The sequence below is a fragment of the Providencia sp. PROV197 genome (assembly GCF_028479625.1).
GTDB lineage: Bacteria > Pseudomonadota > Gammaproteobacteria > Enterobacterales > Enterobacteriaceae > Providencia > Providencia vermicola.
The window spans coordinates 1-57,671 of sequence record NZ_JAMPNZ010000031.1; the positions used below are offsets into that span (position 1 = coordinate 1).

Below are 57,671 nucleotides of genomic sequence, written 5' to 3' on the forward strand. Positions count from 1 at the left end.
GGCAAGTGTTTTTTTAAAACTTTTTTCTGACTGCTCGCTTATCACCCAAAATGACTATTTTTTGATTCTTTTTAACGTTGCTGGCAGGTCTGCAATGCTATTAATCACGAAATCGGCACTATTCATTGCTTCTTCTGTCACAGGTTCGCCACTTTTAACTAACACTGTCGCCCCAACGTTTGCTGCTTTACCTGCTAAAATATCTGCGAGTTTATCACCGACCATTATAGAAGCTGCCATATCTATATTTAAGAAAGACTGAGCATCTAATAACATGCCAGGTTTTGGTTTACGGCAATTGCAGTCTTGCTGATACTCTTCAACATCTGACTCGGCGTGATGTGGGCAGAAATAAATGCCGTCTAGGTCAACACCACGATCTGCAAGTGACCAGTCCATCCATTCGGTTAATTGCATAAATTGGTCTTCGGTATAAATACCACGACCAATACCCGATTGATTTGTGACAACTACTAATGCATAACCCATTTTTTTTAATTCCAACATGGCTTCAATAGCGCCTTCAATAAATTCGAAGTCATCTATTTTATGTACATAGCCATGATCGATATTAATTGTTCCGTCTCTGTCTAAAAAGACTGCTGGTATCCCGTTACTCACCTGTTTACTCCTCAAACCAAATATCTTTTTAGTATCTCACGAAAAGAAATGAAATGAGAATAGAATAAATCGCACAATCTTTGTTGACTTAGACGTCTAGACGCCTTAACATCCAACCATATTAGATACACTATCTAAAGAACAATTCAGATAAAAGTTAGAAAACATAAATGATAAAGCTCTCAAATATAAATAAAGTTTTCCAGCAAGGAAGCCGTAGCATTCAAGCGCTGACTGATATTAGCTTGCATGTACCTGCTGGTCAGATATATGGCGTTATTGGTGCTTCAGGCGCAGGTAAAAGTACGTTAATTCGTTGCGTAAACATGCTAGAGCGCCCAACATCAGGCCAAGTTGTTGTTGATGGGCAAGATTTAACATTAATGACAGAAAAAGCGTTGACGAGAGCACGCCGCGGTATTGGCATGATTTTCCAACATTTTAACTTATTATCTTCGCGCACTGTTTTTGATAACGTGGCACTGCCACTGGAACTCGACAATACGCCCAAAGAAAAAATTAAAGAACGTGTTGATGAGCTATTAGAGTTAGTCGGTTTAAGTGAAAAGAAAGATGCTTACCCTGCTAATTTATCGGGTGGGCAAAAACAACGTGTTGCAATCGCGCGTGCTTTAGCTAATTCACCCAAAGTTTTATTGTGTGACGAAGCGACTAGCGCATTAGACCCTGCAACAACGCGTTCCATTTTAGAACTATTAAAAGACATTAACCGTCGTTTAGGGTTAACCATCTTATTAATCACTCACGAAATGGATGTCGTAAAACGTATTTGTGACCAAGTCGCAGTGATTAGTGGTGGTCAATTAATTGAACAAGATAAAGTGAGCGAAGTGTTCTCTCACCCGAAAACACCTGTTGCACAGGCTTTTATTCAGTCAACATTAATTATTGATATTCCAGATGACTATAAAGAGCGTATGAGTACAGAGGCAGGTAAAGATTTATCGCCATTAGTGAAATTAGAATTTACAGGTCAATCCGTTGATGCGCCGCTAATTTCGATGGCAGTACGTAAGTTTGATATTGATATTAATATTTTAAGCTCTCAGATTGATTACGCAGGCGGCGTAAAATTTGGTGTGATGCTAGCTGAGCTACATGGCATTAATGGTGGTGTTGAGTCCACAATTGAATTTTTGAAAGAGCACCACGTGAAAGTAGAGGTTTTGGGTTATGTCTGAGAGAATGATTTATTTGCTGATTAACGGCACCATCGACACTATCACAATGACCTTTGTTTCTGGCTTTTTAGGCTTTGTTTTAGGCTTACCATTAGGTGTTTTACTTTATATTACGCGTAAAGACCAAGTGATGGAAAATGTCGGTTTATATCGTGCACTTGCCGTTATAATTAATATTTTCCGTTCAGTACCATTTATTATTTTACTCGTTTGGATTATTCCATTAACGTCATTTTTAGTGGGTACAACAATTGGTTTAAAAGCCGCGATCGTCCCTTTAACCATTGGTGCTGCGCCATTTATTGCACGTATGGTAGAGAATGCGCTATTAGAAATTCCAAGTGGTTTGATTGAATCAGCACGTGCCATGGGGGCAACGCCTCTTCAGATCATTCGTAAAATATTGATCCCTGAAGCAATGCCAAGCCTGATCAATGCTGCAACCATTACCTTAATTATGTTAGTCGGTTATTCAGCAATGGGCGGCGCAGTGGGAGCGGGTGGTTTGGGTCAAATCGCGCTGCAGTATGGTTATCAAACCTATAACCCTGTTGTGATGAATACCGTGATTGTTCTTCTTGTCATTTTAGTAAACGCAATCCAGTTTGGTGGCGAGTACTTAATGAAAAAAGTTTCACATCGATAGTCAGTAAAATAGCGGCGCCATTAGGGTGCTTATAAAGTCAGTATGAAAGGGGTACTACCAATGTCTATTAAGTTAAAATCTATCGCAGTTGTCGGCGCGCTATTAGGCACACTCGTTTTAGCGGGTTGTGGCGAAAAAGAAAAAGATGCTAACAGCATTAAAGTTGGTGTGATCATGGGCAAAGAGTTAGAAGTTGCTGAAGTCGCACAGAAAGTTGCTAAAGAAAAATACGGTTTAGATGTTGAGCTAGTTTCATTTAATGATTTCGTATTGCCAAACGAAGCATTAAGCAAAGGCGATATCGATTTAAACGCCTTTCAACACAAGCCATACCTTGATCAACAAATTAAAGATCGTAATTATAAGTTAGTGCCAGTTGGCAATACTTTTATTTACCCAATTGCTGCTTATTCTAAAAAAATTAAATCTGTTGATGAATTAGCTGATGGCTCACAAATCGCATTACCGAATGACCCAACAAACTTAGGTCGTTCTTTACTGCTACTGCAACAACAAGGTTTAATTAAACTAAAAGATGGCACAGGCTTAATGCCTACTGTTCTGGATGTTGTTGAGAATCCAAAAAATCTGAAATTTGTTGAACTAGAAGCGCCACAGTTACCACGCGCACTTGACGACCAAAAAATTGCTTTAGCTATCATCAACACCACTTGGGCAAGCAGCGCTACACCTAAACTGACGCCAGCAAAAGATGGTTTATTTGTTGAAGATAAAGATTCTCCGTATGTGAATATTATTGTTGCCCGTGAAGACAATAAAGATAACGAAAATGTAAAGAAATTTATCCAAGCTTATCAATCAGATGAAGTTGCTAACAAAGCTAACGAAGTCTTTGATGGTGGTGCAGTTAAAGGCTGGTAATCTTTTTTATTATTAAAAAAACGATTAAAATACCAGATGGCTCCGTGCCATCTGGTATTTTTTGCAATTTATAGACTATAAAAATAACGATATTTTATTGAATCATATAAGAAAGGTAATAACTTATGAGACTGTTATTGCTCACCTTAGTAGCGTTTACGTTAGCTGGGTGTGGGATTAACCAATACACGAGTCCAGGGGCAAACAAAGGTTTCACGAGTATGAAATTGTCTAAGCCTGTGCCGAGTGTGACTGAAGAACCAGAAACAGCAAATGTTAAATTAATGAATAGTCCTGAAGAACTCCTAGGGATGCCTTTCAAAGATTTAGGTATTGTTTCTGGCGAGTCTTGCAGAGAAAGCGTTCAAAGCCCCCCTGCAAATCTAAATACAGCGAAAAACAGTATGTTATCACAAGCTGCTTTTATCGCTGCTGATGCCGTCCTTTTGCACCAATGCCAGACAATGACCGCTCCTGGTTGTTATCAAGCAACGATTTGTGAAGGTAGCGCATTAAAAATTGTTGAATAACCGTCATATGCAATCTTTTCAATTTGATACTATTGGTCATATCGAATCACCATATAAAGAAAAGTTTGCCATCCCGCGCCAACCTGGGCTTGTTCCAGGTGGTGTAGGACGTCTACACCTCCATCCCCCTTTCAATGATGCGAATACCGTTCGTGGCTTAATGCAGTTTAGTCATATCTGGGTAATTTTTGTTTTTCATCAAACAATGAAAGGCGGCTGGAAACCATTAGTTCGTCCACCTCGTCTCGGTGGTAATGATAAAATGGGTGTGTTTGCAACTCGTTCAACATTTAGACCAAATCCAATTGGTATGTCCCTTGTTGAATTAAAAGGGGTTTCTATAAAAAACAACCAAGCTATACTCGAGCTTGGTAGCCTGGATTTTGTTGATGGCACTCCGGTGATTGATATAAAGCCTTATTTACCTTTTGCTGAGGCAATACCAGAGGCTACCGCGGGATATGCACAGGCTGCACCTTCAGATAATATGCAGGTTATATTCACGCCAGCCGTTGAAAATCAATTAGTGTCTTATCAACACCAATACCCTGCGCTAAAACAATTTATTGAACAAATTTTGATGCAAGACCCTCGCCCTGCGTATAAAAAACAATCTACTGAAATTCGTGACTATGCGGTTCATTTATTAGATTTTAATATTCGTTGGCGAGTATTTAATGGTGTGACTGAAGTATTCGCTATCGAACCCTATGAAAAAACGTGTTAACCCCTTTTGGCGAGTCTCAGTCACTGGTAGACTAGCTCTCTATATACTTTGGTAAGCAAGCGGCTTGCCATAATTTGTTGTTCTAATGGAACCTATACAATGCGTACTAGCAAATATCTGCTCTCAACTCTAAAAGAGACCCCTGCGGATGCAGAAGTTATCAGCCACCAGCTGATGCTGCGTGCAGGAATGATCCGTAAACTTGCTTCTGGTCTGTATGACTGGTTACCCACAGGCGTGCGTGTTCTGCGTAAAGTCGAAAACATCGTCCGTGAAGAAATGGAAAATGCAGGCGCTATCGAGGTATCTTTACCCGTCGTTCAGCCCGCAGATTTATGGCAAGAAAGTGGACGTTGGGAACAGTATGGCCCTGAGTTGCTGCGTTTTGTTGACCGTGGTGAGCGCCCATTTGTCCTTGGTCCAACCCATGAAGAAGTGATCACTGATTTAGTGCGTAACGAAATCACATCTTATAAACAACTGCCATTGAATTTATTCCAAATTCAAACCAAATTCCGTGATGAAGTTCGCCCGCGTTTTGGCGTCATGCGTTCACGCGAATTTATTATGAAAGATGCATACTCTTTCCACATTAGCCAAGAATCATTGCAAGAAACCTATGATGCAATGTACGAAGCATATAGCAAAATTTTCACGCGTATTGGCTTTGATTTCCGAGCGGTTCAAGCGGACACTGGCTCAATCGGCGGTAGTGCATCTCACGAATTCCAAGTGTTAGCGAAAAACGGTGAAGATGACGTTATTTTCTCCACTGAGTCTGACTATGCTGCAAATATCGAATTTGCCGAAGCATTAGCACCAACCTCGCCACGCGGGGCACCAACCGAAGAGCTTCGTTTAGTCGATACACCAAATGCAAAAACAATTGCTGAGTTGGTTGAGCAATTTAACTTACCTGTTGAGAAAACAGTTAAGACTCTCATTGTTCATGCCGAAAAAGATTCAGGTCATACGTTAGTGGCACTATTAATCCGCGGTGATCATGAACTGAATGAAGTTAAAGCTGAAAAACATCCTTTAGTCGCTAGCCCACTTGAGTTTGCAACAGAAGCTGAGATCAGAAATGCAGTGAATGCAGGCCCAGGATCACTAGGCCCGATCAATATGCCACTACCGATTGTTATCGATCGCAGTGTTGCAGTAATGAGTGACTTTGGTGCAGGTGCAAATGTTGATGGTAAACACTACTTTGGCATCAACTGGGAACGTGATTTAGCATTGCCTGAAGCTTATGATTTACGCAATGTCGTCGAAGGCGATCCAAGCCCAGACGGTAAAGGTGTACTACAAATTAAACGTGGTATCGAAGTTGGTCATATTTTCCAATTAGGTACCAAATACTCAGAAGCGATGAAAGCATCTGTACAGAACGAAGAAGGCCACAACCAAATCGTCACCATGGGTTGTTATGGTATTGGTGTAACACGTATCGTCGCCGCAGCTATTGAGCAAAGCCATGATGAACGTGGGATTATTTGGCCAGATGCAATTGCACCTTTCCAAGTTGCAATTTTGCCAATGAACATGCACAAATCTTACCGCGTTAAAGAAGTCGCTGAAAAACTGTATGCAGACTTAAAAGCAAACGGCATTGATGTGATTTTTGATGACCGTAAAGAACGCCCAGGTGTGATGTTTGCGGATATGGAGCTGATTGGCGTTCCATACACTATCGTGATTGGTGACCGTAACTTAGATAACAACCAGATTGAATATAAATCACGCCGCAGTGATGATAAAGAATTGGTTGGCTTAGAAAATGTCGTTAGTTTCCTTAAAGGTAAGCTCGGCAAATAAGTTAGGTTAAAAGCCAAAAAATAGAGCCCAAATTCCAATCATATTGAATTTGGGCCTTTTTCTTTAAATATCTCGGTAGGAACCAACTTTAAAACCACGTGCTATTATTTGTGATTTTAAATTTTCCGATGTTAATACTTCTAGCTCATTTAAACGTGGATAAGCGTAGTTGCTTTTTAATAACGCATTATCAATAAAAGCGGGATGACTCATGACCTCAATAGAATGATGGCCCTGTGCTTTGGCTTCATCAATAATCTTCAAAAACAATGCTTCTGAAATTTCATCACCATAAAACTCACTACTGAAACAGTCAGTGCTTGCCACTTGATATGACAATGGCGGCCAATTTTTTTCTAATTGGCGGTCTACACGCAATGCAACTCCCTGTTCTTGTGCAAAACCCACGACTATTGGGAAAATTCCTTCAATCATATGCACGTGATGATGGCTATCAATATGGCTGGGCTTTTGGCCAAAAATTTCAATAAATTTGTGATATTGCAGATTCAGTTCTTGTTCAATCTCAGACAAAGGCAAATCATTGATATCGATATCCCACAGCCATTTACCCAACATTCCATCACGGCTGAGAGTCGGCATTGATGAAAAAGGCTTACCTGCCGTTAAAACAAAATGCATTCCCACCGCTAAATTCGGATTTTCATGACTTAATTTAGCCGCATGGGATATGGCAGGCATATTCATCATTGCACTCGTTGAATTAACAACCCCATTACGATGAGATTCAATAATCCCGTAATTAACGGCTTCACATAATCCAAAATCATCAGCATTCACAATAAGTAATGAAGCCATTTGTTCTCCCTTAATTCTATAAGCTATTTAACTCATTAACCTTCCTGCTCAATTTGTTGTATTGCTTTCGCAAAGTTCGGCAGGTATTTTTTATGGGCGATAAGTAGTTCTTTCGAAATTAAACGCGCATCATTATCGGAGTGAATTAACGGGTTCAAATTCATCGCCAGTAATACATCATTAAACTGACCATTGACTGCGGCTTGGCTAGTAGCAACTTCAAAGTTTTTTAAGGTATAAATTAAGCCAAGTACTTTATCATCAAAATGCGTTACTCGTGGGTGCGGTTTCGCACCATCACGCCCAAGTAGGCAAGTCATTTCCACCGTCCAATCTTCAGGAATATTATCAATTTGCCCCTGATGTGGGATATTAACGTAATGCTCCGTATTTTTATCGTTATAGATCGCGTTAATGACTTCACAAGCTGCATCCGAATAATAAGCTCCGCCACGTAACTCAAGCTCTTTAGGTTTCACATCAAGTGATGGATCCTTATAAAGTTCAAATAGCCGATGCTCTACTTTTTGCACGATTTGAGCTCGAGCCCCACCTTTATAATATTCACCAAGCTCGATAGCTAACATTTCTTTTGGTTTAAAGTAATACAGTAAATAAGAACAAGGGATCAGATTTAAGCTGCGAATTAGCCCTTCGTCAAACGCAAGGTCAGTGATGTTTTTTACTGAGTTGGCACTTAACGTACCTGACGCAATACCATCTAATAGCTCATCAAAACGAGAAACTCCATTAACAATCACATCTTTGATAAAAACCATATGGTTTAAACCGAATAAGTCGATGGATAACTCATCGTTATCTGACAGATTAAGAACATCTGTAATAAACATTTTCATGCCAATCGGTATATTACACACACCAATAAAACGCTTAAAGTTAGTGTGCCGGTAAACCGCTTCTGTCACCATCCCTGCTGGGTTAGTAAAATTAATCACCCATGCATTAGGGCAGATTTCTTCCACATCTTTAATAATGTCAAAAATAACTGGAATTGTACGCAGCCCTTTAAATAATCCACCAGCACCATTGGTTTCTTGGCCTAAATAACCATGTTTTAATGGAATAGACTCATCTAATTCACGAGCTTTTAATTGGCCGACCCTTAATTGCGTAGTCACAAAATCAGCATCTTTAAGTGCTTCTTTGCGATCCAATGTCTTCACTATTTTTAATGGAATGTTTGCATGTTTAACCATGCGTTCGCATAAATCAAAAATAATCTCTAATTTTTCTTTGCCTTCCTCAACATCCACCAACCATAACTCAGTGATCGGAAGTTCATGGTAACGTTTAATAAAACCTTCGAGTAATTCAGGTGTATAGCTACTACCGCCACCAATCGTGACAACTTTTAACTTCTGAGTCATATTAACCTCATAGAACCTTATACAATAGACATAGAAAGACACACCATCTTTATTAGAAAAGATGGTTATGCTTGAATTTTTTAATTAAGAACGTTTTGAAGCTTAGTTTAATTAATGCTAATTAACCCACCATTTTCTGCTCAACACTGTATAAATTTTTACGATAATCACTCGGCGTCAGTGAGGTTAATTCTTTAAATTTTTTCACAAATAAACTTGGGCTACTGTAACCAGACTCAAATGCAATATCGGTAATCGAATAGTTGGTAATTTCTAATTGTTTTTTAGCAAAATTAATTCTGATATCGTTAATAATTTGCATTGGTGTTTTACCATAAAAACGTTTTGTCGCCCGCGTTAGATACTCTTGTGATTTCCCCGTCATAGTGATCATATTTTGTAGCGCACTTTCACTGAACATCGCAATATCATGCATGTCTTCAAGTGTGTTTTTAAGCCATTGAGGAGCATCGTCTTGCAGGCTTTTTTCACGAAAATGACGTAATCGATTGACGACATTAAACGTGACTAATTCAATAAACTCATTAAATTCGCTATCTCTGAAATTTAAAGAGGCGATGACGGACTCAATATAAGCCATAAATTCATTTTTTAGTGGGTAGCTTTGTGATGCAACAAAACAGCTTGGCAATAATGGCAAATAATGTTTATCAAAAAATGATTTGCTAATTCCAACATTTAATATTCTAGTTGGACCAAAGTCATAAGCACTTTCGTGATATGAACCAATAGGTAAAAAAACAAAATCCCCGCGCTCTAATAATATTTTCTTTCCATTAATAAATTGGTAACAACGACCCGTTAATACAATCGTATATTCATAATAGTCGTGTTGATGCAGTCCACTTGCACTCTCAACTTTATTATAAATAAAGACATGAAAGGTTTTATTGTTAAACAGTTCACTTTCTTGAACTAATTTAATTTCAGCATTAGTGTCGGTTCTATTCATCAGTGTCTGCATCATTATCCCCTTTTAACGGTTTAATTTTTCATGTAGCTCAATTAATTCTGTAATCAGTTCGCGAGCTAACATAGCATTCATTAAATGATCTTGAGCATGGACGAGGACTAAACTGACTTTGATTCTGCCCTCCCCCATATCGCTTTCAATGAGCTGAGTTTGTACTTTATGTGCGTCATTCAAAGAAGAGTGAGATTGCTCCATTAAACTTTTTGCCGTTGTGAAGTCCCCCTCTTTGGCCTTTCTTAATGCCGTATAGGCTAAACTTCTTGCTTGCCCTGCATTAATAATTAAGCCCATGACAACTTCTTCTAATTCGTTAGCTGCATCTTCTTGAATATCATCGAGTTCAAACATTTTTTTATCTCTACTTAAATGGGAGGAGCAAGCTCCTCCGTTTTTTAAAACTTCAGTGCATTGGCAATATCTTCTTCGCTTTCTTCTTCATCTATCGTGTTTTGGGCTTTATTCGAAATCACCACAAATGGTAGATAAACCAGAACAGCAACACCAAGGTTAAATAAAGCAAGTAGTAAAGCGGCAATACTTCCATTGGTGTTAAAGAAGGCTGCTAAACCTGTTGGCATTGTCCACGGTGCAATATTGGTCACTGGTGGGATAATCCCTAAAGAATACGCTGCTACCATTATTCCCGCCAATAAAGGCTGAATCAGAATAAATGGAATAAACATAACTGGGTTCATGATGATAGGTAATCCAAAAATAATCGGCTCATTTATTTGGAAAATACCCGCTGGTAACGCTAATTTTGCAACTTGCCGGTGATCTGCACGACGTGAAGCAATAAAGATGGCAATGATCAGCCCTAATGTTGCCCCTGTTCCACCTAAGAAGACGTAGGAATCAAGCATTGGTTTTGCCCACATATGGAAAGATTTACCCGCAGCAATTGCCGCATCGACCGAACCATACTCCGCATATAATGAGACGTTTTCCAGTGCCCATGGCGTCATAATCCCACTATCTAAGGCTGTCAAGGCGAGTGAACCGTGAATACCAAAGAACCACAGCAATGACGTAAATACCACATAGGCCCAACCAACGACATTCCCCATTGATGCAAGAGGAGTCGACACCGTATCCATAATAATTTGGTGGAAATTTGTACTAATACCGCTAGAAAGCGCCCATGACACAATCCCCATTATTGATAAGATAATAAAACCAGGAATAAGTGCAGAGAATGAACGAGAAACAGATGGAGGCACGCTATCAGGTAATTTAATCACCCAGTTACGGCGTACAATAAATGCAAACATTTCGGCAACCACTAACCCTAATATAATACCCGAAATGATATTTGCCCCACCTAACCAATTCGCGCCAACGGCATAAGCACCATTCACTTCGTAAGGTGTCACCGTCATAAAAGCAGCAACAGCCAGTAGTCCTGCGGCTAATGGGTCAACTTTTCGCTCTTCAGCTAATGCCATCGAGATAAAAAAGGGCGCCATGAGGGACATGATACCTAGTGTCCCGTTATACACATTCCCCCCAATCACTTTAAATCCATTTAAAGTTTCAATTGTCGATGGTTCTAATCTCACGCCCAATGAGTAGAAGAACGACCCTGCATCAAAGCTTAAAAACACATTATTAATTAATACAAACATTGCCCCGACTAATGTCAGTGGCATAATACGAATAAAACCATTCTTTATTGCATTAACGTGAGGTTGCTTCCCCAATCTAACTGCGAAGGGCAGAAGTACCTTTTCAAGCGAAGTGATAACAAGACTCATAAAAATACCCTCGATTTTTTGAGTGTGCTCCATTCTGAATAGGCTAATCTGCAATGAATAGCACTAAGGTTGATGGAGTTATTATTGAGTAGAGGTAGCTCTCTAATGTTAATTTGCTGTTTGTTTTTTTATGCTTGCAACGGCTGCTTTTAATACCCCAAGTCCATCCACTTTGCCGTATAACAATGAATCAATCACTTCGACAGGTTTATTTGGCAGTATTTTTTGAATATCCGTTAACATCCAAGCAATTTGTGGACCGAGTAAAACCAAATCTGCATCAACACCTTTTTCACTTGCTAAGCTTTCAGGAAAAGCCTCTATGTTGACGGGTACATCGTATTTTTCTGCCTGTTGCCTCATTTTGTTGACTAACAATGAAGTCGACATGCCAGCAGAACAAAATAAATAGATATTTTTCTTCTTCATTCCTTATCCTTTGATTCGTTCTATTTTTTAGTTACCGCTTAGATTTATAAATTTTTTTACAGACTTGCGGCTTTTCTTAAATCAACAAACTAAAAATTAAAATTATTTCTAGTTGAATGGAGTATACGGAATTCCCTTAGTTTACGATATTTCATTGTTATCACTAATTGCTCCTGATTGACCAATCGCCATGACAACCTTCACAAAATACGCAAATATTTTGCGACAATAAAAAAGTTATACTGATATCAAAAAAGGAGTATGTGAAGGAGTGAAAAATAGATGAGGTGATTTTTTATTGGAATTTTAAGACGTTAAATAAAAAAAGCCCAATATTTCTACTGAGCTTTTTAGGAAGAAAATGCAATCTAAATTATTTGCAAGACGCCGTTTTATCGAATTTAATTTGCCCTGTTTGGACGAATGCAGAGTCAAATTGGCCATCCTCCATTGATGGACGAACGGTATAATAACCTTCAGCCTCAACATACACAGGGGTTCCACCGTCAACCCCTGTTTCCCTATAGGCTTTTTCTAATTCAATACCAGATGCTGAGTATTGACGCCCTGTATCACATTCTGTAAATACTGCGGCATCCGCCATATAGCGATATTTCCCTATTTTTTTACTTGGCTGAACACGGTTTAGCGTATAGTTCAGTTCCGTTTCAATTGGGTTTCCTTCTAAATCCAGCAAAGTGACGGACTCACCATTGTCGGCTTTAGCAAAAAAGGTATTCTCACCTTTCGGATTAGTAGTACGGAGCTTATTACCTTCAAGGTTCCATTTGCCTGCTTCATGGAAGCCGCTATTGCCGTCTTTTGTTCCCAAGTAAATCAATTGTTCTACATAACTGCCATCTTGGTTAACTAACAATGTTGCTTCAATGCCTGAGCAATCTGCACAAGGTAATACCCCAGTATAGACCTGATCAACTGGCGTTGTATTGGTATTTTGCGCACTACTTTGGCAGCCTGCTAATGCCACTGTACCAACCGCCATTAAGACTAATAATAGTGTTTTTTTCATGATAATTCCCTTGAAATCATTCGTTTTTAACTCGTTTACCAATATTAAACATCATAGCATCTCAAGCCATAAAAGAGTGGAAACAGTAACATAATTCAGACATAACTGATAAAAAATACCACGCATTAATTTGATGAATAAGAATTATCTTTTTCATCCAGTAGCGATTATAGTTATTAAAATTACTATGCTATTATCGTACTAAGCATTTTTTTTGCTTGATACAATATGTTCAAGGCGGCAATAACCGCCACTAACACAGTGGTGAGGGAATATGTCTACAGATACTGAATATCAACCTATCAATTGTGATGATTACGAATATCTAGAAATTGCATGCCAACGTCAGTTGAAGTTGCAAATAAAACTTAATGACGGCGAGAATATTGAAGGGCAAGCTAGTGATTTGCTCCTACGAAAAAAAGTCGAGTACCTGATTGTTGAAACACATGAAGGAACCAAGGAGCTACGACTGGATTGCATTAATTCCTTCAGTCATCCTGAAATCGGCACAATTGTTGTCGACCACTCTCACTAATACTCACAATTTGAGTTCTTCTTGCCCCTTATGATGGTCACAGTCATAAGGGGTTTCTTATTTTATAAGGCTAACTGGAATCTCGATTCCTGCTGCCAATCTATTGCAATCCCCAATAATTCATCATTCATTAACCCTTCAGGTGTGATAAAACAACCCACTGCCGTAATCAGTTGATCATTGTAATAAATCAGTGGAATACGCTCCCGCATCCATGGCGCAATGCCCAGTTCCTGCCATATTTTTTTACTGCTTCTTGAACGGTGCCGCCCCACAATATTAAGAGTGCCTTGCAAACCAAAACGCACAGTCACTTTTTCATCTGGCTCTGGAGGACGGATTTGCCCTTGCCCTTCCATAACCTGTAGTCGCCCAAGTGATCCAGGTAATTCAAACGAAGCGGGATATGACCACGCATATTGCTGTCCCACCAAGTTTTCAACACGTGGAACTACCCACAATACACCTTGGTAACGGCGGACTTCAACCTGCCCTAGACGGCAAACAGGTTCAGCATCTTGTCTGGCTAGCGCCACTTCTTGCCAAATACGCTCTAACTGGTTAAATGGTGGCATCGGGAGTTGATGCAGCCCAATCCAGCGGCGAATCAACGCGTTACGTTTCGCCGAAGAACAGTGCTGTAATTCATCAATAAATAAACCACCTCGGTAATCAATCATACCTTCAAGCGTTTCTTGCAATAACTCATCCAGCAAGGATTCTTGCTCCGCACATAGCAATGCACTTCGAGCAATGGCATTGGACATATGCGGCCAACGGGCAGTTAAACGGGGTAAAATATGCAACCGAAGAAAATTGCGGTCATAACGATCATCTTGGTTGCTATCATCCTCCACCCAAGGTAATTGCTGCTCTTGCATGTAAGCTTCTAAATCGATACGGCCGACGGTTAATAATGGGCGCAACAATTGTGTTTGCCCTTGTTGCGTAACAAAGGGCAGAGATTCAGGCATTGATGATAACCCCGCAGGGCCACTTCCACGTTTTAAAGCTAATAAAAATGTTTCTGCTTGGTCATCCAGATGCTGAGCTGTCACCAACACTTCATCAACATCAAGTTCTTCACGGTAAGCCTGATAACGAGCATCCCGCGCAGCGGCCTCGATACCTTTTTCACTAGGATCAATGAAAACAGGGCGGCAGACAAAAGGAATCTCCCATTGTTGGCATAGCTGTGCACAATGCTGCGCCCACGCATTTGCCTTAGTATTTAGGCCATGGTGGACATGGATAGCACGAATAATTAGTGATGAGTCATTATTTTTCTTGAGCTGGCAAAGGGCATGTAACAATACTGTTGAGTCAATTCCACCACTAAACCCAACCAGTATTTTTTTATAATCACCAATTTTTTCACGTACCCGCTCAATGACCATGGATGATATCTGTTCCATTCATTCGCCCTTTTTAGCTATTGCTGATTGCGGCGTTTTGCACCAACACATAAAACGCCTGAAATAATCACTAACATAACCCCAATAATATATGCGATTTCAAATGGGTCACTTAAAAGTAAAACTAACCACAACACAGATAATACAGGTGATAAAAATACCACTGAGGCAATTTTTGTTGAGTTCCCCGTATTCATTGCTTTAAACCACAAGATATAAGACACACCATTAATAAGTACCCCATTAATCAGCGTCGGCCAAAATGTACCTTGCGATGGCAACTGCATTTCACTAAATGACAATAGGAGAACCAACGAAGTCAATGTCGAGAAGATAAATAACCAGACTGTGCTAATATACGGATCAATAGAATATTGGCGTGAAAATACTGACATTAAAGCAAAGCAAAATGCACCACTAAACACTAACAATAATGCTATTGGGTTATCCACATGCAATTGGGTAATTTGCCCTTTAGTAAACGTGATAATAACGGCAATAAAACCAACCACAACCCCCACAATTTGCCGCCCCGACAATCTGTCTTTTAATAATATTACCGATAAAAGAATAATTATTAGTGGCCAGCTATATTGGATCACCAAAACAGCGATACCATTTTCTATGGAATAACCGTAGTACAATAACAAATAGAAAAGACAATCAAGAAATCCAAGAACAAAGACTTTGCCTAAAATATCTCTAGGTAAAATCAACAATTTGGCAGGTGTATAGCCTGATGCCAGTGCCACCGAGATAACGGCAATGACCGAAATAAGGTTTGACCAAAATAGAAATTGGAAACTATCCATCCCATTTTGCCCAAAGCGTGAAACTATTGGGATAAAGCTCCAAATCAATACGCAAGAAAAAGCATAAATTAAATAATTATATTGTCGCACTGCCATACCTATTTTTTATTATTTGTAGTGAATATTGATAATGTTCAATAAAAAACGGGAGTTAGCAAAAGCGAACTCCCGTTTTATCTAATATAGGGTTTGCTAGAAATTAGCAATAACCGTATTCCATCAAGCGCTGATAACGACGGTCTTTTAATGCATCCGCATCTAAAATTTCCAGTTCGTTAAGGTCTTCAGTGATACGTGCTTTTAGATGTGCGGCTATTTCATCGTAGTTACGATGTGCACCACCTAAAGGCTCAGAAATAACGTTATCAATCAGTTTTAGTTCTTTCAGGCGCGGTGCTGTAATCCCCATCGCTTCAGCCGCTAATGGGGCTTTGTCTGCACTTTTCCACAGAATGGATGCACAACCTTCAGGTGAAATAACGGAATAAGTGCTGTATTGCAGCATGTTCACTTTATCACCCACACCAATGGCTAACGCACCACCAGAGCCGCCTTCGCCAATGACAGTACAAATTACTGGTACAGATAAACGTGACATTTCACGCAGGTTACGTGCTATCGCTTCGGATTGACCACGTTCTTCTGCACCAACACCTGGATAGGCCCCTGGAGTATCAATGAAAGTGATAATAGGCAGATTAAAACGCTCAGCCAGTTCCATCAGGCGCAGCGCCTTACGGTAACCTTCAGGGGCTGGCATACCAAAATTACGACGGATTTTTTCTTTCGTTTCACGCCCTTTTTGGTGCCCGATAATCATCACTGGACGACCCTCTAAACGCGCCAAACCACCGACAATGGCTTTGTCGTCAGCATAAGCACGGTCACCCGCTAATTCTTGGAAGTCCGTGAAAATGCGAGAAATGTAGTCCAGTGTATAAGGACGACGAGGATGACGAGCGAGTTTAGCAATTTGCCAAGCCCCCAGATCAGAGAAAATTTTACGTGTCAGTTCAACACTTTTTTCACGTAAACGAGCAACCTCTTCATCAAGGTTGACCTCTAAGTTGTTATCTTGACGGCTTACGGCTTTTAGAGAATCAATTTTTGCCTCTAATTCCGCAATTGGCTGTTCAAAATCAAGAAAATCCAGACTCATAATATTCCTATTTTAGTCAAATTCTAATTCTACCTGCTCACTACCCAGCAGAGTTCGAAGATCGTTCAGAAGGGGATCCACGGGTGTCACACGCCAAACAACGCCAAATTTAAGCTTGGCTCTGGCATCGTCCTTCTGGTAATACAGATGAACCGGGATAGTACCCGAACGGTGAGGTTCAAGCGCACTGCGCAACCGGTTCAGTAATTGATCGTTAATTTGTTTATCTGACAGTGAAATCGCAAGTCCGCGTGCATATTTCTCCCTTGCCTCACTAATGTCCATTAACTCACGCACTGTCATTTTATTACCACCATTGAAATCATCAAAGCTGACCTGACCAGTGGCTATCAGGATATTGTCTTTTTCCAACATATGTTGGTATTTATCAAGTGCATCTGAAAATAGCATAATATCCAGACGACCAGAACGATCATCAAGCGTGCAGATACCTATTCTATTCCCACGCTTGGTCGTAATCACTTTAGCTGAAAGTACTAAACCTACCACAGTTGTCACTTGACCACGAGGGGTTGGGTTCACATCTTTTAATCTAAGGCCATTAGTATAGCGTTCAATTTCACTCAAGTATCGCGTTATTGGGTGGCCTGTTAAATATAAGCCTAGGGTTTCCCTTTCCCCATCCAACACCACTTGTTCTGGCCATTTTGGCACGCTTGCGTACGAGCTTTCCACTTGCTCTGGCGCTTCAGCTAATACCCCAAACATATCTGCTTGGCCAATCGCTTCAGCTTTCGCATGTTGATCAGCAGCTTTAAGTGCATCCTCAAGGGAAGACATCAAAGCCGCACGGTGAGGGCCTAATCGATCAAACGCCCCTGCCATGATCAACTTTTCCATCACGCGGCGGTTAATTTTTTTAATATCAACACGGGCGCAAAGGTCAAAAATTTCTTTGAAAATCCCACCTTGTTGGCGAGCTTCGACGATGGCTTCAATTGGGCCTTCCCCTACCCCTTTGATGGCACCAATTCCGTAAACTATCTCACCTTCATCATTCACATGGAAGTGATAAAGGCCACTATTGATATCTGGCGGTAATACCTTCAAGCCCATTCGCCAGCATTCATCAACTAAACCAACGACTTTTTCTGTATTATCCATATCTGCGGTCATTACCGCGGCCATAAATTCAGCAGGATAGTGTGCTTTTAACCACAGTGTTTGGTAAGAAACCAATGCATACGCTGCGGAATGCGATTTGTTAAACCCATAACCAGCAAATTTCTCTACCAAGTCAAAGATTTTCATCGACAGTTCGCCATCAACACCGTTTTTGATTGAGCCTTCTTCAAAAACAGAGCGCTGCTTCGCCATCTCTTCTGGTTTCTTTTTACCCATGGCTCGGCGCAGCATATCCGCGCCACCAAGAGTATAACCCGCCAGAACCTGCGCAATCTGCATAACTTGCTCTTGGTATAAAATAATACCATAAGTTGGCTCAAGAACAGGTTTTAACGATTCATGTTGCCACTGTACATCAGGGTATGAAATCTCTTCACGGCCATGTTTACGGTCGATAAAGTTATCTACCATGCCTGATTGCAAAGGACCAGGGCGAAATAACGCGACCAGAGCGATCATGTCCTCAAAGCAGTCAGGACGTAACCGCTTAATTAAGTCCTTCATTCCACGGGATTCTAACTGGAACACCGCCGTGGTTTCAGAACGTTGCAGCATATCAAAACTTTTTTGGTCGTGTAATGGAATCGCTGCAATATCAATTGGTTCTAAGTTTTTCTTAGCTCGACGAGCGTTAATCATCTCTAACGCCCAGTTAATGATCGTTAACGTCCGTAAACCAAGGAAGTCGAATTTCACTAACCCAGCATATTCAACGTCGTTTTTGTCGAATTGTGTAACGGGGTTATTCCCTTCTGCATCACAATACAGTGGGGCAAAATCAGTAATTTTTGTTGGTGCGATAACCACACCACCAGCGTGTTTACCTGCGTTTCGAGTCACCCCTTCAAGTTTCCGCGCCATATCAATCAACGCTTTAACTTCTTCATCTGCTTCGTAAATTTCAGGAAGCTGAGGCTCTGCTTCAAAAGCTTTTTCTAATGTCATTCCTGGATCAGGAGGAACTAATTTAGAAATTCTATCTACAAAGCCATAAGGATGCCCAAGGACACGCCCTACGTCACGAATAACCGCTTTTGCCGCCATCGTACCGAAGGTAATAATTTGTGATACCGCATCACGACCATACATTTGCGCCACGTGATCAATAACTTGGTCACGTTTTTCCATGCAGAAGTCGACGTCAAAGTCAGGCATTGAAACCCGCTCAGGATTCAAGAAACGCTCAAACAGTAAGTCAAATTCTAATGGATCAAGATCCGTTATTTTAAGGGCATAAGCCACTAATGACCCCGCACCAGACCCCCTTCCAGGCCCAACAGGAACACCGTTATCTTTTGACCATTGGATAAATTCCATCACGATCAAGAAGTAACCAGGGAAGCCCATTTGGTTAATAACATTAAGTTCAATGTCCAGACGCTCATCATATTCAGGACGTTTCTCTGCACGCACTTTTTCGTCAGGGAATAAAAATTCAAGGCGTTCTTCAAGCCCTTCTTTTGACCGCATAACCAAGAAATCTTCGGTTTTCATATCCCCTGTCGGGAATTGCGGTAAGAAGTATTCACCAAGACGAATAGTCACGTTACAACGCTTAGCAATCTCTACACTGTTCTCTAATGCTTCAGGAATGTCGGCAAAAAGCTCGCACATTTCTTCTTCTGTACGTAAGTATTGCTGAGGGCTATAGTTTTTTGGTCTTTTTGGGTCGGCAAGCGTGAATCCATCATGGATGGCGACACGAATTTCGTGGGCATCAAAATCGCTGCTTTCAATAAAGCAGACGTCATTAGTCGCAACGACGGGTAAACCTTTTTTTGTCGCCAATTCGACGGCAGCATGAAGATAGCTTTCTTCATCGGGGCGGCCTGTTCTCACTAACTCAAGGTAATAACAACCTGGAAAATGCGTTTCATAAAATTCAAGACATTCGTCTACAAGAGCTTGGTTGCCGCGCAAGAGAAATTGCCCGACATCCCCTTTACGCCCACCAGAGAGCAAAATAAGCCCATCTTTGTGCTTTGCTAGCCACTCACGCTTAATCGTTGGCCCAATTGCACCATAACCTTTTTGGTAAGCTTCTGAAATCAGCAGAGTCAGGTTTTGATACCCTTCATTATTGCGAGCGAGAACGGTTAGGTGAGAGATTTCATCGCCTAATAACTCACTTTCAACATAAAAATCAGCACCGATGATCGGCTTGATCCCTGCACCATGAGCAGCACCGTAGAATCTGACTAACCCACAAAGGTTAGTAAAATCCGTAATTGCAAAGGCAGGCATGCCCATCGCCGCGACTTTTTTGACTAATGGGCCTGTTTTAGCGAGCCCATCAATCATTGAGTAGTCACTGTGCACACGCAAATGAATAAAACGAGGTGATGCCATCGATTAAATACCTATTTTTGACTGTCTAAAGCTCGTCTCACAGGAGCAAAGCTTTTACGATGGAATTCGGTTGCACCATACTGCGCCAATTTTTCTAAGTGATATGCGGTTGGGTAGCCTTTATGCTTTGCAAAGCCATATTCTGGAAATGCTTTGTCCAGCTCAACCATCTCCCTATCCCGTACCACTTTCGCTAAAATGGATGCTGCGCTTATTTCTTGCACAAGGCTATCGCCTTTGACCACCGCCTGTGAAGGCATTGGCAGTTCAGGGCAGCGATTGCCATCAATTAAAACAAATTCAGGAACGATAGATAACCCTGCAACGGCACGCTGCATGGCTAACATCGTCGCATGTAATATATTTATTTTATCAATTTCTTCAGGTTCTGCACGACCAATACACCAGCACAACGCTTTTTCTTTAATTTCGTCGAACAATTTCTCACGTTTCTTTTCGCTGATTTTTTTAGAGTCGGCGAGCCCTGCAATCGGGTTATTCGGGTCAAGGATCACCGCAGCGGTGACTACTGCTCCCACTAATGGCCCGCGTCCGACTTCATCAACGCCAGCAATTAAGTTGGCTTTAGGATATATAAATTCCATTAATTTCTAACCAAATCGAGTACTGCTTGTGCAGCTTGTTTATCTGCATCACAACGAATGAGTTGATGCAGATGTAAAAAAGTTTCTTTTAATTCATCAACTCGCTCCCCCCCTTCCAGTAATGGAAGCAGTTCCTGCGCCAGTTTTTCTGGCTGACACTCTTCTTGCAGCAGTTCTTTGACAATTTCTTTTTCAGCAAGCAGATTTGGCAAGGAAACATACGGGGTTTTGACTAAGCGCTTAGCAAGCCAAAAAGTGAATGGTTTCATTCGGTAACCAACCACCATAGGACATTTAGTTAGCATGCACTCTAGGGCTGCGGTTCCCGATGCTAACAGCGTAGCATCCGCCGCTATCATCGCATCACGGGCTTGCCCATCTAAAATATGCACAGATAATTCAGGCGCAGCAGTGGCTTTTATGGTATCAAATTGCTGACGGCGTTTTGCATTAACTAACGGTACCACAATGTGCAAATCAGGGAAGCGTTGTTGGAGTATTTGCGCCGTTTGTAAAAAATCGGCACTCAACATTTCGACTTCTGAATGGCGACTTCCAGGCAATAATGCGAGGCATTTTGCATTTTCGGGAATGCCGAGGCGTTCTCGCGCAGCAAGTTTATCTGGGTTCAACGGGATCGCATCCGCCATCGTGTGGCCAATAAAGCGACAAGGTACATCGAAACGATCGTAAAACGCTTTTTCGAAGGGTAAAAATGCTAAGACTAAATGAGTGGAGCGACCAATTTTAAATACGCGCTTTTGGCGCCATGCCCAAACGGAAGGGCTAACGTAATGAATGGTTTTAATGCCTTTCGCTTTTAAGCGCCCCTCTAGAGTGATGTTAAAATCAGGGGCATCAATCCCAACAAAAATGTCGGGTTGTAACTGCGTAAAACGCTGGGTCAAGTCTTTACGAATGGATAATAAGCGAGGTAACCGGCCGAGAACTTCAACAATCCCCATCACGGCTAATTCTTCCATTTCGTACCAAGCTTCACAGCCTTCAGCTTGCATCAACGGACCTGCCACACCAACAAAGCGCGCATTAGGCACTTGTTCTTTAAGTGCACGAATAAGCCCCGCACCGAGAATATCACCAGATGTCTCTCCGGCAACAAGGCCAATAGTAAGTGGACGGTTATCAATCACCGAAATTCGCTCCTTAATAAAGGCCTAGTCACGTTAAGCACATTACCTTGTGATTAACGGATAATACCACGCTTAGATTGTGCAGAATCTTCTAAGAAATCACTAAACACTTTAACATGTTCGTTTACTTTTGCCGCTTCTGCGATTTCTTCACGTGCTTCTTCTAATGATTTACCTGAACGATACAACGTCTTGTATGCATTACGAATAGCATGAAGTGATTCTTTTTCAAAACCACGACGTTTTAAACCTTCAAGGTTTAAGCCAAATGGTGTTGCATGGTTACCTTGTGCGATAACATAAGGAGGCACATCTTGCGCCACACCAGAGCAACCACCAACCATAACATGAGCACCAATTTTACAAAATTGATGAACCGCAGTCATGCCACCTATAATCGCGTAATCGCCTAACGTGACATGGCCACCAAGGGTTCCGTTATTTGCAATAATGCAGCGATTACCAATGATACAATCGTGAGCTATATGCACGTTAACCATCAATAGGTTATCGTCACCCACTTTTGTTAGGCCAGTATCTTGGACGGTACCACGGTGGATCGTTACGCTTTCTCTAATGCGGTTTCTATCACCAATTTCAACACGAGTTGGTTCGCCTTGGTACTTCAAGTCTTGGTTAATTTCACCAATTGAAGCAAACTGGAAAATGACATTATCGCGGCCAATTTTAGTATGGCCATTAACAACAACGTGAGATTTCAGCTCAGTGCCTTCGCCAATTTCAACATTCGCGCCAATATAACAAAAAGGGCCAATACGCACATTGGCTCCAATAATCGCACCCTCTTCAACAATGGAGGAAGGATGGATATAGGCAGTATTGTCAATCATATCAGACCTCACGGCGACGGGCGCACATCATTTCTGCTTCGCAGGCCACTTCTCCATCAACTTTTGCAACGCCTTTAAAACGTGCGACTCCGCGACGTTCTTTAATAAATTCAACTTCTAAGACCATTTGGTCCCCAGGTAGAACAGGACGTTTAAAACGTGCATTGTCTATCGCTGCAAAATAATACAGTTCACCTGGCTCTAATTTTCCAACGCTTTTAAATGCAAGAATACCCGTTGCTTGCGCCATCGCTTCTAAAATTAAAACACCTGGGAAAATTGGTTTACCAGGAAAATGCCCTTGGAAAAATGGCTCGTTGAAGGAAACATTTTTAACTGCACGCAAAGATTTGCCTTCTTCAAAATCCAATACACGGTCAACCAAAAGGAATGGGTAACGGTGTGGAAGGAGCTCTAAAATTTCTTCAATATTCAGAGTATGATTATCACTCATCGAAATACTCTTCCTGTCTATTAATACGATTATTATTAACGAATCGGCCTGCTTTAACCTTAAATTAGGTTAACTGGCAGGCCGGAAAACGTAACTCAGATAACTATTTTAGCCTGAATTACAAAATGATTACTGATTTTTTTGATTTTGGCTATCTAATTCACGTTCAACATTTTTCAGGCGCTTATTCATCTCATTGATACTTAAGACTAAAGCAGCTGTTTTACGCCAAACTTTATTAGGTTGTAAAGGGATGCCTGAAGAGTAAACACCTGGTTCAGTGATAGGACGCATGACCATTCCCATTCCCGTTACTGTGACCTTATCGCAAATTTCCATATGGCCATTGATTACACTCGCGCCACCAATCATACAGTAACGACCGATTTTTAAGCTGCCAGCCATAATTACACCACCAGCAACTGCGGTATTATCACCAATAATGACATTATGTGCAATTTGGCACTGGTTATCGATAATAACCCCATTACCTATCACTGTATTGTCGAGTGCGCCCCGGTCAATTGTTGTACTTGCGCCGATCTCAACGCGATCGCCGATGATCACTGTACCTAATTGCGGGATTTTGATCCAATTACCGCGATCATTTGCATAGCCAAAGCCATCTGACCCGATCACAGTACCAGATTGCACTAAGCAGTGTTCGCCAATTTCAATATTGTGGTAAACGCTGACATTTGCCCATAAACGGGTGCCTGCCCCAATACGCGTGTTTTTACCCACAAAGCAACCTGCGCCAATCACCACGTTATCACCCAGTACAACACCACTTTCGATAACGGCATTTGCGCCAATTGCAATATTTTTACCGAGTGTTGCATCACTTGCAATCACTGCGGATGCATGAATATCTTCTGCCGGGCTTGGCGTGGTATCCATGATTTGAGCCATCCGTGCATAGGCTAAGTACGGGTTATCAACAACCAGTGCTGCTACTTTGCAGGATTCGAGATCTTTTGCTGTGAGGACCACCGCGGCAGCTTGGCAATCGGCCAATTTATCGCTGTAACGGCTATCAGATAAAAAAGTTATCTGTTGATTATTCGCTGAATGCATAGGCGCAATACTGGTGATGACGGTATCGCCATCACCATGTAATTGTGCATTCAACTGCTGAGCAAGGTCAGCCAATCGAATTGAAGACATCTATTATTTAACCTGTTTTTGAACCTGACTCGTGATGTCGATGCTATCTTTTGCATACGCAACTGCGTTTGCATCGATAACGACATCGTAGCCTTCTTTAGCGGCAACAGACTTAATAGAGTCCTGAATACGAGTTAAAATCTTATTACGCTCTTCACCTTGACGACGACGGTTGTCTTCTTCAAATTTCTGCGCTTTTTCAGCAAAAGTGTCACGTTTAGTCATGAGTTCGGATTCAAGCTTTTCGCGCTCGCTTTGCTTCATGGTAGCACCATCGCGACGCAGTTTTTCTACGCGCGATTGCAGGTCTTTTTCCAAATTCTGCAATTCAGTTGCACGGCTTTTGAATTCGCTTTCAAGCTGTTTAGCAACGGCTTCACGCGCAGGCATATTTTGGAAAATTTCACCAACGTTTACGATAGCGATTTTTTCAGCATAAGCCCCCGCAGACATTGCTAAAGCAATACTCACACCCGCTGCACACAACAATTTTTTCACACTAAACTCCTTAGCCCATATGTATGGTTGGAAATTTTGGTTGCCCCCATAAAATTATGGGAGCCTTCATAGATAGAAACTAGACTAGATTACCACGTTCTACCAATATTAAATTGGAACTGTTCTGATTTATCCCCTTCGTAGTCCTTAATCGGCTGCGCATAAGAGAAGACCAGTGGTCCAAGTGGGGACATCCATTGTAAAGCCACACCCGCTGAAGCACGGACATTGGATGCCTTACCGTAGTCAGGCATACCCGCACGCCAATCGGATGGAATACTATTCCAGTTAGTGTCCCATACAGTACCTGCATCAACGAAAAGAGAGGTACGAACCGAGTTCGAATATTTCTCATCGAGGAACGGTGTAGGGGTAATTAACTCAAATGATGCTGCATACATGGCGTTACCACCTACTGCATCACTCGATGGGCTACCTGGCTCAGGGCCATTTACCCAATTCCCTGCTGAATCCTTGAAACGCTTCAGGTAAACCGCTTTCGGACCGATATTGTTCGAGCGGAAACCACGAATGGTACTCGAACCACCCGCATAGAAGTTTTCATAGAATGGCATTTGCTTGCTGCCGATACCATCACCATAACCTGCTTGAGCACGACCCAGTACAACCCATGTTTCATCTTCATCTAATGGGTAGTACTGCGCAGTATCAAAACGTAATTTATAGTATTCGTTATCGGAGCCAGGAATAGTCACTTTACCAGAGACATTCGTTTTATTACCTGAAGTTGGGAAGAAACCACGGTTTAACGAGTTGTATGTCCAGCCTAAGTTAAGCGTAAAGTCATCCGCATCAAAACTTTCTTTATTACGGCCATTTTCTGTGATTGGTGGATTTTTACCCATAGAATCAAGGTAATCCCACATCGCAGCTTGCGCACGCATATCAGATAGTTTGTTATGAACATAACCCGCTCCCACACGGAAAGAGTTATTTTCATTGAATGGGAAGCTTAAGAAACTATCTAAGCCATACGTTTTGTTGTTATAGCCAGACAGGTCAGCATCTTTCGCACTAAAGTCGTTATAGAAAATACGACCACCCAAGCTCACACCATTAACAGTGAAGTAAGGGTCAGTAAAGGAGAACTCAACGTTAGTTGAATAGTCATTTTTACTTGCGTTGATACCAACCGCGTTACCTGTACCTAACCAGTTATCCTGTGTAACACCGACTTGGAAGCTCACGCCACTTTCTGTACCAAAACCGATACCGAAGTTCATCGAGCCTGTATTACGTTCTTTAACTTTATAGATAACATCAACTTGATCAGGGCTGCCTGGCACACGCTGAGTTTCAACATCAACAGTTTCGAAATACCCTGTACGATTCAGACGTTCTTTACCAAGCTCGACAAGGTCATTCCCCAGCCATGCTCCTTCCATTTGACGCATTTCGCGACGTAGGACAGTATCTTTACTGGTGTCATTACCTTGGAAACGAATTTCACGAACGTAGAAACGGTTACCTGCATCAATGTTCAGATGTAATTTAACTGTTTTATCGGTGTCGTTAATTTCAGGCTGAGTCATCACTCGTGGATAGGCATAACCATAACGACCAAACAATTCTTTGATCTGGTTTTCCATCCGCGTCACTTGCGCACCATTGTATAACTCACCTGGTGTAATTGTGATCAGCTCTTTGATTTCATTTAAATGTTCAGCCGTATTACCATTAATTTCAACGCCAGAAATTTTGTACTGGTCGCCTTCAGTAATGTTAATCGTGATGTAAATACCTTTTTTGTCTGGGGTCAGACTGACTTGTGTTGAGTCAATATTAAAGCGTGCATAACCGCGATCAAGATAGAAACTGCGCAGCGTTTCTAAATCACCTGCCAGTTTTTGCTTCTGATATTTTTGGTCAGCCGCAAGGTTCCACCATGGGACATCATCACGTAATTGCAGCTTGTTAACCAATTCAGCAGCCGTGTAGTTTTTGTTCCCCACAATGTTAATCTGCTGAATTTGCGCAGAAACACCTTCGGAGAATACAAATTTTAAATCCACACGATTACGCGGTAATGGCGTCACAACGGCTTTCACTGTCGCGTTGTATTTACCCACACTGTAGTAAAAGTCTTCTAAGCCTTTTTCAATATTCGCGATTGTCGTGCGGTCAAGTGCCTCACCTACGCGAATATTTGAAGCCTCCAAGTTCTGCTTGAGCATATCGTCTTTAACAGATTTATTACCTGTAAACGTGATGCTTGCGATGGTTGGCCGCTCTTTAACTTGAACGATCAGCGTGTTTCCATCACGCAGGACCCTAACATCTTCGAAGTTACCCGTTGAAAATAGTGAACGAATCGAACGACTGATATCGTCGTTATCAATCGAATCACCAACCCTAACTGGCATGTTCAATAATGCTGCACCAACGGCGACGCGTTGTAGACCTTCGAAACGAATGTCTTTAACTACGAATCCGTCTGAACCGTATGCAGTGGCGCTGCCTAGAAGCAGCGACGCTATGAGCAACTTTTTCATCGCCATCGTTGTTATGCGTATTCCTTACTGGTCCCCAGCTTACAAAATTAGAAGCGAGAGAAATCATTAAAAAGTGCAAGTCCCATTAACAGAATCAATGCCATTGCACCTATCCGAAAACTAAAGTCTTGTACTCGCTCAGACACTGGACTTCCCTTAATTTTTTCAATTAATAAGAAGAGCAAATGCCCCCCATCTAAAACAGGCAATGGAAACAGATTGATGATACCTAAATTCACGCTAATAAGCGCAATAAACATCAAATAATATACCAAGCCTGATTCGGCTGATACCCCCGCTCCTTTCGCGATAGATATCGGACCGCTTAAGTTATTGAGTTTGACATCCCCAACAACTAATTTACCCATCATGTTGACCGTTAGCTTCATCAACTGCCACGTTTTATCACTTGCTTGGTAAAACGCAGAAAATGGCCCGTATTGCTGAACCATTTTATATTCATCTGCCAACGGTAACACTGAAAGTTCCACCCCCGCAAATCCAATTTTCTCACCATGCTGCCCATCTTGGCTGTCTGGCGTTAAGGTGAGTGAAATACGTTGTGAAGAACGTTCAATTTCTAATTTTAACGGTGTTCCCGGATTCATACGAATAATTCGAGTCACAGGATTCCAATACCCAAGTTCCTCACCGTTAACACTCACAATTCTATCGCCTGGAATTAAGCCCGCGCGTTCACCAGCTTGACCCGCTGTTACTTTTTGAATCACAGGGTCAATTCTGACTGAAACTGGCATAATACCCAGTGACAAAATCGGATCTTGCTTTTCAGGATCAAATTTCCAGTCAGTTAAATCAACTGTTTTGGTTATGGGTTCACTATACCCTTGTGGCAACACTTGCGCAGTTAACTCGCGATCACCTATTTTGCCAACTAATGCTAAGCGCGCCGAATTCCAATCAGGTGTTTCGATACCATCAATGGATTTTAGTTCCATTTTGGGTTCAAAATTCGCAACTGCTGCAATCGAACCAGGTTTTATATCCTCAATAACTGGCTTAACAGAAGGAACACCAATCATAAAGACTATCCAGTAGACAACAATAGCTAACAAAAAGTTCGCAATTGGGCCAGCACTAATAATTGCCGCACGTTGCCCTACCGTTTTATTGTTAAATGCTTCATGTCGGCGTTCAGGAGAAACGTCACCAACACGTTCATCCAACATTTTGACATAACCGCCCAGCGGGATTAACGCAAGGACAAACTCAGTACCGTGTTTATCTACTTTACGCCACAACGTTTTACCAAAGCCAATGGAGAAACGCTCAACATAAACGCCACAGCGACGTGCAACCCAATAATGGCCAAATTCGTGTACGGTTATCAGCACACCAATTGCAATAATAAATGCCGCTAAGCTCCAAATAAATCCCATTTATCTTCCTACAGCCCAAAGCCGTTAAAAATTAACAAATTCAGCCCAGCAAACACTGGAATTGCTGCAGTTAAGCTATCAATACGGTCAAGGATACCACCGTGACCAGGGATTAAATGACTACTATCTTTAATACCAGATTGGCGCTTAAACATACTTTCCGTTAAATCGCCAAATACAGATACTACAACAACAATAATTGAAGTCACTAGCAAATAATCTGGCATAGCAGGGATTGGCGCATATGCACTAAATACCCAAGAAATAATCCCAGCAGTGATTAAACCACCAACGAGGCCTTCCCACGTTTTGCCTGGCGAGACTTTTGGGGCCATTTTATTACGGCCAATCGTACGACCAAAGGCATAAGCACCAGAGTCTGCCCCCCATACCAATAACATGACATACAGTAGCCACCATGCACCAATAGCGGTGTCATTCTGGTAGCCCACGGTACGTAGTGCCATCATTCCGCAGTAGAAAGGGATTATGGTTAATACCCCAAATAATAAGCGAATAATAACAGATTTACCCCATGACGCTGATGCTGGATAAGTGACAACAAGGATAATAGCAACAACCCACCAGACCAGCCCTGCCCATAGTCCATAAAGGATCATTGGCGCATTGGATAATACCGTGATGTCAGGGATTGAAAATTGTATTGCAAGTAATATTGCAGCAAAAACAACCGCTAAGCTAATTCGTTTAACCTGTGAGTGCCATCCTGCAAATTGTGCCCATTCCCAAGCACCTAGTGCAGAAACAGCAATCACAACTAAACCAAAATTCGCTGGAGAAAGAAAAAACAACGCCGCAATAACAATTGGTATCAATACTATCGCAGTAAGCAAACGATATTTCAGCACATCTATCCCCTATTCTTTGACGAGTTCGTCATCTGATTCAGCCCCACCATAACGACGCTCGCGCTTACTAAATGCATCAACCGCATCCTGAAACACCATTTCATCAAAATCTGGCCACAAAACGTTGGTGAAATAAAATTCCGCATAAGCGACTTGCCATAATAGGAAGTTGCTAATTCGATGTTCTCCCCCTGTTCTGATGACTAAGTCGACATTCTCTTGGTCATGCATACAGATTGAGTTATTAATAGAGTCTTCACTGATATCATCAATAGACAGCTCACCACTTTGCACTTTTGCAAAGATTTGCTTCACACTATTGGCGATATCCCAGCGCCCACCATAGTTCGCTGCAATATTTAATATTAAGCCTGTATTGTTTTGCGTCAGTGCTTCTGCTTTATCAATGCGTTTTCTAAGACGCTCGCTAAAACGGTCAATATCCCCTATCACTTTTAATTTAACATTGTTCTTGTGTAGGTTTTTGACTTCATTATCGAGTGCAAAAACGAATAATTCCATCAACGAACTGACTTCTTTTTCAGGCCTTCGCCAATTTTCACTGCTAAATGCATAAAGCGTGAGCGAGCTGATTTTATTTTTTACCGCAAAACGCACAGAATTACGTACAGATTCAACACCTGCCTTATGGCCTGTTATTCTGAGTTTTCCTCTCTGTTTTGCCCATCGCCCATTACCATCCATAATGATAGCGACATGCTTAGGCATCATCGATTCAGAGAGATTTTCACCACTAGAGTTCATTAAATGTTAATCCTTGTAAGTACCGCTTTGAGAATACCACTCAATAATAACCACTATTATTAAGTTTGCTGATAAGACACATCCTTAATTCTCTGCTAAATACTAGGTTATCTTTCTTTTTTTAAACGCATCACATATTAAAGATAAATTATGGTTATCAGCAACTAAATAAATCACATACCAAGCTTAAACTGTCTGAGCGATTATTTTTATCGCATCACGACGTGCACATTCATCGATTTCTAAGACCTCTTCAATAGAAACAGGTTCAGAAAAAACTTGGTTTTCTAGGATTTTGTGATTAATTTTCGCGATATCTGTAAAACGAATTTTCCCTTCAAGGAACGCCGCTACCGTCATTTCATTTGCCCCATTCAGTGCTGTTGTCGCTGCTTGCCCTTGATGACACGCATCAATAGCAAGTTTCAAACAAGGGTAGCGCTGATAATCAGGTTGCACAAATGTTAACGATGAAAGGCTAGAGAAATCAAGCGGTTTTGCGCCTGACATAATACGCTGTGGGTAAGCCATGCTATACGAAATTGGGGTGCGCATATCAGGGGTACCAAGCTGTGCGATGACGCTGCCATCACGATACCTCACCATTGAGTGGATCACCGATTGCGGGTGAATAATCACTTCCATCTGATCAGCATTTGCATTGAAGAAATAACAGGCTTCAATATATTCTAGCCCTTTATTCATCATAGTCGCTGAATCAACTGAAATTTTACGTCCCATCGACCAATTCGGGTGATTACACGCTTCATCTGGCGTCACGTTATCAAAGTGCGATAGTGGTGTATCTCTAAATGGGCCACCTGAGCCTGTTAAAACAATACTGGAAATACCTGAAGCCGTTAAATCAGCAAAACCTAAGTTGAGCTGAATAATTTCAGGTAAACTTTGGAAGATAGCATTATGCTCACTATCAATTGGAAAGACTGAGGCATTATGTTGTCGAATCTCATTAAAGAATAAGCGGCCACTGGTAATTAAAGACTCTTTATTCGCTAATAATATTCTTTTACCTTTGCGGATCGCCGCCAAGGTGGGTAATAGCCCAGCAACACCCGTGATTGCTGACATTACTTGGTCTGCCTCATCAAGGCCTGCAAGGTCAATTGCTGCTTGTTTGCCCGACAACACTTCTGTTTTGTTATTATTCTCAGATAAAATTGTCCGTAATGCCTTCGCCGATAACTCATCCGCCATGGCGGCATATTTCGGATTAAACTCAAGACACTGCTTTGCCATTTCGGCAACATTTTTACCTGCAACAAGGGCAAGAACTTGGAATTTTTCAGGATTTTGACGAACAACAGAAAGTGTATTAGTACCAATTGAACCTGTTGAACCCAGGACTGTCAGACGTTTCATAGTGATCGGATACTCTGTATTAATTCAATACTGAGATTATATCAGCTTAGTGATAAGAAAGGATTTTTTAATGGGTACGAAAAATAATAAAGCCACGCTAACGCACACTTTTACAGTTTGCATTGGTGGCTTTATCATCATAATGGATTAAAACTCCATCAATTCTGCTTCTTTTTGCGCTAATGATTCATCAACTTTCTTGATGTAGCTATCAGTCAGCTTTTGAATGTCATCTTGTGAACGACGCTCATCATCTTCACTAATTTCTTTATCTTTTAGCAGCGCTTTTACTTTGTCATTAGCGTCACGACGCACGTTACGAACAGCGATACGACCTTGCTCCGCTTCACCACGAACCACTTTAATTAAGTCTTTACGACGTTCTTCCGTTAACGGAGGAAGCGGAACACGGATAACAGTGCCAGCAGAAGATGGGTTCAAGCCTAAATCAGACGCCATAATCGCTTTTTCAATCGCAGGTGACATGCTACGGTCAAAAACAGAAATAGCTAATGTACGTGAATCTTCAACCGTCACGTTAGCTAATTGGCGCAATGGTGTCGCTGAGCCATAATATTCAACAGTGATACCATCTAATAAACTTGGAGATGCACGGCCTGTACGAACTTTGCTGATTTGGTTTTTGAATGCTTCAAGGCTCTTTTCCATACGGTCTTGAGCATCTTTTTGGATTTCGTTAATCACGTTTTCAACCCTTAAGAACTGATTATTAAAGGCCGCAATGCGACCTCGCTTAAATTGTCTGAATTTATCTTAGATAATACATTTAAACTCAGGCTATGTCTCTGAGTATTAGTTGTGAGAAATCAGAGTACCTTCGTTTTCGCCCATGACAACACGGCGTAATGCACCTGGTTTATTCATATTGAAAACACGAATTGGTAAGTTATGATCGCGAGCTAATGTGAAGGCAGCTAAGTCCATCACTTTTAATTCACGTTCCAAAACCTCTTGATAATTCAGGTTTTCATATAATACAGCATCAGGGTCTTTTGCTGGATCAGCTGAATAGACGCCATCAACTTTTGTGGCTTTTAACACAACATCCGCTTCAATTTCAATACCGCGTAAACACGCTGCAGAGTCTGTTGTAAAGAATGGATTACCTGTTCCCGCAGAAAAAATAACAACACGGCCGTGACGTAGCAAGCTGATGGCTTCCGCCCAGCTGTAATTATCACAGACGCCGTTTAATGGAATAGCAGACATCAGTCTTGCATTCACATAAGCACGGTGCAAAGCATCGCGCATAGCGAGTCCGTTCATCACCGTGGCTAACATACCCATGTGGTCACCGACAACACGGTTCATACCAGCTTGTGCCAAACCAGCACCACGAAACAGGTTACCACCGCCAATAACCACACCGACCTGTATACCCAGTTCTATGAGTTCTTTGATTTCCTGAGCCATACGATCTAAAACGCTAGCATCGATACCAAAACCTTCTGCGCCTTGTAAGGCTTCGCCACTTAATTTAAGCAGAATACGCTGATAAACGGGTTTTGCATTGGTAGCCATGGTGTTCTGTCCTAACAGATTATTTATTGGGGTAACATACGCAGAACACACAGGTTCTACATACCTAAATTTGAATAGATTTTTAAACCTTAATTACCCACGTAATATTTCAAGCCAAAAGATAACGTTGATGGTCTCTCATACCCGCTAACTCATGTTTGTTTACTTGAAAGAAACGTGAATAAAACAGAGCCGCCAATTGGCGGCCCTTAGTTGATTACTTGCTCATCGCAGCAACTTCTGCTGCAAAGTCAGTTTCAACTTTCTCGATACCTTCACCAACTTCGAAACGAAGGAAACCAGAAACAGTAGCACCTTTCTCTTTCAGTAAGTCACCAACAGATTTGCTTGGATCCATGACGAAAGGTTGGCCAGTCAAAGAGATTTCGCCAGTGAATTTGTTCATGCGACCGATAACCATTTTTTCAGCGATCTCGCGTGGTTTACCTGATTGCATTGCGATGTCTAACTGAATTTGGTGCTCATGAGCAACAACATCAGCTGGAACGTTGTCTGGAGTCACATATTCAGGTTTGCTTGCAGCGATGTGCATAGCGATGTGTTTCAGTAATTCTTCGTCTGCGCCTTCGCCAGCGACTAAAACACCAATACGAGCACCGTGCAGGTAGCTACCTACTTGTGCGCCTTCCAGAATAGCAACGCGACGAATATTGATGTTTTCACCAATTTTCGCAACTAATGTTGTACGAGCTTCTTCGAATTTTGCTTTCAGCGCGTCGATGTCAGCATTTTTATCAGCAACAACAGAAGCTAAAACTTCTTTACCGAATGCTAAGAAACCTGCGTCTTTAGCAACGAAGTCAGTTTCACAGTTCAGCTCAACCAGAGCACCTGTTTTACCATCGTTGAAAACTTCAGTCAGGATAACACCTTCAGCTGCAACACGGCCTGCTTTTTTAGCCGCTTTTGCTTGACCTGATTTACGCATGTTATCAATCGCTAATTCGATGTCGCCATTAGCTTCAACAAGTGCTTTTTTACATTCCATCATACCTGCGCCAGTACGTTCGCGCAGTTCTTTTACCAATGCAGCGGTAATTCCAGACATGTGATTTATTCCTCGATATTCCCCGTGAGAGTCTTCCCCACGTGGATAGTTCTGATTCATATATAAAAGGGGCCTAAATCAGGCCCCTTCTAACATATAGCAGTACCTGTATAGCAATACCTGTTAATAAGGTTAAAACCTTATTATTCAGCTTCTACTAAGCTTTCTTCTGCTTGAACAGCCAGATCTTGCGAACGACCTTCACGAACGGTGCTTGCTACAGCGCCCAGATACAGTTTGATTGCACGGATTGCATCGTCGTTACCAGGGATAATGAAATCAATACCATCTGGATCAGAGTTAGTATCAACGATAGCAAATACTGGGATACCCAGGTTGTTTGCTTCTTTGATAGCAATGTGTTCGTGGTCTGCATCGATAACGAACAGAGCGTCAGGTAAACCGCCCATATCTTTGATACCGCCTAAGCTGTTTTCTAACTTGCCAAGTTCACGAGTACGCATCAGCGCTTCTTTCTTGGTCAGTTTGTCGAAAGTACCGTCTTGTGATTGAACTTCTAAATCTTTCAGACGTTTGATTGACTGACGAACAGTTTTCCAGTTAGTCAACATTCCGCCTAACCAACGGTGGTTAACGAAATATTGGTCACAGCTGTTAGCAGCTTCTTGAACGGCTTCGCTTGCAGCACGTTTAGTACCAACAAACAGAATTTTGCCTTTACGAGAAGCAATTTTAGTCAACTCAGCCAGAGCTTCGTTGAACATTGGAACAGTTTTTTCCAGGTTGATGATATGAACTTTATTACGCGCGCCGAAAATGAAAGGTTTCATTTTTGGGTTCCAGTAACGAGTCTGGTGACCAAAGTGAACGCCCGCTTGTAACATATCGCGCATGGAAACAGTTGCCATTTAATACCTCTGTATTTAAGTAATTGGGGTTATGCCTCCACGAATCCCATACTACCGACTCCAAAGCTGCGTCTAAACGCATAAGAGCACCCCGGCGCACGTGTCGATTCGTGTGTGTTATACACAATTGAGTTTAAGTTTCGCAAATCCAATTTCCTTTTCAGGAAACCTCATTTTGCTGCCATAAGTTGACATTTCAATGAAGATGAGAAGAAATAATATGGATTGCCGGCGCGCTTTATACCATAAAACCAACTTAGAAGCCAACTTTTGTTGATTTTTTCACACATAAAAATGCGTGAAAAATGGATTTTATGGTTCGCATTTCGCCTATCTAATACGTGATCCGTATTGGGTTAATTATAGACCTTTTTTGATGTGATGAAAAAGCCCTATTTTTATAATGGATACTCATTCACTTACTGGTGTTTTTTGCAATTTGTGCGGTTAAAAGCTCAAAATGAACAAGCCGCTCGCTTCTGTTACCTTATTCTAATAGCAACTTCAACTCTCGAACCTTTCGATAGCTAGTTGGCAGAAAATGCGGTGGCTGTTACCATAAGTGTTATTAATGCTAAAAAATGGTCTCAAAAACCCATTTTCAACCTCTCATTTTTTAACATGTCATCAATCATTGCTGGCATGAATGGACTGAACTCATGGCTATTATTATCAAAACTGAAGAAGATATTCAGAAAATGCGTGTTGCTGGCCGCTTAGCTGCCGAAGTATTAGAAATGATCGCACCGCATGTGGTACCAGGTGTTAGCACAGGTGAGCTGGATAGACTTTGCCATCAACACATTGTTGATACACAACAAGCAATTCCAGCATGCCTGAACTACCATGGTTTTCCAAAATCCGTTTGTATTTCCGTTAATGATGTTATCTGCCACGGTATTCCAAGCGATGAAAAAATCCTAAAAGACGGTGACATCGTGAATATCGATGTCACCGTGATTAAAGAAGGCTTCCACGGCGATACTTCAATGATGTTTATTGTTGGAAAACCAACTATTCAAGGCGAACGCCTGTGCCAAGTCACCCAAGAAAGCCTATATTTAGCCATTCGTATGGTTAAACCTGGCATTCGCCTACGTACCATCGGTAAAGCGATTCAAGAATTCGTTGAAAAACAAAGTTTCTCCGTTGTTCGTGAATATTGTGGTCACGGTATTGGCGAAGGTTTCCATGAAGAGCCACAAGTGCTGCATTATGATGCAGATGACAGTGGCGTCATTCTGCAAAAAGGCATGGCATTCACCATCGAACCGATGGTTAATACAGGCGACCACCGTATTCGCACGATGAAAGATGGCTGGACGGTAAAAACCAAAGATCGCGGCTGGTCTGCACAATATGAGCACACCTTAGTTGTCACCGACAATGGCTGTGAGATCCTCACACTGCGTAAAGAAGAAGAGCCGTTTATTTCTGCGGTTTTAGTTAACGAATAAATTTCCCCAAGAACCCTCGATTAAGAGGGTTCTTCCTCTGTTCATCTTTCACAAAAAACCGTAAGCTGGTCGTAGTTTCTTTATGGCTATCAATACGGAAAGATAAAGATGACGGCATCCTCTGCAACATATCTTGCACCAAACCACTTCACTGCCCACGACCTTGACCTCATTACCTTAAGGCAACATGTTGATGATTTTGATCGTTGGCTTGAAGACAGCTTTAATCAAGGTAAAAATGTGGTTGATTTAATTCACGTTCGCAGTGATTACCTTGATGCTTTGCTAACAAGGCTTTGGCAGGCTTTCGAATTCGACAAACAAGCAAATATGTCCCTTGTGGCTGTCGGGGGCTATGGGCGACATGAGCTCCATCCACTTTCTGATATTGATATTTTAATTCTCAGTAAACAACCACTTCCCGAGGATATCGCTACAAAAATTGGCCAATTTATCACGTTACTGTGGGACTTACGCTTTGATATTGGGCATAGCGTCCGTTCTCTTGCTGAATGTATCGAAGCAGGCAATGCCGATTTAACAACAGCAACCAATTTAATCGAATCACGGCTTATTTGCGGTGATATCACCCTTTTCTTATCGCTACAAAAAACCATTTTCAGTGATGATTTTTGGCCATCAGCCACCTTTTTTGCGGCAAAAATTGCTGAGCAACAAGAACGCCACCAGCGTTACCATAGTACCAGTTACAATTTAGAACCCGACATCAAAAGCAGCCCTGGAGGCCTACGGGATATTCATACCTTACTTTGGGTTGGAAGGCGCCATTTTGGTGCGACCACAGTAGATGAGATGGTTGGTTTTGGTTTTTTGACTGAAGAAGAACGCCAAGAGCTCAAAGAATGCCTCACTTTTTTATGGAAAATTCGTTTCGCGCTCCACTTAGTGGTGAAGCGCCACGATAACCGTTTACTGTTCGATCGCCAATTTAGCGTTGCACGTTTACTAGGCTATGTCGGTGAGAAAAATCAGCCTGTAGAACGCATGATGAAAGATTTTTATCGTGTGACTCGCCGCGTGAGGGAGCTAAATCAAATGCTATTACAGCTATTTGATGAAGCGATTTTAACCCTTAAACCAAATGAAAAACCGCGACCGATTGATTCACAATTTCAATTACGCGGCACATTAATTGATGTTATCGATGAAAACCTATTTATCAACCAACCTGCCGCTATTTTAAAAATGTTCTACCAAATGGCTCGCTATCCAAACATCACGGGTATCTATTCCACAACATTGCGTCTACTGCGCTTTGCTCGACGAAACTTGAGCGTGCCACTGTGTGAAATCCCTGAGGCACGCAAGTTGTTCCTAAAAATTCTGCGCCACCCACGAGCAATTAAAGGCGCATTTGTTCCCATGCACCTACACAGCGTACTTAGCGCCTATACGCCGCTTTGGAGCAACATTGTTGGGCAAATGCAGTTTGACTTGTTTCACGCCTATACCGTTGACGAGCACACCATCCGTGTTTTACAAAAAATCGACAGTTTTACACTTGAAGAAAACCGTCGCGAGCACCCTTTGTGTGTCAGCGTTTACCCTAAACTGCTGCAACCTGAGATTTTACGCCTTGCGGCTATCTTCCATGATATCGCCAAAGGCCGTTCAGGGGATCACTCCGATTTAGGCGCTGATTTTGTGTATGACTTTGCGCTACTGCATGATTTATCAGCAAAAGAAGCTGAGCTTGCTGCATGGCTTGTTAAAAACCACTTATTGATGTCGGTTACTGCTCAACGCCGAGATATTCAAGACCCTGATGTTATCAAGCAATTTGCAGGTGAGGTGAAATCGGTTTCTCGACTTAACTATTTGATGTGTCTAACGGTTGCAGATATTTGCGCCACCAATAGCACTTTATGGAACAGCTGGAAGCAGAGCTTAATTCGCGAACTCTTCCTATCAACGGAACATCAGCTCAACCAAGGCATGCAAAGTACGCCAGATTTACGGGAGCGCATTCGCCATCACCGCAATCAAGCGTTATCTCTGCTTCGCCCTCTTGCAATTGATGAAGAGAAACTGCAAAAACTGTGGTCACGCTGCCATGCCGACTATTTTTTACGCCACACCCCGTCGCAACTCGCTTGGCATGCCAAAAACCTGTTACATCATGATTTAACTCAGCCTTTAGTGCTAATCAGCACTCAACCGAAACATGGTGGAACAGAAATTTTTATTTGGTGTCACGATAAATCGCATCTGTTTGCCGCCGTAGCCAGTGAACTAGACCGTCGCAATTTAAGCATTCACAGTGCTCAAATATTCACCAATAAAGACAATATGGCGATGGATACCTTTGTAGTCCTTGAGCCAAATGGCTCGCCGCTCGCCAAAGACCGTTATGACCACATACGCAAAATGTTGTTACTGGCGGTACAGCAACCTGAAATTTCCCTGCCGAAACAACGTACATTGCCCTCTAAATTGCGCCATTTTACGGTTCCTACTAAGGTCAACTTCTTGCACTCCACCAATGAACGCCGTACCTACATGGAATTATTCGCGTTAGACCAGCCCGGTTTGCTGGCAAGAATTGGCCATATTTTTGCACAGCTAGAAATTTCTTTATACGGCGCGAGGATCACCACAATTGGCGAAAAAGTAGAGGATTTTTTTGTGTTAGCAGATAAAGAACACAAAGCACTCGATAAAAAAATGCAACAAGTGTTATCAGAAAGGTTGACAGAAGCCCTACAATCGAAGGATAAAATATAACGTTCATCACATTTTTATGGTGAACGCTCACTTTTATGTTATTCAAGAGGGAAATAGAATCAATGCAGCATTTACAAGCGATCATTGAAAACGCATTTGAAGACCGTGCTAACATCACGCCAAATACGGTTTCAGCCCCCGTTAAACAAGCCGTTTTGGACACTATCGCGTTATTAGATAGCGGTAAACTACGTGTTGCCGAAAAAATCGCAGGTGTCTGGGTCACTCACCAATGGTTAAAAAAGGCCGTCTTACTGTCATTTCGTATCCAAGACAATCAAGTGATTGACGGTGCTGAAAGTCGCTACTTCGACAAAGTACCAATGAAATTTGCCGATTACGACCAAACACGCTTCGAAAAAGAAGGTTTTCGCGTTGTACCACCTGCCGCGGTTCGTAAAGGTGCCTATATCGCCAAGAACAGTGTACTCATGCCATCTTATGTCAATATTGGTGCCTATGTCGATGAAGGAACAATGGTCGATACTTGGGCAACAGTGGGCTCTTGTGCGCAAATTGGTAAAAACGTGCATTTATCTGGCGGTGTCGGTATTGGTGGCGTGTTAGAACCATTACAAGCGAACCCAACCATTATCGAAGACAACTGCTTTATTGGCGCACGCTCTGAAGTTGTTGAAGGTGTCATTGTCGAGGAAGGCTCGGTGATTTCCATGGGCGTCTATTTGGGGCAAAGCACTAAAATTTATGACCGTGAAACGGGCGAAATTTTTTATGGCCGCGTTCCTGCGGGGTCTGTCGTTGTATCAGGCAATTTACCGTCGAAAGAGGGTAACTACAGCTTATATTGTGCAGTCATCGTCAAGAAAGTGGATGAAAAAACGCGCGGAAAAGTTGGCATCAATGAATTATTAAGAACTATTGATGAATAACTAGTTTTCTAACAGTTTCTCCTCCTGAACCTTTTACTGCTGTTTTTGAATCACTTAGCAGTAATCTGGTAAAACGAAGCTATCCCGAAATGCATACGCTGTATGCAACTCGGGTGGCCAAGTTCCCTTATCTCCCCCACATCTCCTTTTTCTTTTCACCGTTTTATTGCAAAGAGAAGTTGGTCAATTTCGAGAAATCGCGCATAATATGTTCGTGACTTTTGCCGTTTACCATCAATAAAACTGTATTATTTTATTTTTCATTATCATGATGCTATTTACGTAATGGCTTAATGTTATTTACGTCTTTAGGTCAATAGCACAGTACAAGAGAAATAGACTGGTATTGTTGCGGCCTGTTCACACGATTATTCTGTTCACCGACTCTGACTCTACAGTTAAGCGAGCTAACATGTACGATAATTTGAAAAGTTTAGGCATTAGTAACCCTCAGGATATCGACCGCTATACCCTGCGCCAAGAAGCAAATAACGATATTTTGAAAATTTACTTCCGTAAAGACAAAGGGGAATTTTTTGCCAAAAGTGTAAAATTCAAATACCCACGCCAACGTAAAACTATCGCGGATGGTGGTAATAATTTCAAAGAGATCCACGAAATTAACACCAACCTTCGCTATGCCATTGAAGAACTTGATCAAATTTGCCAAACAGATAAAACTGATATTGATTTAAAACACAAAATCCTTGATGACTTACGTCATTTAGAACATGTAGTTTCAAACAAAATTGCAGAAATTGAAGCTGACTTAGAAAAACTGACTCGTAAGTAACTGACCTGCAAAATAATTTACTGCGCCGTGAAATCACCTGAATTCGCATCGAAAAGGGTTACTCCACGGTGCAGGTACTTAAAGTAATTCACTCCACGCTTCAACCCACGGTTTTGCAAACTCTTCAGGAACATCCACTTCAATAGCGTCAATAAAAAGAATATCACCAATACGCGTAGCTGATTGTTCGGTCAGCACTTCATCAAAACGTAACCCAGCGCCACAAAAACTTTCATAACTGCTATCACCTAAGGAAATTAACCCATAACGTAAATCAGGTTGGTAACCAACAACATCATTGATTTCATTAAAAAGTGGTGCAATAGAGTCAGGTAAATCACCTTGTCCTGTAGAGGAAGTCACGATTAACGCAATTTCATTTCCTGAATTGTATAATTGCCAATCATTCAGAGTGGGTTCGTCAAAGACAACCACTTCATGCCCTCGTTCCTCTAAGATTTCTTGTGCTATTTCAGCCACAGCTAAAGAGTTGCCATAGACAGTACCAACAAAGATACCTATTTTTGACATAACGCCTCCCTCTAAATTTATTTAAACTGATGGATTAATAACTTTCATACTTAAATTAGCGACTTGTGCTGACCATCCAAACTGCTCAATCAGTGATATCCATTGTGCATCCCAAGGTGCAACCAGAGATATATTTTCTTCTGTTATAGGATGACTTAAATTTAATTGACTTGCGTGCAACATTAGACGCGACACAGAAAAATGTTCTGTTACCCCTCGATTTTGGCGTAAGTCACCATGTTTACTATCCCCAATAATTGGGTGACGTAAGTGAGACATATGCCGCCTGAGCTGATGTTTTCGACCTGTTTGTGGTGTTAATTCGACTAAACTAAACCGTGCCGTTTCATAGCGACCGATGGCCACAGGGCATTCCACCGTCGCAATTGGACGGCAATGGGTAATGCACTCTTGTAACACAGGCTCCCGAGTGGCATGTTTGTCTGCAATTTTGTCTAACTCTTCCAGTAAAGGGTAATCAATAGTTTGCTCATCTGTCAGATAGCCACGCACAATGGCATGATACGTTTTCTCTAACTGATGTTTTTCAAACTGAGTAGCTAGCAACCTCGCAATGTCACTCGATAACGCAAATAATAAAATACCTGATGTCGGTCTATCGAGACGATGAATGGGATAAACATATTGGCCAATTTGGTCACGCAATGTTTGCATCACAAAAACAGTTTCTTTGCTATCTAACCAACTGCGGTGAACTAACATACCTGCGGGTTTATTCACCGCAATCATATATTCATCTTGATAAATGATTTCTAACATCAATCACCCGTTTGAATTAGTTGAAAAGATGCTGTCTAGCTCACGCAAGTGCTGGATAAGAGCCACATATTGCTCTTCTTCATCGTGCTTATAGGCTTCTTCAAAATACGGCGCGATAGCAAAATTTGCAGGTAACATGCCACCTTGGTCAATAATCGCTTGTAAACGTGGAATTAAGATCCATTGTAGCCATTCCAGTGCTTCCATCGTATCAATACAAAATGGCTCGACACTTTTAAACGCATCCTGTTCAGGTGGATGCTCACGCCACAATAATTTTAATTTCATTTCCTCTTCGAGATGGCGAAGCTTTTCAACAATGCGTTGTTCTTTGTTCATATTTAACCCTTTTAACCTTTATGCTGCGAAATATACTGTAATTTTGCCAATGATTCTGTCGGATAAATGGGGTTGTTCTGTCTTATATACAAGCGGGTTTACTTCTATTGCATTTATTTATTCATAATAAATTCAATTCAATAAGTTTCGTTGATGTTTTGTTAGGGTGTATACGGATATAATGAAATGTTTTTTTTTAATTGAATTTTAGCAAAATAATTAACAATAAAATGGTCTATCTATGGGATTACTAAAGCAGTGGCGCAAGGAAAATAAGGCATGGAAGGCCTTCAGTGGTAAATATGTTGAGCTCAAAAGAAAAATTCGCATAGCGAAACTCCCTTCAGTGCAATATCAACAGTACCAAGGCATGTGTCAGACATATCAAAGTGCTCAGCTCGCTTCTGCAATTAACGGAGTTCCCCATTTTATTGAGCGCCCAATTAATAAATATCTGCATAAAGCTTGGAGTGGAAAGCAAAAATTGCTGACAGCAAGCTATACACTGGATTTAATTGAAAAAACCTTTACCCCTAAAGCCGTCGAAAAAATGTTTTCGGCAAAACGTGAAGGGTTAACTGTTGCAAATATTGAGCTGAAATCTGGTGATTTTGCACAGCTCACCTTGATTTATTCTCAATACCCAAGAGAAGGCGATCTTACCTTACACCTGCGTAATGAAACGGGTGATGATATCTATTTAATGAGTTTTTCTTTTGGGCCTGAAGGGCAACTCTATGTTTGCTCACTGCAAGGCCCATCAACCGACCAAAGTGTTGAGCAGGTTCGCCTAATCACCAAACAAATGCATGGTATGAGGCCCAAAAACCTATTAATGTCTGCTGTTTATGCTGTCGCGACCTATTTCAAAGTGACATCAATCCAAGGCATTTCAAACAATAGCCATATTAAGAGCCAACATTTAAAATCGAGCTATGATACTTTTTGGCAAGAATGTAGTGCAACATTATCATCTGATGGTTGGTACCAGCTTCCATTACAAGAGCCAGTTCGTGATATAGAATCCGTGAAAAGCCAGCGTCGTGCTGAATTTCGTCGACGTGAAGCACTTCGTGATGCGATGAGCCAAGAAATTATTGCATCACTCAGTGCGAACTCAACGAAGTAACAATCCGTTGATTACAAGCTAGAATAACAAAAAAAGCCAGCCGGCCTAAATCAGGCCGACTGGCTTAACATCACATTTTAGATTTTAATGCATCCTGCAAAACGACATCCTGTCGTTCAACATCCTGTTGAATAAAACAATTTAATAGGTTGTTCCTGCCTATTAAGCAGTCCATCGCTTTGGTTTTTTCATTTTTTATACATTACGATGTATAAAAAGCTAAACGAACTTACCCTGTCCAGCGGCATAAGAATGTATTAAATCTATTAATGAAACAACCTAGCTGAGCAAACAAAAATTAATTTTAAAAAGCGGCGTTTCCATTATTGGTAGTAACGTCATGATATTAAAAGTTAATTAATTATCATTTAAATAAAATTAAATAACTTTGAGAAATTACTTAACCCAATTGTAAGTCCTGACTTACAACATTTATCCTAAAATACTTACTCCTGAAGCTCAACAACAGGGAGTAACTCTCCAATAAAACTCGCTAAATTTGGTGAAAGTACGCGCCGCTCTTGGCTACCAAATTTTTCTAAGATCACCTCCCCTGTCAAATTACACAACGAGATCATTTCAATTTCAGAGTCTATTGTGGCAATAAACAGAGTTGGCGATAACTTTAAACGCTTTTGAGTAACTAAATGCCCAATTAAATTTTCTTGTAAGCGAATAAAATCCTCTTCATTCCATACTTGTACCAAACTTAAGGTAATATCACGAAATGTGGCTTTCATATCCCCAGCCAGCTGAGTGGTATAAAAGTGATGAATATCGTCCTGTAAACTGATATCCAATGCCGTAGCGACTTTATTTAAATGTGCATCCTTAATGGGAAATGCTTGCGGTTCCCAATAGACCCAGTTCTCGCCTGTTCTCACGACACAAGGAGAAGGAATACCATATAAATCAACAGATGCAGGTGGTAACCCCGTTTGTTGTTCCCACGCTGAAATATAGTTTTGAGTAAAACGCTGTAACGCTTGAGAGAGTATTGTATTCATAATTACGTAATTTTTACGGCTAGCCTAAATTGAAAGACGTCAATATGATGGATAAATGGTATTATGACAGATGTTTGCAGGCGAATAAAATGTACTCATTGCGCCTTTTAGCCTCATTTTGTTTATGAAGTATAAGGATCACTATGTCACACTACCAGAACAATCCCGCTCTTGACAATTTAACCCTCGGGAAAAAAACGGCGTATCACGACCAATACGATGCCTCGCTACTGCAGCCCGTCCCTAGGAGCTTAAACCGTGATCCACTGGATATTTATGCAAATTCACTGCCATTTCATGGTGCTGATATTTGGACCTTATATGAACTTTCTTGGCTAAATCAAAGTGGCGTTCCCCAAGTGGCTATTGGTTCAATCAGTGTGGATGCAACAAGTGACAACCTGATTGAGTCTAAAAGTTTTAAGCTCTATCTCAACAGCTTTAATCAAACTCGCTTTGAAACTTGGGAAAATGTGCGAAGCGTTTTGCAAAATGACTTAAGCCACTGTGCTAATGGCAAAGTTGACGTTACACTTCATAAGCTAGAGGCTTTTTCTCATCAGCCAATCTTACCCTTTAAAGGGCTGTGTATTGATGAGCAAGACATTACTATCGAACAGTACGAGTTTAATCGTGACTATCTAGCGGGTTGTACTCAAGAACCGATTGTTGAAGAAACATTAGTCAGTCATTTGCTAAAATCGAATTGTTTGATTACAAATCAACCTGACTGGGGCTCTGTACAAATCCACTACCATGGTCCTAAAATCAATCATGAAGCGCTCTTACGCTATTTGGTTTCGTTTCGCCATCATAATGAGTTTCATGAGCAGTGTGTTGAACGAATTTTTAACGACATTATGCAACTGTGTAGACCCGAAAAATTGAGTGTTTACGCGCGTTATACCCGCCGCGGGGGGCTGGACATTAACCCATGGCGTAGTAATGAAATTTTTGAACCTGAACTTGGTCGTTTGGCTCGCCAATAAGTACACATGTAGTTAAAAAATGCTTGAAAAACAGTTGAAAAGTAAATGCACTAGTGTATTTGCGGTACAATTCACCTATCAAGAACCCATGGGGTAAAGGAGTACTACTTGATTACGCATATCAGTCCATTAGGATCTATGGATCTACTTTCGCAGCTTGAAGTTGACATGCTTAAACGCACTGCAAGTAGCGATTTATACCAGTTATTTAGAAACTGCTCACTCGCGGTTTTACATTCTGGAAGCCTTACTGATAGCAGTAAAGAGCTACTAGAAAAAAGCAAAGACTTTGATATCAACGTATTACGTCGTGAACGCGGTGTAAAACTTGAGCTTATCGAGCCACCAGAAAAAGCATTTGTTGACGGGAAAATTATTCGTACTTTGCAAGCTAACTTATTTGCAGTTTTACGCGATATTTTATTCGTTCACGCGCAAATAAACCAAGCTAAAGAGCAACTCCATTTTGATACGGAAAATGGCACGCACATCACCAATATGATTTTCTCTATCCTACGCAATGCTCGTGCATTACATATTGATGATGACCCAAGCATGATAGTTTGCTGGGGCGGCCACTCAATAAATGAAATTGAATATCAATATGGCCGTAAAGTTGGTAACGAACTGGGTTTACGTGAACTGAATATCTGTACGGGCTGTGGGCCTGGTGCGATGGAAGCCCCAATGAAAGGTGCAGCTGTTGGTCATGCCCAACAACAGTATAAAGATAGCCGTTTCATTGGCTTAACCGAACCTTCAATCATCGCAGCAGAGCCACCTAACCCATTAGTTAACGAGTTAATTATTATGCCTGACATTGAAAAACGGTTAGAAGCGTTCGTCCGTTTAGGTCACGGTATTATTATTTTTCCAGGTGGCGTTGGTACCGCTGAAGAGCTGCTGTATTTGCTGGGCATCTTGATGGATCCAGCCAATAAAGAGCAAGTTCTCCCGCTTATTTTAACGGGTCCGAAAGAAAGCGCTGAATACTTTGAAGTCCTCGATGATTTTATCCGACATACTTTAGGGGATGAAGCGAGCAAACACTATCAAATCATTATCGATGATGCTCAAGAAGTGGCGCGTGTGATGAAAAGAAGCATGCCACAAGTGAAAGAGAATCGCCGTAGCACAGGCGATGCATACAGCTTCAACTGGTCAATTAAAATTGCGCACGACTTGCAGCATCCGTTTGAACCAACACATGAAAACATGGCCTCACTGAACCTTCATCCAGGGCAAGCACCTGAAAAATTGGCTTCAGATTTACGCCGTGCGTTCTCTGGTATCGTTGCAGGTAATGTGAAGGAATTTGGTATGAAAGCCATTGAAAAACATGGCCCATTCAAAATTCACGGTGATAGCGATCTCATGAGGCGTATGGATGTGTTACTCCAAGGCTTTGTTGAACAACATCGAATGAAATTGCCAGGTGGCACTGCATATGAGCCTTGCTATGAAATCGTGAAATAAATCTGTAATGGCGTATTTATGATCCATTTATTAATTATTGATGCATTAAATTTAATACGCCGTATCCATGCGGTGCAAGGAAGCCCGTGTGGAGAAACCTGTCTATCTGCGATATCACAGTTGCTCACTCATACAGATGCCACACACATTGTCGCGGTGTTTGATGAAGAAGGTCGCCATCAAAGCTGGCGTCATGAAAAACTCCCTGATTACAAAGCAGGTCGGTCGCCGATGCCTGAAGATTTACACGCTGAGCTTCCTGATCTAATGGCTTTATTTACAGAAAAAGGCATTCACTGTTGGCAATCTGTAGGGGATGAGGCTGATGATTTAGCGGCCACGTTAGCAACGCGTATCGCGGGAGCTGGGCACACTGTTACCATCGTTTCCACCGATAAAGGCTACTGTCAACTGCTTTCGCCTAATCTACGCATTCGCGATTATTTCCAAAAACGCTGGCTAGATATTCCTTTTATCGAAAAGGAATTTGGCGTTTCTCCTGAACAACTTCCTGATTATTGGGGACTTGCGGGGATCAGTAGCAGTAAGGTTCCAGGTGTCGCAGGTATTGGCCCGAAAAGTGCGGCAATACTATTGCAGCAATATCACTCTATCGAAAACTTATTTGCGAATTTAGATAAACTGGAAGAAAAATGGCAAAAAAAACTAGTTAACCAACAAGAAATCGCATTAATTTGCCGCGATATTGCCACATTAAGAACGGATATTGCACTGCAAGGAAATTTAAACCAGCTACGTTATATAAGCAACTGATCAAAATAAAAAGGCCTCTGAGTTAATTAGTGGCCTTTCTTATTAGTTTTATAAATTAATAATATTCACGCGCCATTGGGTTTGCTGACCAAACACGCATCACATGCACAGTCACTTCTTCACGATCATGATAAAGCTGCTTAGCTTGGATTAGCACGTTTACACCCCGTTCTTTCAGCAGCACCTGCATCTTTTCTAATATGTGTGAGACTTCTTCATAGCGCTTTTTCATTGGCAGTTTTAGGTTAAATATGGCCTCGCGGCACCAACCTTGAGCTAACCAATCCGTCATCAATGCAGCCACTTTTGCTGGCTTTTCAACCATATCACACACTAACCATGTAATGTTTTGTGATGAAGGTTGAAACTTAAAACCATCTACACGGTGATGAGTAACTTGCCCTGTATCCATCAAACTTTCTGCCATCGGGCCATTATCAACCGCATGAACCATCATGCTACGTTTCACTAGTTGATAAGTCCAGCCCCCAGGGCAAGCGCCTAAATCGACCGCTTTCATTCCACTGGCAAGACGCTCATCCCACTCTTCATAAGGAATAAAGACGTGAAATGCTTCTTCTAACTTCAAGGTAGAACGGCTGGGCGCATCTGATGGAAATTTTAAACGCGGAATACCCATATAAAAATTTGAGCTATTATTGGTATATGAATATCCCGTATAACAGCAACCTGGTGCAATAAAAAACACGTGGATCACGGGTCTTTTGAAATTCTCAAGTGGAAGTAAGATTTTTTCTTTACGCAACGCATTACGTAAAGGCACCGTAAATTTACGGCAAAACTTCATCAGTTCTTTGGATTCGTTGGTATCTGCGACCTCCACCCGAATATCACCTGCTCTCACCACTTGTTGGCTTAGCGCATTGACTATTGGGGTGATACGATCTTCAGGTGGCAAGTCTTTTAATAAATCACCAACCACAATCATTTGGCGAGCAAAAATTAGCTCACGAAAAGGCAATGTACGGGCGAGAGTGTCTGCATCTTCAGCTTGGTAGCACTCAAAAATGACATAACCACTATTTTCTTTTACACGGGCAAAACCATAAATTTCTTTTTGCCCTGCTTTATCCGTAATCTCTGCTGCGCACTCTTTTTCAAAGCCTGGTCGACAATAAAGTGCAATTTTATTACTCATTACGTGACGCCGATTTCCTTAGACGCATAGCGCCAATAACTACTAACAACCAACCAATCAGGAAACAAACTCCCCCTATTGGCGTAAAATAAGAAAAGTATTTTACCTGCAATAGGGCCATACAATAAAGGCTACCGCTAAAAAGAAGTATCCCAACAGAGAAAAAAACACCTGACCAATAAAACCATAGGATCACTTTACGTAATAAAATTGCGCCTAATACCATTAATGCAATAGTGTGCAACATCTGATAACGCAATCCAGTTTCAATCCAGTCCATTTGATGGACACTCATAATTGACGATAACGCATGAGAACCAATAGCCCCAAAAGCAACAGTAAAAAAGCCACTAATTCCAGCGAAAATTAACATCAAACGACTATTCACAGTAACACCTTTTGTTTAAATACTTGATTACTGAATAAGCGCCACATCTTGGTCACCCGTAATAAAACCCAATTTTTCTTGTTCACTCGCTGCTTGCGCAAGGATCCACTGACGAAATGCAGCTATTTTGCCTAAATCTGCTTGGCTTTCTTGGCAAACTAAATAAAACGCATTTTTACTAACTAACACCTCGCTAAAGGGACAAACCAAACGCCCTGCGTCAATTTCATTCTTTGCCATTACATTATTGGTTAATGCAACACCTTGTCCATGTACTGCCGCTTGAATCACCATCGCGCTATGGCTGAAAATCGGCCCTTGTTGTACATTCACTATATTCTGTAGCTCTAGCTGTTTAACATACGCTTGCCAGTCTCTTCGAGAAGAATCATGAAGCAGTGTATGTTTTGCTAAATCTTCTGGATTTTTTAGTTGGTTTTCCCCTGTCATTAATGACGGTGCACAAACTGGCATTAAATATTCAGCGTAAAGCCTATCAGTTCTTAAACCAGACCAATTTCCTCGACCATAAAAAATCGCTACATCCACATCATCTGCGAGTTTATCTTCTTCTCTATCAACGGCTTGAATGCGGACATCAATACCTGGGTAAGCTTGGTTAAACCCTGAAAGCCTAGGTACCAACCATTGGATAGCAAAACTGGGTGATAAACTCACCGTTAATGCACCTTTGGCGCTTCTCGCTTGCAACTTACGTGTTGCTTCATTTAAAGAAGAAAATATTTCTTTAATATCAAGGTAATAACTTTGCCCTTCTTCCGTAAGAAGTAGCGAGCGATTACGCCGACGAAATAGCTTTAACCCAAGAAAGTCTTCCAAACTTTTCATTTGGTGACTCACGGCTGCTTGGGTGACAAATAATTCTTCTGCTGCCTTAGTAAAACTTAAATGACGGGCTGCAGCGTCAAACACTCTCAGCGCATTCAGTGGCGGTAATCTTTTAGACATAATCACTTCTACTCGGCATCTCGTTATGCATTAGTTTTTTTCATCCGAAGCATTATAATTTGTCCCTTGAGGATCTGCCAGTAAATACCTATAGTATGCGCACTTCCTAAGCCGGAACGAAAAGTTACAGAGTTTAGTTACTTTGAAACTTTTGGCTTTGTGGTTGTGATGTTGTGTTTGCAAGTTGTCTGGTTGAACCAGACTTTGTAGCTTTTGCTACTGTTTTTTTCACTTCCTGTACATTTACCCTGTCTGTCCATAGTGATTTTTTATAGTGCACCGCCAAAACGCGGTGCTTTTTTTTGATTTTTTTACTGGTATTTACTTAGGACAAATGAAAAATTTAACTTAGTAAATACAAATAGCTACAGATAATTACTAGTGTACCGAAAAAACTTTAAGTTAGATATTTAAGATAATTCCTGAAAATAATTCAGTTTATGCTTTCTAAAAAAGAACTCTCAAACAAAAAGGATTACTTTGCGGTGCAATACACTGAATCACCCAAGAAAATTTACTTTTGATATTGCTAATAAGTAATACCAAACGTAACAAAATATTTCAATGTTTTGATTGAAAATGACAAGTTTAAATTAATCAAAAAATAATCAATAATGTACGGATAAATGTACATCTCTGTAGACAATACCCACAACTATCAGATAACACAGATAATTATTGACTAAAAAGAAAGAACCCATGGATCATTTTAGCGCTACCGCATTTCGCCAATTATTTCCTGCAATAAATTCCTCAACATTATTTTTTGATAGTGCAGCAACTGCATTGAAACCGATTGCAATGATTGAGGCTTCAAATAATTACTACCGCTTATCTGGTAGCTCGGTTTACCGCGGTCAATCACCAGAGTCATTAAAATTAACTCGCGACTATGAATTAGGCCGTATTCGAACGGCAAAATTTATTAATGCCGCCAGTGAAAATAATATAATTTGGACACGAGGTGCCACCGAGTCGATTAATTTGATTGCTCAGAGTTATTTTCGGCCAATCTTACAAGCAGGTGATGAAATCATTGTCAGCGAAATAGAACATCATTCAAATTTATTACCTTGGATGATAGTTGCTAAGCAAACTGGCGCTAAAATTATAAAATGGCCCATCGAACAAGGTGCCTCACTCAGTTTAGCAACGCTAAAATCACTGCTAAATAACAAAACCAAAGCCATTGCTATTACACAAATGTCGAACGTCACTGGCTTTCAGCCTGACTTATCGGCAATCACTCATCTCGCCCACCAAATAGGTGCCCTGGTTATCGTTGATGGCGCCCAAGGCGCTGTACACTGCCCTATTGATGTTAGTGCTGAAGATATCGACTTTTATGTTTTTTCCGCCCATAAACTGTATGGCCCTACAGGCCTCGGTGTTTGTTATGGAAAAACAGCATTATTAGAAGCCATGGTGCCTTGGCACGGCGGGGGAAAAATGTTGACTGAGGTGACTTTTGAAGGTTTCACGCCAGCCCCCATTCCTCAATGTTTTGAAGCAGGCACACCTAATATTGCTGGGGTTATTGCTTTTTCAGCCGTTCTTGAGTGGATTCAATCTATCGATTTAGTACAAGCAGAAGCTTATACTTGCTCACTTATCGAACAAGCCAATAAAAAACTCTCACGCATTCCTGGTTTTATTGGTTATAGTGTGCCTAATTCACCATTACTTTCATTCAATTTTGAAAGTATTCACCATAGCGATTTAGGTGTGCTCTTGACTGAACAGCATATTGCATTACGCTATGGGCAACATTGTGCTCAACCTTTAATGGATGCCTTGAATATTAGTGGCTGCATACGCATCTCTGTGATGCCATATAATAACCTACAAGATATTGATAAACTTATTAATGCAGTCACTCGCTCACTTTCAATACTCAATGACTAAATCAATACTAAAGATAAAAAGGAAGCCTAATGACTTCGACTAAATATGAGCTTGCTCCGCACCCTTTTGGTACAGAGATTAAAATTCAGGAAATAGTTGAACAGTTTTCCGCACATAAAGCCTGGGAAGATAAGTACCGTTTGCTTATCCAATTAGCGAGACAATTACCGACACTAACTGATGATGAGAAGCAACAAACTCAAGAAGTGAAAGGCTGTGAAAACCGAGTGTGGATTGGTGCAATACTCAATGATGATGAAACTTTCCATTTCTATGGTGACAGTGAAGGTCGTGTTGTAAAAGGGCTTTTTGCGATTTTATTAGCGGCTATTGAGCAAAAAACAGCGAAAGAAATTATGGAATTCGACTTCAATGAATTGTTGGAACAAACAGGCTTACCCAGTCAGCTCAGCGAATCTCGCCAAAATGGTATTCAATCATTAATTACGGCAATTCGAAATATTTCCAATGAAATGACGCCAGCCTAATCAACGAAAGAGGCTATGTGTATCGCAATAGCCTCTTCACTATTTAATGTTTTTTTCTACAATTCTTTGGGCTTTTGCCATCATTTTTTTCAACGCATGCGCCACAGCAATAAAGCCAAAACTTGCTGTGACCATGGTGACGGCCCCGAAACCTGATGCACAATCCATTCTTTTTGAGCCTTCTGCAGTACTTTTTGCTGCGCAGACAGTGCCATCACTTTGTGGATAAACAAGCTGTTCCGTGGAAAACACGCAATCAATTCCTAGCTTGCCTTTACCATTTTTAACCACATTAAAGTCCGACTTTAACCGCTCACGAAGCTTTGCCGCTAATGGGTCTTGAATGGTTTTCGCCAGATCCACCACTTGTATTTGTGTGGGATCTATTTGACCACCAGCCCCACCAGTTGTGACTACAGGGATTTTAAATCGCCTACAATAAGCCAGTAGTGCAGCTTTAGGCCGAACACTATCAATTGCATCAATAACGTAATCAAACCCCGTACTGAAGTACTGAGCGACATTATCGACTGTGATGAAATCATCAATGACATTCACCACACACTCTGGGTTAATCTCCAAAATCCGCGCTTTCATCACCTCAACCTTCGGTAAGCCAACGGTTGATTTAATAGCATGTAATTGACGGTTAGTATTCGTGACGCAAATATCATCCATATCAATTAAGGTGATTGCACCAATTCCAGAACGAGCTAATGCCTCAGCTGCCCATACACCAACACCACCCACACCGACAACACAGACATGAGAGCGCGCAAAAAGATGAAGGGCTTTCTGCCCATATAAACGCCCGATCCCAGCAAAACGCTGCATCCAAGCATCTGAAAGCTTAGTTTGCATAATAACAAACAACCTTAGTTAAAACGGTAATTACATTGCACCAAAAAGGGGCTGACTCTTTTTCAGCACCCAGACGCGTCCATAATGGTTATAAAAACCAGCCATTTTGCCTGCGTCATGACCTGTTCCATGGTAAATATCGAAGTGGTGGCCTTTAATCGCTCCCCCTACATCCAAGGCAACCATCATACGCATTTCGTATTGCCCCGTAAATTTACCATTACCATCTAAAACAGGAATTTCCGCCAGCAATGCCGTTCCTGCTGGGATCAAGGTTTTATCTGACGCAACTGACGCTTTTGCTATCAACGGAACTGCGCTAGCGCCTCTTACTGGTACAAAAGATTGCGGTTTGAAGAAAACAAACGATGCATTTTCCTCCAATAATTGACGAACTTCTTGCTCACTATGGCTATTTGTCCAATCGTGGATAGCTTGTAAAGACATTTGGCTTAATGGCACTTCGCCACGGTCAACAAGAACTTTACCGATACTTTTATACGCGTGGCCATTTTTCCCTGCATACCCAAAGAAATTCAGCGGGCTACCATCACCAAAATCGACATAGCCACTCCCTTGAACTTCCATCATAAAATTATCTACAGCGGAATTACTGTAAGCCAAAATGAGGTTATTACTCAACGCGCCATTATAGATAGCTGCTCGGCTAGGTAACCGCGATTTCCCTTTTGGGGGCATTCCATATAATGGATGGCGAAATTCCCCTTGTGGTGAACGTCTTGCTTCAATAACAGGTGTGTAATACCCCGTAAATTGAACGTTCCCGTAATTATCAGCCCCTTCCATTTGGAAGGCCGATAAATTGAAGCTGGCGAGCTGTGCGGGGTTTCCACCTGCCATTAACCAATTTTCAATCGCATGATAAGTGTCACGGTTATTTTGGAATAAACGCGGAGATGCATTTTTAATTTCAACGATCTGCTGATTAAAGTCAGGTGCATTTATTGGTTTGCCTTGAACATTTACCTGATTAACTTTCTGTAAGTCTTCAACAAGACGACCATCTTTGTATTGTTGGCCTTTATCCGTTGGGTGAGTTTGGCATCCTGCCAACAATGAAAAAAAGACACCTGTGACTATCCACTTATTTACTATTGACCATTTTTTCACCGATAGCATATTAATTACCTTCATTAATTCTAAGTTCATGCTCCACCATCCAAATACAACCCACAATCCAATATGCAACGCACAATAGCAAACCCAAAATGGGAATGAAACGAGTAAACATATTTAGTTAAATTATTTTTCTTTGCCACCCCCGCAAAGTTCAAAAAATAAACATAACGTGCGTATTTTGTTCTGTAGAATGCTAAAAATGAAAAAAAAACACGAAAAAACTTGCATCAGATCTCATCCCGAGTATAGTGCCCGCTATCGGACGCGGGGTGGAGCAGCATGGTAGCTCGTCGGGCTCATAACCCGAAGGTCGTTGGTTCAAATCCAGCCCCCGCAACCAATACTGATTTAATCAGTAAAGTAGTAAAAAAAATCAAAACGTTGTAAAGAATTCAGTCGCGGGATGGAGCAGCTTGGTAGCTCGTCGGGCTCATAACCCGAAGGTCGTTGGTTCAAATCCAGCTCCCGCAACCAATTTTTTTACTTCTTCAGTCGCGGGGTGGAGCAGCTTGGTAGCTCGTCGGGCTCATAACCCGAAGGTCGTTGGTTCAAATCCAGCCCCCGCAACCATTTCTTCCCCTAGCACCACACTCTCAAAAATATTAATCACCACCTTTATTTTTACAAATAAAAAAGGCGACTCGCTTTTGCTTATCACCTGTTTATTTACCGTTCGTTATGGTTAGTTGCGGATCGCTAACTCACCACCATTGCGGAAGTAAGCTTTTACCCCTTCAAAGATAGACTCTGCCATTTGTTGTTGGAACTTGGCCGTTTTCAGCTTACGCTCTTCTTCCAAGTTACTGATAAACGCGGTTTCAACTAATATTGATGGAATTTCAGGTGCTTTGAGTACCGCAAATCCAGCTTGATCAACCTTATTTTTGTGTAATCGGTTGACTTTCCCCATACGTTTGAGTACTTCATCACCAAATTTCAAACTATCATTAATCGTTGCTGTCTGGACTAAATCCAACATTGTGTGGTCAAGGTACACATCACCACTCTTACTTACACCACCAATTAAATCGGCCTCATTCTGAGTTTGAGCAAGGTAGCGAGCCGTATTACTGGTAGCTCCTTTAGTCGATAATGCAAAAACCGATGAGCCATGTGCTGAACGATTAGTAAATGCATCTGCGTGAATTGAAACAAATAAATCAGCCTGCATCTTACGTGCTTTTGCAACACGCACTTTAAGAGGAATAAACACATCCTCATTACGTGTCATGTAAGCACGCATTTTAGGATCTTTATCAATCAACGCTTTTAAGCGCCGTGCAATCTGCAAGACAACATCTTTTTCACGTGTTTTATATTTCCCTATCGCACCTGGGTCTTCCCCACCGTGCCCAGGGTCAATCATAATAATAATTGGGCGATCCGTCCCTGCTTTACCTGGTTTTTTCGCTTGCGCAGGCATACTTTCTTCGAGGTCACCTTTATTGTAGTCCTCGAGTAATGCTAATAATGGATCATCGCTAGTATCCACACCTTTGCCTGGATAGAAATCAAGGACTAAGCGGTGTTTAAACTCCCCCACAGGCGACATGGTAAAGAATTGTGGGGTCACTTTATTTTTCACTTCAAAAACAAGGCGTACGGTTTTAGGATCAAATTGCCCCACTCTGACTAATTTGAGATAAGGGTCACGTGTTTGAATTTGAGTTCCCATCTGCTTAAGTACGTTATTTAACTGTACGCCCTCAAGGTCAACAACAATCCGCTCTGGGTTATTCAGCACAAACTGGCGGTACTTTAGCGGAACGCTTGATTCAAGCGTTACACGAGTGTAACTCGATGCAGGCCAAATACGCACAGCAATCACGCTGCTATTAGCAGAAAAACCGAATGGGCTAACGCTCAGTAACATAACTGCGGCGGCGCCTTGAATAAAACGACGCTTAGATGGGCTGTGATCTTGCTGACTCATCAATAATTCCGAACCTAGAACTGAAAAATAAATTGATATTAGACTATATGCCAATTAATTGGCCAGAAATAAGCACTCTAACTAATCATGTGCTCTCTGTCATTAATAATACACATTTATATTTAAAGATATGTAACTCTTAAAAATATATTTGTTATTTTTTATACCATCTTTTACTTGATATTTTTCGCCAAAAAGAATAAAAATACATTATTAACGAATAAAAATTCATTAAAGAGGGTTGTTATGAAAGAGCGCAGCACCGAGTTGGTTGATGAGTTTCGCCATTCGGTACCTTATATAAACGCCCACCGCGGCAAAAATTTTATCATTATGCTTGGTGGTGAAGCGATTGCGCATGAAAATTTCCCAAGTATTGTCAATGACATAGGATTATTACATAGTTTAGGGATCCGAATTATTGTGGTCTATGGCGCTCGTCCTCAGATTGAGGATATTCTAGCAGAACACAAATATGATGCGGTTTACCACAAACATACCCGTGTGACTGATTCGAATACACTTG

At 41.3% G+C, this 57,671-nt stretch carries 55 protein-coding genes and 3 tRNA genes (1 of these 58 running past the window's edge); 21 read left to right on the plus strand and 37 right to left on the minus strand.

Annotation, left to right across the window (positions count from 1 at the left end):
* Positions 1-54: 54 nt before the first annotated feature.
* Positions 55-621: a D-glycero-beta-D-manno-heptose 1,7-bisphosphate 7-phosphatase gene (gene gmhB / locus PR808_RS17210; RefSeq protein ID WP_206083776.1), complete on the minus strand. Its 567-nt coding sequence runs from the start codon at positions 619-621 to the stop codon at positions 55-57.
* Between the two features lie 170 nt (positions 622-791).
* On the opposite strand from gmhB, the gene metN reads away from it, so the two are divergent.
* The 6 genes from metN (at position 792) to proS (ending at position 6,426) form a co-directional block, all read left to right on the plus strand.
* The gene (gene metN / locus PR808_RS17215; RefSeq protein WP_206083775.1) at positions 792-1,823 is read left to right on the plus strand and encodes a methionine ABC transporter ATP-binding protein MetN; all 1,032 of its coding nucleotides are present in this window, start codon (positions 792-794) and stop codon (positions 1,821-1,823) included.
* A complete protein-coding gene (gene metI / locus PR808_RS17220) occupies positions 1,816-2,469 on the plus strand; it encodes a methionine ABC transporter permease MetI (RefSeq protein ID WP_206083774.1) in 654 nt (217 codons plus the stop codon). The genes metN and metI overlap by 8 nt, the downstream gene beginning before the upstream one ends.
* Positions 2,470-2,529: 60 nt before the next feature.
* Positions 2,530-3,351 carry a MetQ/NlpA family lipoprotein gene (locus PR808_RS17225; protein ID WP_206083773.1) on the plus strand — a complete coding sequence of 274 codons (822 nt, stop codon included), beginning with the start codon at positions 2,530-2,532 and terminating at the stop codon, positions 3,349-3,351.
* Positions 3,352-3,476: 125 nt separating this feature from the next.
* The gene (rcsF, locus tag PR808_RS17230; RefSeq protein WP_206083772.1) at positions 3,477-3,881 is read left to right on the plus strand and encodes an Rcs stress response system protein RcsF; all 405 of its coding nucleotides are present in this window, start codon (positions 3,477-3,479) and stop codon (positions 3,879-3,881) included.
* A gap of 7 nt (positions 3,882-3,888) precedes the next feature.
* The gene (tsaA, locus tag PR808_RS17235; RefSeq protein ID WP_272539805.1) at positions 3,889-4,608 is read left to right on the plus strand and encodes a tRNA (N6-threonylcarbamoyladenosine(37)-N6)-methyltransferase TrmO; all 720 of its coding nucleotides are present in this window, start codon (positions 3,889-3,891) and stop codon (positions 4,606-4,608) included.
* Positions 4,609-4,707: 99 nt separating this feature from the next.
* Positions 4,708-6,426 carry a proline--tRNA ligase gene (proS, locus tag PR808_RS17240; protein ID WP_206083770.1) on the plus strand — a complete coding sequence of 573 codons (1,719 nt, stop codon included), beginning with the start codon at positions 4,708-4,710 and terminating at the stop codon, positions 6,424-6,426.
* Positions 6,427-6,489: 63 nt separating this feature from the next.
* Here the strand turns inward: proS and chbG are convergent, their stop codons facing one another.
* The 7 genes from chbG to nlpE all read right to left on the minus strand — a co-directional run bounded on the left by chbG (position 6,490) and on the right by nlpE (position 12,840).
* Positions 6,490-7,245 carry a chitin disaccharide deacetylase gene (chbG, locus tag PR808_RS17245; RefSeq protein ID WP_272539780.1) on the minus strand — a complete coding sequence of 252 codons (756 nt, stop codon included), beginning with the start codon at positions 7,243-7,245 and terminating at the stop codon, positions 6,490-6,492.
* Between the two features lie 35 nt (positions 7,246-7,280).
* A complete protein-coding gene (locus PR808_RS17250; protein WP_272539781.1) occupies positions 7,281-8,633 on the minus strand; it encodes a 6-phospho-beta-glucosidase in 1,353 nt (450 codons plus the stop codon).
* A gap of 121 nt (positions 8,634-8,754) precedes the next feature.
* Positions 8,755-9,621, minus strand: coding sequence for a transcriptional regulator ChbR (gene chbR / locus PR808_RS17255; RefSeq protein ID WP_272539782.1), 867 nt, complete (start codon positions 9,619-9,621; stop codon positions 8,755-8,757).
* 9 nt (positions 9,622-9,630) lie between these two features.
* Positions 9,631-9,975 carry a PTS N,N'-diacetylchitobiose transporter subunit IIA gene (gene chbA / locus PR808_RS17260; RefSeq protein WP_206083766.1) on the minus strand — a complete coding sequence of 115 codons (345 nt, stop codon included), beginning with the start codon at positions 9,973-9,975 and terminating at the stop codon, positions 9,631-9,633.
* Between the two features lie 44 nt (positions 9,976-10,019).
* Positions 10,020-11,381, minus strand: coding sequence for a PTS N,N'-diacetylchitobiose transporter subunit IIC (gene chbC, locus PR808_RS17265; RefSeq protein WP_272539783.1), 1,362 nt, complete (start codon positions 11,379-11,381; stop codon positions 10,020-10,022).
* A gap of 108 nt (positions 11,382-11,489) precedes the next feature.
* Positions 11,490-11,810, minus strand: coding sequence for a PTS sugar transporter subunit IIB (locus PR808_RS17270; protein WP_206083764.1), 321 nt, complete (start codon positions 11,808-11,810; stop codon positions 11,490-11,492).
* A 373-nt stretch (positions 11,811-12,183) separates the two neighbouring features.
* Positions 12,184-12,840: an envelope stress response activation lipoprotein NlpE gene (gene nlpE / locus PR808_RS17275; protein WP_206083763.1), complete on the minus strand. Its 657-nt coding sequence runs from the start codon at positions 12,838-12,840 to the stop codon at positions 12,184-12,186.
* Between the two features lie 274 nt (positions 12,841-13,114).
* Between nlpE and rof the strand changes: the two genes are divergently transcribed.
* Positions 13,115-13,378, plus strand: a complete 264-nt coding sequence (rof, locus tag PR808_RS17280; RefSeq protein ID WP_042848970.1) for a Rho-binding antiterminator — start codon at positions 13,115-13,117, stop codon at positions 13,376-13,378.
* Positions 13,379-13,440: 62 nt separating this feature from the next.
* Here rof and tilS read toward each other — a convergent pair whose 3' ends face one another.
* From tilS to rpsB, 19 genes are all read right to left on the minus strand, one after another.
* Positions 13,441-14,793: a tRNA lysidine(34) synthetase TilS gene (gene tilS / locus PR808_RS17285; protein ID WP_206083762.1), complete on the minus strand. Its 1,353-nt coding sequence runs from the start codon at positions 14,791-14,793 to the stop codon at positions 13,441-13,443.
* A gap of 17 nt (positions 14,794-14,810) precedes the next feature.
* Entirely contained in the window at positions 14,811-15,695 is an 885-nt protein-coding gene (locus PR808_RS17290) for a DMT family transporter (protein WP_206083761.1), read from the minus strand.
* 109 nt (positions 15,696-15,804) lie between these two features.
* The gene (accA, locus tag PR808_RS17295; RefSeq protein ID WP_206083760.1) at positions 15,805-16,764 is read right to left on the minus strand and encodes an acetyl-CoA carboxylase carboxyl transferase subunit alpha; all 960 of its coding nucleotides are present in this window, start codon (positions 16,762-16,764) and stop codon (positions 15,805-15,807) included.
* A gap of 12 nt (positions 16,765-16,776) precedes the next feature.
* Positions 16,777-20,259, minus strand: a complete 3,483-nt coding sequence (gene dnaE, locus PR808_RS17300) for a DNA polymerase III subunit alpha (RefSeq protein ID WP_272539784.1) — start codon at positions 20,257-20,259, stop codon at positions 16,777-16,779.
* A gap of 11 nt (positions 20,260-20,270) precedes the next feature.
* Positions 20,271-20,864 carry a ribonuclease HII gene (gene rnhB, locus PR808_RS17305; protein WP_206083758.1) on the minus strand — a complete coding sequence of 198 codons (594 nt, stop codon included), beginning with the start codon at positions 20,862-20,864 and terminating at the stop codon, positions 20,271-20,273.
* A complete protein-coding gene (gene lpxB / locus PR808_RS17310; RefSeq protein ID WP_272516358.1) occupies positions 20,864-22,012 on the minus strand; it encodes a lipid-A-disaccharide synthase in 1,149 nt (382 codons plus the stop codon). The genes rnhB and lpxB overlap by 1 nt, the downstream gene beginning before the upstream one ends.
* Positions 22,013-22,068: 56 nt before the next feature.
* Positions 22,069-22,866: an acyl-ACP--UDP-N-acetylglucosamine O-acyltransferase gene (gene lpxA / locus PR808_RS17315; RefSeq protein WP_206083757.1), complete on the minus strand. Its 798-nt coding sequence runs from the start codon at positions 22,864-22,866 to the stop codon at positions 22,069-22,071.
* A gap of 1 nt (position 22,867) precedes the next feature.
* Entirely contained in the window at positions 22,868-23,320 is a 453-nt protein-coding gene (gene fabZ / locus PR808_RS17320; protein WP_047756012.1) for a 3-hydroxyacyl-ACP dehydratase FabZ, read from the minus strand.
* Positions 23,321-23,449: 129 nt separating this feature from the next.
* Positions 23,450-24,487 carry a UDP-3-O-(3-hydroxymyristoyl)glucosamine N-acyltransferase gene (lpxD, locus tag PR808_RS17325; RefSeq protein WP_206083756.1) on the minus strand — a complete coding sequence of 346 codons (1,038 nt, stop codon included), beginning with the start codon at positions 24,485-24,487 and terminating at the stop codon, positions 23,450-23,452.
* 3 nt (positions 24,488-24,490) lie between these two features.
* The gene (skp, locus tag PR808_RS17330; RefSeq protein WP_206083755.1) at positions 24,491-24,985 is read right to left on the minus strand and encodes a molecular chaperone Skp; all 495 of its coding nucleotides are present in this window, start codon (positions 24,983-24,985) and stop codon (positions 24,491-24,493) included.
* An 89-nt stretch (positions 24,986-25,074) separates the two neighbouring features.
* Positions 25,075-27,504: an outer membrane protein assembly factor BamA gene (gene bamA, locus PR808_RS17335; RefSeq protein ID WP_272539785.1), complete on the minus strand. Its 2,430-nt coding sequence runs from the start codon at positions 27,502-27,504 to the stop codon at positions 25,075-25,077.
* 41 nt (positions 27,505-27,545) lie between these two features.
* A complete protein-coding gene (gene rseP / locus PR808_RS17340) occupies positions 27,546-28,898 on the minus strand; it encodes a sigma E protease regulator RseP (protein WP_272539786.1) in 1,353 nt (450 codons plus the stop codon).
* An 8-nt stretch (positions 28,899-28,906) separates the two neighbouring features.
* On the minus strand, positions 28,907-29,767 hold the full coding sequence (gene cdsA, locus PR808_RS17345) for a phosphatidate cytidylyltransferase (protein WP_206083752.1): 861 nt from the start codon (positions 29,765-29,767) through the stop codon (positions 28,907-28,909).
* Positions 29,768-29,776: 9 nt separating this feature from the next.
* Positions 29,777-30,532 carry an isoprenyl transferase gene (locus PR808_RS17350; protein ID WP_206083751.1) on the minus strand — a complete coding sequence of 252 codons (756 nt, stop codon included), beginning with the start codon at positions 30,530-30,532 and terminating at the stop codon, positions 29,777-29,779.
* Positions 30,533-30,718: 186 nt separating this feature from the next.
* Positions 30,719-31,912, minus strand: coding sequence for a 1-deoxy-D-xylulose-5-phosphate reductoisomerase (ispC, locus tag PR808_RS17355; protein WP_206083750.1), 1,194 nt, complete (start codon positions 31,910-31,912; stop codon positions 30,719-30,721).
* Positions 31,913-32,059: 147 nt separating this feature from the next.
* Entirely contained in the window at positions 32,060-32,617 is a 558-nt protein-coding gene (gene frr, locus PR808_RS17360) for a ribosome recycling factor (protein ID WP_206083749.1), read from the minus strand.
* Positions 32,618-32,725: 108 nt separating this feature from the next.
* Positions 32,726-33,454: a UMP kinase gene (gene pyrH, locus PR808_RS17365; protein WP_206083748.1), complete on the minus strand. Its 729-nt coding sequence runs from the start codon at positions 33,452-33,454 to the stop codon at positions 32,726-32,728.
* Between the two features lie 217 nt (positions 33,455-33,671).
* Entirely contained in the window at positions 33,672-34,523 is an 852-nt protein-coding gene (gene tsf / locus PR808_RS17370; RefSeq protein ID WP_206083747.1) for a translation elongation factor Ts, read from the minus strand.
* 143 nt (positions 34,524-34,666) lie between these two features.
* A complete protein-coding gene (rpsB, locus tag PR808_RS17375) occupies positions 34,667-35,392 on the minus strand; it encodes a 30S ribosomal protein S2 (protein WP_102139937.1) in 726 nt (241 codons plus the stop codon).
* Positions 35,393-36,051: 659 nt separating this feature from the next.
* Here rpsB and map point away from each other — a divergent pair.
* The 4 genes from map (at position 36,052) to PR808_RS17395 (ending at position 41,277) form a co-directional block, all read left to right on the plus strand.
* Positions 36,052-36,849 carry a type I methionyl aminopeptidase gene (map, locus tag PR808_RS17380; RefSeq protein WP_206083746.1) on the plus strand — a complete coding sequence of 266 codons (798 nt, stop codon included), beginning with the start codon at positions 36,052-36,054 and terminating at the stop codon, positions 36,847-36,849.
* A gap of 108 nt (positions 36,850-36,957) precedes the next feature.
* Positions 36,958-39,594 (plus strand): bifunctional uridylyltransferase/uridylyl-removing protein GlnD, encoded by a 2,637-nt coding sequence (gene glnD / locus PR808_RS17385; protein WP_272539787.1) that lies wholly within the window; start codon positions 36,958-36,960, stop codon positions 39,592-39,594.
* Positions 39,595-39,656: 62 nt separating this feature from the next.
* Positions 39,657-40,484 carry a 2,3,4,5-tetrahydropyridine-2,6-dicarboxylate N-succinyltransferase gene (gene dapD, locus PR808_RS17390; protein WP_206083744.1) on the plus strand — a complete coding sequence of 276 codons (828 nt, stop codon included), beginning with the start codon at positions 39,657-39,659 and terminating at the stop codon, positions 40,482-40,484.
* Between the two features lie 412 nt (positions 40,485-40,896).
* Positions 40,897-41,277 carry a DUF3461 family protein gene (locus PR808_RS17395; protein ID WP_047755916.1) on the plus strand — a complete coding sequence of 127 codons (381 nt, stop codon included), beginning with the start codon at positions 40,897-40,899 and terminating at the stop codon, positions 41,275-41,277.
* Positions 41,278-41,355: 78 nt separating this feature from the next.
* Here the strand turns inward: PR808_RS17395 and PR808_RS17400 are convergent, their stop codons facing one another.
* Genes PR808_RS17400 through PR808_RS17410 form a run of 3 tightly spaced genes read right to left on the minus strand, consistent with a single transcriptional unit; the run spans position 41,356 to position 42,927 of the window.
* Positions 41,356-41,808: a flavodoxin gene (locus PR808_RS17400; RefSeq protein WP_272539788.1), complete on the minus strand. Its 453-nt coding sequence runs from the start codon at positions 41,806-41,808 to the stop codon at positions 41,356-41,358.
* Between the two features lie 21 nt (positions 41,809-41,829).
* Positions 41,830-42,588 (minus strand): tRNA pseudouridine(65) synthase TruC, encoded by a 759-nt coding sequence (gene truC, locus PR808_RS17405; RefSeq protein WP_225818385.1) that lies wholly within the window; start codon positions 42,586-42,588, stop codon positions 41,830-41,832.
* A gap of 3 nt (positions 42,589-42,591) precedes the next feature.
* The gene (locus PR808_RS17410; RefSeq protein WP_272539789.1) at positions 42,592-42,927 is read right to left on the minus strand and encodes a YqcC family protein; all 336 of its coding nucleotides are present in this window, start codon (positions 42,925-42,927) and stop codon (positions 42,592-42,594) included.
* 241 nt (positions 42,928-43,168) lie between these two features.
* Between PR808_RS17410 and PR808_RS17415 the strand changes: the two genes are divergently transcribed.
* Positions 43,169-44,056: a DUF535 family protein gene (locus PR808_RS17415; protein ID WP_272539790.1), complete on the plus strand. Its 888-nt coding sequence runs from the start codon at positions 43,169-43,171 to the stop codon at positions 44,054-44,056.
* Between the two features lie 446 nt (positions 44,057-44,502).
* Here PR808_RS17415 and syd read toward each other — a convergent pair whose 3' ends face one another.
* Entirely contained in the window at positions 44,503-45,063 is a 561-nt protein-coding gene (gene syd, locus PR808_RS17420; RefSeq protein WP_272539791.1) for a SecY-interacting protein, read from the minus strand.
* A gap of 143 nt (positions 45,064-45,206) precedes the next feature.
* On the opposite strand from syd, the gene queF reads away from it, so the two are divergent.
* The 3 genes from queF (at position 45,207) to xni (ending at position 48,302) form a co-directional block, all read left to right on the plus strand.
* On the plus strand, positions 45,207-46,052 hold the full coding sequence (queF, locus tag PR808_RS17425) for an NADPH-dependent 7-cyano-7-deazaguanine reductase QueF (protein ID WP_206083739.1): 846 nt from the start codon (positions 45,207-45,209) through the stop codon (positions 46,050-46,052).
* Between the two features lie 108 nt (positions 46,053-46,160).
* Complete coding sequence (gene ppnN, locus PR808_RS17430; RefSeq protein WP_206083738.1) at positions 46,161-47,528, plus strand: nucleotide 5'-monophosphate nucleosidase PpnN; 1,368 nt, start codon at positions 46,161-46,163, stop codon at positions 47,526-47,528.
* 18 nt (positions 47,529-47,546) lie between these two features.
* Positions 47,547-48,302, plus strand: a complete 756-nt coding sequence (gene xni, locus PR808_RS17435; RefSeq protein ID WP_206083737.1) for a flap endonuclease Xni — start codon at positions 47,547-47,549, stop codon at positions 48,300-48,302.
* A gap of 55 nt (positions 48,303-48,357) precedes the next feature.
* Here the strand turns inward: xni and rlmM are convergent, their stop codons facing one another.
* The 3 genes from rlmM to PR808_RS17450 are packed head-to-tail and all read right to left on the minus strand — an operon-like array spanning position 48,358 to position 50,818.
* A complete protein-coding gene (rlmM, locus tag PR808_RS17440; protein ID WP_272539792.1) occupies positions 48,358-49,461 on the minus strand; it encodes a 23S rRNA (cytidine(2498)-2'-O)-methyltransferase RlmM in 1,104 nt (367 codons plus the stop codon).
* On the minus strand, positions 49,454-49,849 hold the full coding sequence (locus PR808_RS17445) for a DUF423 domain-containing protein (protein ID WP_206083735.1): 396 nt from the start codon (positions 49,847-49,849) through the stop codon (positions 49,454-49,456). Before PR808_RS17445 ends, rlmM begins: the two co-directional genes overlap by 8 nt.
* Before the next feature lie 27 nt (positions 49,850-49,876).
* Positions 49,877-50,818 carry a transcriptional regulator GcvA gene (locus tag PR808_RS17450; protein WP_206083734.1) on the minus strand — a complete coding sequence of 314 codons (942 nt, stop codon included), beginning with the start codon at positions 50,816-50,818 and terminating at the stop codon, positions 49,877-49,879.
* A gap of 699 nt (positions 50,819-51,517) precedes the next feature.
* Here PR808_RS17450 and csdA point away from each other — a divergent pair.
* Both csdA and csdE read left to right on the plus strand, forming a co-directional pair.
* Positions 51,518-52,723, plus strand: a complete 1,206-nt coding sequence (gene csdA / locus PR808_RS17455; protein ID WP_206083733.1) for a cysteine desulfurase CsdA — start codon at positions 51,518-51,520, stop codon at positions 52,721-52,723.
* Positions 52,724-52,752: 29 nt separating this feature from the next.
* Positions 52,753-53,211: a cysteine desulfurase sulfur acceptor subunit CsdE gene (gene csdE / locus PR808_RS17460; RefSeq protein ID WP_206083732.1), complete on the plus strand. Its 459-nt coding sequence runs from the start codon at positions 52,753-52,755 to the stop codon at positions 53,209-53,211.
* Positions 53,212-53,250: 39 nt separating this feature from the next.
* On the opposite strand, the gene tcdA is transcribed toward csdE, so the two are convergent.
* Entirely contained in the window at positions 53,251-54,072 is an 822-nt protein-coding gene (gene tcdA, locus PR808_RS17465; RefSeq protein ID WP_272539793.1) for a tRNA cyclic N6-threonylcarbamoyladenosine(37) synthase TcdA, read from the minus strand.
* Between the two features lie 30 nt (positions 54,073-54,102).
* A complete protein-coding gene (gene mltA, locus PR808_RS17470) occupies positions 54,103-55,212 on the minus strand; it encodes a murein transglycosylase A (RefSeq protein WP_206083809.1) in 1,110 nt (369 codons plus the stop codon).
* Positions 55,213-55,475: 263 nt separating this feature from the next.
* Here mltA and PR808_RS17475 point away from each other — a divergent pair.
* From PR808_RS17475 to PR808_RS17485, 3 genes are all read left to right on the plus strand, one after another.
* Positions 55,476-55,552 (plus strand) — tRNA-Met (locus tag PR808_RS17475).
* A 57-nt stretch (positions 55,553-55,609) separates the two neighbouring features.
* Positions 55,610-55,686: transfer RNA gene (locus PR808_RS17480), tRNA-Met, on the plus strand.
* A 19-nt stretch (positions 55,687-55,705) separates the two neighbouring features.
* A tRNA-Met gene (locus PR808_RS17485) sits at positions 55,706-55,782 on the plus strand.
* A gap of 112 nt (positions 55,783-55,894) precedes the next feature.
* Here PR808_RS17485 and amiC read toward each other — a convergent pair.
* Positions 55,895-57,145: an N-acetylmuramoyl-L-alanine amidase AmiC gene (gene amiC, locus PR808_RS17490; protein WP_206083730.1), complete on the minus strand. Its 1,251-nt coding sequence runs from the start codon at positions 57,143-57,145 to the stop codon at positions 55,895-55,897.
* A gap of 246 nt (positions 57,146-57,391) precedes the next feature.
* Between amiC and argA the strand changes: the two genes are divergently transcribed.
* On the plus strand, positions 57,392-57,671 hold the start of the coding sequence (gene argA, locus PR808_RS17495) for an amino-acid N-acetyltransferase (protein ID WP_206083729.1). Its footprint extends 1,064 nt past the window's final position; the window shows 280 of its 1,344 coding nt (coding positions 1-280); its start codon is at positions 57,392-57,394; the stop codon falls past the right edge of the window.

What these genes read in the sequence shown, in the direction of transcription:
- metN (WP_206083775.1), top strand. Translation starts at nt 792, where the DNA reads ATGATAAAGCTCTCAAATATAAATAAAGTTTTCCAGCAAGGAAGCCGT.
- metI (WP_206083774.1), top strand. Translation starts at nt 1,816, where the DNA reads ATGTCTGAGAGAATGATTTATTTGCTGATTAACGGCACCATCGACACT.
- PR808_RS17225 (WP_206083773.1), top strand. Translation starts at nt 2,530, where the DNA reads ATGTCTATTAAGTTAAAATCTATCGCAGTTGTCGGCGCGCTATTAGGC.
- rcsF (WP_206083772.1), top strand. Translation starts at nt 3,477, where the DNA reads ATGAGACTGTTATTGCTCACCTTAGTAGCGTTTACGTTAGCTGGGTGT.
- tsaA (WP_272539805.1), top strand. Translation starts at nt 3,889, where the DNA reads ATGCAATCTTTTCAATTTGATACTATTGGTCATATCGAATCACCATAT.
- proS (WP_206083770.1), top strand. Translation starts at nt 4,708, where the DNA reads ATGCGTACTAGCAAATATCTGCTCTCAACTCTAAAAGAGACCCCTGCG.
- chbG (WP_272539780.1), bottom strand. Translation starts at nt 7,245, where the DNA reads ATGGCTTCATTACTTATTGTGAATGCTGATGATTTTGGATTATGTGAA.
- PR808_RS17250 (WP_272539781.1), bottom strand. Translation starts at nt 8,633, where the DNA reads ATGACTCAGAAGTTAAAAGTTGTCACGATTGGTGGCGGTAGTAGCTAT.
- chbR (WP_272539782.1), bottom strand. Translation starts at nt 9,621, where the DNA reads ATGATGCAGACACTGATGAATAGAACCGACACTAATGCTGAAATTAAA.
- chbA (WP_206083766.1), bottom strand. Translation starts at nt 9,975, where the DNA reads ATGTTTGAACTCGATGATATTCAAGAAGATGCAGCTAACGAATTAGAA.
- chbC (WP_272539783.1), bottom strand. Translation starts at nt 11,381, where the DNA reads ATGAGTCTTGTTATCACTTCGCTTGAAAAGGTACTTCTGCCCTTCGCA.
- PR808_RS17270 (WP_206083764.1), bottom strand. Translation starts at nt 11,810, where the DNA reads ATGAAGAAGAAAAATATCTATTTATTTTGTTCTGCTGGCATGTCGACT.
- nlpE (WP_206083763.1), bottom strand. Translation starts at nt 12,840, where the DNA reads ATGAAAAAAACACTATTATTAGTCTTAATGGCGGTTGGTACAGTGGCA.
- rof (WP_042848970.1), top strand. Translation starts at nt 13,115, where the DNA reads ATGTCTACAGATACTGAATATCAACCTATCAATTGTGATGATTACGAA.
- tilS (WP_206083762.1), bottom strand. Translation starts at nt 14,793, where the DNA reads ATGGAACAGATATCATCCATGGTCATTGAGCGGGTACGTGAAAAAATT.
- accA (WP_206083760.1), bottom strand. Translation starts at nt 16,764, where the DNA reads ATGAGTCTGGATTTTCTTGATTTTGAACAGCCAATTGCGGAATTAGAG.
- dnaE (WP_272539784.1), bottom strand. Translation starts at nt 20,259, where the DNA reads ATGGCATCACCTCGTTTTATTCATTTGCGTGTGCACAGTGACTACTCA.
- rnhB (WP_206083758.1), bottom strand. Translation starts at nt 20,864, where the DNA reads ATGGAATTTATATATCCTAAAGCCAACTTAATTGCTGGCGTTGATGAA.
- lpxA (WP_206083757.1), bottom strand. Translation starts at nt 22,866, where the DNA reads ATGATTGACAATACTGCCTATATCCATCCTTCCTCCATTGTTGAAGAG.
- fabZ (WP_047756012.1), bottom strand. Translation starts at nt 23,320, where the DNA reads ATGAGTGATAATCATACTCTGAATATTGAAGAAATTTTAGAGCTCCTT.
- lpxD (WP_206083756.1), bottom strand. Translation starts at nt 24,487, where the DNA reads ATGTCTTCAATTCGATTGGCTGACCTTGCTCAGCAGTTGAATGCACAA.
- bamA (WP_272539785.1), bottom strand. Translation starts at nt 27,504, where the DNA reads ATGGCGATGAAAAAGTTGCTCATAGCGTCGCTGCTTCTAGGCAGCGCC.
- rseP (WP_272539786.1), bottom strand. Translation starts at nt 28,898, where the DNA reads ATGGGATTTATTTGGAGCTTAGCGGCATTTATTATTGCAATTGGTGTG.
- PR808_RS17350 (WP_206083751.1), bottom strand. Translation starts at nt 30,532, where the DNA reads ATGAACTCTAGTGGTGAAAATCTCTCTGAATCGATGATGCCTAAGCAT.
- ispC (WP_206083750.1), bottom strand. Translation starts at nt 31,912, where the DNA reads ATGAAACGTCTGACAGTCCTGGGTTCAACAGGTTCAATTGGTACTAAT.
- pyrH (WP_206083748.1), bottom strand. Translation starts at nt 33,454, where the DNA reads ATGGCTACCAATGCAAAACCCGTTTATCAGCGTATTCTGCTTAAATTA.
- tsf (WP_206083747.1), bottom strand. Translation starts at nt 34,523, where the DNA reads ATGTCTGGAATTACCGCTGCATTGGTAAAAGAACTGCGCGAACGTACT.
- rpsB (WP_102139937.1), bottom strand. Translation starts at nt 35,392, where the DNA reads ATGGCAACTGTTTCCATGCGCGATATGTTACAAGCGGGCGTTCACTTT.
- map (WP_206083746.1), top strand. Translation starts at nt 36,052, where the DNA reads ATGGCTATTATTATCAAAACTGAAGAAGATATTCAGAAAATGCGTGTT.
- glnD (WP_272539787.1), top strand. Translation starts at nt 36,958, where the DNA reads ATGACGGCATCCTCTGCAACATATCTTGCACCAAACCACTTCACTGCC.
- dapD (WP_206083744.1), top strand. Translation starts at nt 39,657, where the DNA reads ATGCAGCATTTACAAGCGATCATTGAAAACGCATTTGAAGACCGTGCT.
- PR808_RS17395 (WP_047755916.1), top strand. Translation starts at nt 40,897, where the DNA reads ATGTACGATAATTTGAAAAGTTTAGGCATTAGTAACCCTCAGGATATC.
- PR808_RS17400 (WP_272539788.1), bottom strand. Translation starts at nt 41,808, where the DNA reads ATGTCAAAAATAGGTATCTTTGTTGGTACTGTCTATGGCAACTCTTTA.
- truC (WP_225818385.1), bottom strand. Translation starts at nt 42,588, where the DNA reads ATGTTAGAAATCATTTATCAAGATGAATATATGATTGCGGTGAATAAA.
- PR808_RS17410 (WP_272539789.1), bottom strand. Translation starts at nt 42,927, where the DNA reads ATGAACAAAGAACAACGCATTGTTGAAAAGCTTCGCCATCTCGAAGAG.
- PR808_RS17415 (WP_272539790.1), top strand. Translation starts at nt 43,169, where the DNA reads ATGGGATTACTAAAGCAGTGGCGCAAGGAAAATAAGGCATGGAAGGCC.
- syd (WP_272539791.1), bottom strand. Translation starts at nt 45,063, where the DNA reads ATGAATACAATACTCTCTCAAGCGTTACAGCGTTTTACTCAAAACTAT.
- queF (WP_206083739.1), top strand. Translation starts at nt 45,207, where the DNA reads ATGTCACACTACCAGAACAATCCCGCTCTTGACAATTTAACCCTCGGG.
- xni (WP_206083737.1), top strand. Translation starts at nt 47,547, where the DNA reads ATGATCCATTTATTAATTATTGATGCATTAAATTTAATACGCCGTATC.
- rlmM (WP_272539792.1), bottom strand. Translation starts at nt 49,461, where the DNA reads ATGAGTAATAAAATTGCACTTTATTGTCGACCAGGCTTTGAAAAAGAG.
- PR808_RS17450 (WP_206083734.1), bottom strand. Translation starts at nt 50,818, where the DNA reads ATGTCTAAAAGATTACCGCCACTGAATGCGCTGAGAGTGTTTGACGCT.
- csdA (WP_206083733.1), top strand. Translation starts at nt 51,518, where the DNA reads ATGGATCATTTTAGCGCTACCGCATTTCGCCAATTATTTCCTGCAATA.
- csdE (WP_206083732.1), top strand. Translation starts at nt 52,753, where the DNA reads ATGACTTCGACTAAATATGAGCTTGCTCCGCACCCTTTTGGTACAGAG.
- tcdA (WP_272539793.1), bottom strand. Translation starts at nt 54,072, where the DNA reads ATGCAAACTAAGCTTTCAGATGCTTGGATGCAGCGTTTTGCTGGGATC.
- mltA (WP_206083809.1), bottom strand. Translation starts at nt 55,212, where the DNA reads ATGCTATCGGTGAAAAAATGGTCAATAGTAAATAAGTGGATAGTCACA.
- amiC (WP_206083730.1), bottom strand. Translation starts at nt 57,145, where the DNA reads ATGAGTCAGCAAGATCACAGCCCATCTAAGCGTCGTTTTATTCAAGGC.